54 protein-coding genes and 1 pseudogene (2 of these 55 only partly in view) are annotated in these 57,671 nt (G+C 67.4%); 29 read left to right on the top strand and 26 right to left on the bottom strand.

The window, feature by feature from the left end; all coding sequences use genetic code 11:
* Positions 1 to 137, bottom strand: the 5' portion of a protein-coding gene (locus ON40_RS05515; RefSeq protein ID WP_245567677.1) for a UTP--glucose-1-phosphate uridylyltransferase. The gene continues 883 nt to the left of window position 1, outside the view; only the first 137 of its 1,020 coding nucleotides appear in the window; it begins with the start codon at positions 135 to 137; its stop codon lies beyond the left edge, outside the window.
* A gap of 334 nt (positions 138 to 471) precedes the next feature.
* Between ON40_RS05515 and ON40_RS05510 the strand changes: the two genes are divergently transcribed.
* The 4 genes from ON40_RS05510 (at position 472) to mscL (ending at position 3,100) form a co-directional block, all read left to right on the top strand.
* Positions 472 to 1,071, top strand: coding sequence for a 5-formyltetrahydrofolate cyclo-ligase (locus ON40_RS05510; protein ID WP_040819527.1), 600 nt, complete (start codon positions 472 to 474; stop codon positions 1,069 to 1,071).
* A 301-nt stretch (positions 1,072 to 1,372) separates the two neighbouring features.
* Positions 1,373 to 1,681 (top strand): FmdB family zinc ribbon protein, encoded by a 309-nt coding sequence (locus tag ON40_RS49610; RefSeq protein WP_040819108.1) that lies wholly within the window; start codon positions 1,373 to 1,375, stop codon positions 1,679 to 1,681.
* Between the two features lie 119 nt (positions 1,682 to 1,800).
* The gene (locus tag ON40_RS05500; RefSeq protein ID WP_083895423.1) at positions 1,801 to 2,517 is read left to right on the top strand and encodes an SAF domain-containing protein; all 717 of its coding nucleotides are present in this window, start codon (positions 1,801 to 1,803) and stop codon (positions 2,515 to 2,517) included.
* A gap of 145 nt (positions 2,518 to 2,662) precedes the next feature.
* Complete coding sequence (mscL, locus tag ON40_RS05495; RefSeq protein ID WP_040819521.1) at positions 2,663 to 3,100, top strand: large conductance mechanosensitive channel protein MscL; 438 nt, start codon at positions 2,663 to 2,665, stop codon at positions 3,098 to 3,100.
* Positions 3,101 to 3,190: 90 nt separating this feature from the next.
* On the opposite strand, the gene ON40_RS05490 is transcribed toward mscL, so the two are convergent.
* The 6 genes from ON40_RS05490 to ON40_RS05460 all read right to left on the bottom strand — a co-directional run bounded on the left by ON40_RS05490 (position 3,191) and on the right by ON40_RS05460 (position 10,262).
* Complete coding sequence (locus ON40_RS05490; protein WP_040819105.1) at positions 3,191 to 3,871, bottom strand: MspA family porin; 681 nt, start codon at positions 3,869 to 3,871, stop codon at positions 3,191 to 3,193.
* 66 nt (positions 3,872 to 3,937) lie between these two features.
* Positions 3,938 to 4,615 (bottom strand): MspA family porin, encoded by a 678-nt coding sequence (locus ON40_RS05485; protein ID WP_040819101.1) that lies wholly within the window; start codon positions 4,613 to 4,615, stop codon positions 3,938 to 3,940.
* Positions 4,616 to 5,273: 658 nt separating this feature from the next.
* Positions 5,274 to 5,768, bottom strand: a complete 495-nt coding sequence (locus tag ON40_RS05475; protein WP_083895422.1) for a MogA/MoaB family molybdenum cofactor biosynthesis protein — start codon at positions 5,766 to 5,768, stop codon at positions 5,274 to 5,276.
* Between the two features lie 95 nt (positions 5,769 to 5,863).
* Entirely contained in the window at positions 5,864 to 7,129 is a 1,266-nt protein-coding gene (locus ON40_RS05470) for a S1C family serine protease (RefSeq protein WP_051192749.1), read from the bottom strand.
* Between the two features lie 917 nt (positions 7,130 to 8,046).
* Positions 8,047 to 9,426 carry a HAMP domain-containing sensor histidine kinase gene (locus ON40_RS05465; RefSeq protein ID WP_083895446.1) on the bottom strand — a complete coding sequence of 460 codons (1,380 nt, stop codon included), beginning with the start codon at positions 9,424 to 9,426 and terminating at the stop codon, positions 8,047 to 8,049.
* Between the two features lie 143 nt (positions 9,427 to 9,569).
* Positions 9,570 to 10,262, bottom strand: coding sequence for a response regulator transcription factor (locus tag ON40_RS05460; RefSeq protein ID WP_040819097.1), 693 nt, complete (start codon positions 10,260 to 10,262; stop codon positions 9,570 to 9,572).
* Positions 10,263 to 10,704: 442 nt separating this feature from the next.
* Here ON40_RS05460 and ON40_RS54365 point away from each other — a divergent pair, with 442 nt between their 5' ends.
* The 5 genes from ON40_RS54365 (at position 10,705) to ON40_RS05435 (ending at position 16,402) form a co-directional block, all read left to right on the top strand.
* Positions 10,705 to 13,890, top strand: coding sequence for an ATP-binding protein (locus tag ON40_RS54365; protein ID WP_085997648.1), 3,186 nt, complete (start codon positions 10,705 to 10,707; stop codon positions 13,888 to 13,890).
* Complete coding sequence (locus ON40_RS05450) at positions 13,887 to 14,297, top strand: roadblock/LC7 domain-containing protein (RefSeq protein WP_051192715.1); 411 nt, start codon at positions 13,887 to 13,889, stop codon at positions 14,295 to 14,297. Before ON40_RS54365 ends, ON40_RS05450 begins: the two co-directional genes overlap by 4 nt.
* Before the next feature lie 7 nt (positions 14,298 to 14,304).
* Positions 14,305 to 14,676: a DUF742 domain-containing protein gene (locus ON40_RS05445; RefSeq protein ID WP_040819095.1), complete on the top strand. Its 372-nt coding sequence runs from the start codon at positions 14,305 to 14,307 to the stop codon at positions 14,674 to 14,676.
* Complete coding sequence (locus tag ON40_RS05440) at positions 14,657 to 15,268, top strand: GTP-binding protein (RefSeq protein ID WP_051192714.1); 612 nt, start codon at positions 14,657 to 14,659, stop codon at positions 15,266 to 15,268. The genes ON40_RS05445 and ON40_RS05440 overlap by 20 nt, the downstream gene beginning before the upstream one ends.
* A gap of 306 nt (positions 15,269 to 15,574) precedes the next feature.
* Entirely contained in the window at positions 15,575 to 16,402 is an 828-nt protein-coding gene (locus tag ON40_RS05435) for an MHYT domain-containing protein (RefSeq protein WP_051192713.1), read from the top strand.
* A 134-nt stretch (positions 16,403 to 16,536) separates the two neighbouring features.
* On the opposite strand, the gene ON40_RS47910 is transcribed toward ON40_RS05435, so the two are convergent.
* A complete protein-coding gene (locus tag ON40_RS47910; RefSeq protein ID WP_157186202.1) occupies positions 16,537 to 17,256 on the bottom strand; it encodes a hypothetical protein in 720 nt (239 codons plus the stop codon).
* Positions 17,257 to 17,559: 303 nt separating this feature from the next.
* Between ON40_RS47910 and ON40_RS05425 the strand changes: the two genes are divergently transcribed.
* Positions 17,560 to 17,955: a hypothetical protein gene (locus ON40_RS05425; RefSeq protein ID WP_040819093.1), complete on the top strand. Its 396-nt coding sequence runs from the start codon at positions 17,560 to 17,562 to the stop codon at positions 17,953 to 17,955.
* A gap of 312 nt (positions 17,956 to 18,267) precedes the next feature.
* On the opposite strand, the gene rpmF is transcribed toward ON40_RS05425, so the two are convergent.
* Genes rpmF through mrf form a run of 3 tightly spaced genes read right to left on the bottom strand, consistent with a single transcriptional unit; the run spans position 18,268 to position 20,082 of the window.
* The gene (gene rpmF / locus ON40_RS05420) at positions 18,268 to 18,441 is read right to left on the bottom strand and encodes a 50S ribosomal protein L32 (protein ID WP_040819091.1); all 174 of its coding nucleotides are present in this window, start codon (positions 18,439 to 18,441) and stop codon (positions 18,268 to 18,270) included.
* Position 18,442: 1 nt separating this feature from the next.
* Positions 18,443 to 18,730 (bottom strand): type B 50S ribosomal protein L31, encoded by a 288-nt coding sequence (locus ON40_RS05415; protein WP_040819089.1) that lies wholly within the window; start codon positions 18,728 to 18,730, stop codon positions 18,443 to 18,445.
* Positions 18,727 to 20,082 (bottom strand): ribosome hibernation factor-recruiting GTPase MRF, encoded by a 1,356-nt coding sequence (gene mrf, locus ON40_RS05410; RefSeq protein ID WP_040819087.1) that lies wholly within the window; start codon positions 20,080 to 20,082, stop codon positions 18,727 to 18,729. The genes ON40_RS05415 and mrf overlap by 4 nt, the downstream gene beginning before the upstream one ends.
* A gap of 100 nt (positions 20,083 to 20,182) precedes the next feature.
* Between mrf and rpmB the strand changes: the two genes are divergently transcribed.
* From rpmB to ON40_RS05385, 6 genes and pseudogenes are all read left to right on the top strand, one after another.
* Positions 20,183 to 20,419 (top strand): 50S ribosomal protein L28, encoded by a 237-nt coding sequence (rpmB, locus tag ON40_RS05405; protein ID WP_040819499.1) that lies wholly within the window; start codon positions 20,183 to 20,185, stop codon positions 20,417 to 20,419.
* Positions 20,419 to 20,583, top strand: a complete 165-nt coding sequence (rpmG, locus tag ON40_RS05400) for a 50S ribosomal protein L33 (protein WP_040819086.1) — start codon at positions 20,419 to 20,421, stop codon at positions 20,581 to 20,583. Before rpmB ends, rpmG begins: the two co-directional genes overlap by 1 nt.
* A pseudogene (locus ON40_RS55955) lies at positions 20,583 to 20,682 on the top strand (30S ribosomal protein S14); the annotation flags it as partial. The gene rpmG and the pseudogene ON40_RS55955, both read left to right, overlap by 1 nt.
* Complete coding sequence (rpsN, locus tag ON40_RS05395) at positions 20,661 to 20,993, top strand: 30S ribosomal protein S14 (protein ID WP_373281855.1); 333 nt, start codon at positions 20,661 to 20,663, stop codon at positions 20,991 to 20,993. The pseudogene ON40_RS55955 and the gene rpsN, both read left to right, overlap by 22 nt.
* A 63-nt stretch (positions 20,994 to 21,056) precedes the next feature.
* Positions 21,057 to 21,311, top strand: coding sequence for a 30S ribosomal protein S18 (rpsR, locus tag ON40_RS05390; protein WP_040819081.1), 255 nt, complete (start codon positions 21,057 to 21,059; stop codon positions 21,309 to 21,311).
* 114 nt (positions 21,312 to 21,425) lie between these two features.
* Complete coding sequence (locus tag ON40_RS05385; RefSeq protein ID WP_040819080.1) at positions 21,426 to 21,887, top strand: hypothetical protein; 462 nt, start codon at positions 21,426 to 21,428, stop codon at positions 21,885 to 21,887.
* A 675-nt stretch (positions 21,888 to 22,562) separates the two neighbouring features.
* On the opposite strand, the gene purH is transcribed toward ON40_RS05385, so the two are convergent.
* From purH to sucC, 6 genes are all read right to left on the bottom strand, one after another.
* Positions 22,563 to 24,191: a bifunctional phosphoribosylaminoimidazolecarboxamide formyltransferase/IMP cyclohydrolase gene (purH, locus tag ON40_RS05380; protein WP_040819079.1), complete on the bottom strand. Its 1,629-nt coding sequence runs from the start codon at positions 24,189 to 24,191 to the stop codon at positions 22,563 to 22,565.
* Entirely contained in the window at positions 24,188 to 24,808 is a 621-nt protein-coding gene (gene purN / locus ON40_RS05375; RefSeq protein ID WP_040819496.1) for a phosphoribosylglycinamide formyltransferase, read from the bottom strand. Before purN ends, purH begins: the two co-directional genes overlap by 4 nt.
* A gap of 102 nt (positions 24,809 to 24,910) precedes the next feature.
* Positions 24,911 to 26,557 carry a cell division protein PerM gene (locus ON40_RS05370; RefSeq protein WP_051192711.1) on the bottom strand — a complete coding sequence of 549 codons (1,647 nt, stop codon included), beginning with the start codon at positions 26,555 to 26,557 and terminating at the stop codon, positions 24,911 to 24,913.
* Between the two features lie 449 nt (positions 26,558 to 27,006).
* Positions 27,007 to 28,095, bottom strand: coding sequence for a DUF5336 domain-containing protein (locus ON40_RS05365; RefSeq protein ID WP_040819076.1), 1,089 nt, complete (start codon positions 28,093 to 28,095; stop codon positions 27,007 to 27,009).
* A gap of 326 nt (positions 28,096 to 28,421) precedes the next feature.
* On the bottom strand, positions 28,422 to 29,336 hold the full coding sequence (gene sucD, locus ON40_RS05360; protein ID WP_040819074.1) for a succinate--CoA ligase subunit alpha: 915 nt from the start codon (positions 29,334 to 29,336) through the stop codon (positions 28,422 to 28,424).
* Positions 29,337 to 29,350: 14 nt separating this feature from the next.
* Positions 29,351 to 30,517: an ADP-forming succinate--CoA ligase subunit beta gene (gene sucC / locus ON40_RS05355; RefSeq protein WP_040819072.1), complete on the bottom strand. Its 1,167-nt coding sequence runs from the start codon at positions 30,515 to 30,517 to the stop codon at positions 29,351 to 29,353.
* Positions 30,518 to 31,127: 610 nt separating this feature from the next.
* Here sucC and ON40_RS05350 point away from each other — a divergent pair.
* Entirely contained in the window at positions 31,128 to 32,273 is a 1,146-nt protein-coding gene (locus ON40_RS05350; RefSeq protein ID WP_040819070.1) for a M23 family metallopeptidase, read from the top strand.
* Between the two features lie 47 nt (positions 32,274 to 32,320).
* Here ON40_RS05350 and pcrA read toward each other — a convergent pair whose 3' ends face one another.
* On the bottom strand, positions 32,321 to 34,882 hold the full coding sequence (pcrA, locus tag ON40_RS05345) for a DNA helicase PcrA (protein WP_040819068.1): 2,562 nt from the start codon (positions 34,880 to 34,882) through the stop codon (positions 32,321 to 32,323).
* Between the two features lie 262 nt (positions 34,883 to 35,144).
* Between pcrA and ON40_RS05340 the strand changes: the two genes are divergently transcribed.
* The gene (locus ON40_RS05340) at positions 35,145 to 35,438 is read left to right on the top strand and encodes a chorismate mutase (protein WP_040819067.1); all 294 of its coding nucleotides are present in this window, start codon (positions 35,145 to 35,147) and stop codon (positions 35,436 to 35,438) included.
* Between the two features lie 89 nt (positions 35,439 to 35,527).
* Here the strand turns inward: ON40_RS05340 and ON40_RS05335 are convergent, their stop codons facing one another.
* Positions 35,528 to 36,979 (bottom strand): NAD-dependent succinate-semialdehyde dehydrogenase, encoded by a 1,452-nt coding sequence (locus tag ON40_RS05335; RefSeq protein WP_040819066.1) that lies wholly within the window; start codon positions 36,977 to 36,979, stop codon positions 35,528 to 35,530.
* Positions 36,980 to 37,197: 218 nt separating this feature from the next.
* On the opposite strand from ON40_RS05335, the gene ON40_RS05330 reads away from it, so the two are divergent.
* Positions 37,198 to 37,494, top strand: coding sequence for a hypothetical protein (locus ON40_RS05330; protein ID WP_157186201.1), 297 nt, complete (start codon positions 37,198 to 37,200; stop codon positions 37,492 to 37,494).
* A gap of 100 nt (positions 37,495 to 37,594) precedes the next feature.
* Positions 37,595 to 39,232 (top strand): glucose-6-phosphate isomerase, encoded by a 1,638-nt coding sequence (gene pgi / locus ON40_RS05325; RefSeq protein WP_040819062.1) that lies wholly within the window; start codon positions 37,595 to 37,597, stop codon positions 39,230 to 39,232.
* Positions 39,233 to 39,354: 122 nt separating this feature from the next.
* Here the strand turns inward: pgi and ON40_RS05320 are convergent, their stop codons facing one another.
* From ON40_RS05320 to ON40_RS05310, 3 genes are all read right to left on the bottom strand, one after another.
* The gene (locus ON40_RS05320; protein ID WP_083895420.1) at positions 39,355 to 40,734 is read right to left on the bottom strand and encodes a DUF1731 domain-containing protein; all 1,380 of its coding nucleotides are present in this window, start codon (positions 40,732 to 40,734) and stop codon (positions 39,355 to 39,357) included.
* Positions 40,735 to 40,823: 89 nt separating this feature from the next.
* The gene (locus ON40_RS05315) at positions 40,824 to 42,446 is read right to left on the bottom strand and encodes an acyl-CoA dehydrogenase family protein (protein WP_040819060.1); all 1,623 of its coding nucleotides are present in this window, start codon (positions 42,444 to 42,446) and stop codon (positions 40,824 to 40,826) included.
* Positions 42,447 to 42,455: 9 nt separating this feature from the next.
* Positions 42,456 to 43,130: a TetR/AcrR family transcriptional regulator gene (locus tag ON40_RS05310; protein ID WP_083895419.1), complete on the bottom strand. Its 675-nt coding sequence runs from the start codon at positions 43,128 to 43,130 to the stop codon at positions 42,456 to 42,458.
* A 100-nt stretch (positions 43,131 to 43,230) separates the two neighbouring features.
* On the opposite strand from ON40_RS05310, the gene ON40_RS05305 reads away from it, so the two are divergent.
* Positions 43,231 to 43,998: a crotonase/enoyl-CoA hydratase family protein gene (locus ON40_RS05305; RefSeq protein WP_040819058.1), complete on the top strand. Its 768-nt coding sequence runs from the start codon at positions 43,231 to 43,233 to the stop codon at positions 43,996 to 43,998.
* 68 nt (positions 43,999 to 44,066) lie between these two features.
* A complete protein-coding gene (locus ON40_RS05300; protein WP_051192748.1) occupies positions 44,067 to 45,308 on the top strand; it encodes a hypothetical protein in 1,242 nt (413 codons plus the stop codon).
* Between the two features lie 27 nt (positions 45,309 to 45,335).
* Here ON40_RS05300 and ON40_RS05295 read toward each other — a convergent pair whose 3' ends face one another.
* Complete coding sequence (locus tag ON40_RS05295; RefSeq protein WP_040819057.1) at positions 45,336 to 46,007, bottom strand: pyridoxamine 5'-phosphate oxidase family protein; 672 nt, start codon at positions 46,005 to 46,007, stop codon at positions 45,336 to 45,338.
* 69 nt (positions 46,008 to 46,076) lie between these two features.
* Between ON40_RS05295 and ON40_RS05290 the strand changes: the two genes are divergently transcribed.
* From ON40_RS05290 to ON40_RS05265, 6 genes are all read left to right on the top strand, one after another.
* On the top strand, positions 46,077 to 47,447 hold the full coding sequence (locus ON40_RS05290) for an aminotransferase-like domain-containing protein (RefSeq protein ID WP_040819055.1): 1,371 nt from the start codon (positions 46,077 to 46,079) through the stop codon (positions 47,445 to 47,447).
* A 477-nt stretch (positions 47,448 to 47,924) separates the two neighbouring features.
* A complete protein-coding gene (locus ON40_RS05285; RefSeq protein WP_157186200.1) occupies positions 47,925 to 48,992 on the top strand; it encodes a hypothetical protein in 1,068 nt (355 codons plus the stop codon).
* Positions 48,993 to 49,173: 181 nt separating this feature from the next.
* A complete protein-coding gene (locus tag ON40_RS05280) occupies positions 49,174 to 49,986 on the top strand; it encodes an SAM-dependent methyltransferase (RefSeq protein WP_040819051.1) in 813 nt (270 codons plus the stop codon).
* A 98-nt stretch (positions 49,987 to 50,084) separates the two neighbouring features.
* Positions 50,085 to 50,567, top strand: coding sequence for an MTB12 C-terminal domain-containing protein (locus ON40_RS05275; RefSeq protein ID WP_040819049.1), 483 nt, complete (start codon positions 50,085 to 50,087; stop codon positions 50,565 to 50,567).
* Positions 50,568 to 50,621: 54 nt separating this feature from the next.
* Positions 50,622 to 51,320, top strand: coding sequence for an ABC transporter ATP-binding protein (locus ON40_RS05270; protein ID WP_245567676.1), 699 nt, complete (start codon positions 50,622 to 50,624; stop codon positions 51,318 to 51,320).
* The gene (locus ON40_RS05265) at positions 51,317 to 52,156 is read left to right on the top strand and encodes a hypothetical protein (protein ID WP_051192709.1); all 840 of its coding nucleotides are present in this window, start codon (positions 51,317 to 51,319) and stop codon (positions 52,154 to 52,156) included. Before ON40_RS05270 ends, ON40_RS05265 begins: the two co-directional genes overlap by 4 nt.
* 16 nt (positions 52,157 to 52,172) lie before the next feature.
* On the opposite strand, the gene ON40_RS05260 is transcribed toward ON40_RS05265, so the two are convergent.
* Together ON40_RS05260 and ON40_RS05255 are read right to left on the bottom strand one after the other, a co-directional pair.
* Positions 52,173 to 53,486, bottom strand: coding sequence for a cytochrome P450 (locus tag ON40_RS05260; RefSeq protein ID WP_157186199.1), 1,314 nt, complete (start codon positions 53,484 to 53,486; stop codon positions 52,173 to 52,175).
* A 616-nt stretch (positions 53,487 to 54,102) separates the two neighbouring features.
* Positions 54,103 to 55,479 carry a sensor histidine kinase gene (locus ON40_RS05255; RefSeq protein WP_245567675.1) on the bottom strand — a complete coding sequence of 459 codons (1,377 nt, stop codon included), beginning with the start codon at positions 55,477 to 55,479 and terminating at the stop codon, positions 54,103 to 54,105.
* 108 nt (positions 55,480 to 55,587) lie between these two features.
* On the opposite strand from ON40_RS05255, the gene ON40_RS05250 reads away from it, so the two are divergent.
* Complete coding sequence (locus ON40_RS05250; RefSeq protein ID WP_040819040.1) at positions 55,588 to 56,256, top strand: response regulator transcription factor; 669 nt, start codon at positions 55,588 to 55,590, stop codon at positions 56,254 to 56,256.
* 239 nt (positions 56,257 to 56,495) lie between these two features.
* Here the strand turns inward: ON40_RS05250 and ON40_RS05245 are convergent, their stop codons facing one another.
* Positions 56,496 to 57,671: the 3' portion of an MATE family efflux transporter gene (locus ON40_RS05245; RefSeq protein WP_051192747.1), read on the bottom strand. It continues 213 nt past the right edge of the window; the window shows 1,176 of its 1,389 coding nt (coding positions 214-1,389); its start codon lies off the right edge, out of view — the gene reads right to left on this strand; its stop codon occupies positions 56,496 to 56,498.

Raw genomic sequence — 57,671 nt, 5'->3', positions numbered from 1 at the left:
GCCGCGGGGACCACAGCGGTACGGAAGCAGGATTTCGCGGTCGCGGATCCCTGCACCGTAGCGTCCGATCCGGCCTCGGCCGACCCGTTCGTCGCCCGACCGCCACCCCTCACGGAATCGCTGCGCGATGCTGTCATAAGCACACCCTATCCATCAGTTTCGTCGACCGGACGGGCTTCGCCCCGGCGCGGCACACCGGGAAGCCTAGGGGGCGGCCTCTGCGACCGCTCGCCGAGTTCCACACCGCACCGCGACGCGACGCGACCCTCCACCACCAGCGTGCTTGCAACAGTTCCCCGTCGGACCGAGCGGGAAACCCTGGTTGCACGTGAGCTTCCCGACTCCGGAGGGCGGGCGATCGGAACCTGCCGGCGAGCAGCAGGAGCCGGACCCACGCGCAACGAGACGGTGCCGAGTGGGTGCGGCGGCAGGCGAGCGCACCCCGAGTATCGGCGGCATATCGTGGTCCGCGTGGAGATCGCTGGTCAGCTGGACAAACGTGAGTGGCGCGCGAGGCTGCTGGCCGGGCGCGCGGCGGTGGACCCCGCCGTCCACGAGGCGGAGGCGACCGCCCTGGCCGCCGCGTCGTCGCGACTGCCGCTCGACGACGCCGAGGAGGTCTGGGTGGCCGCCTACGTCCCGGTGCACGGCGAACCCGGCTCCGTGGCCATGCTCGACGCCCTCCGCACCGCGGGCGCACGGGTGCTGCTGCCGGTGACCGGCCCGCCGGGCCCCCTGGACTGGGCCGAATACACCGGACGAGCGGCATTGCACCGCGCCCGCTACGGCCTACTGGAGCCGACCGGCCCACACCTGTCCCCCGCCGCGATCACCCGGGCCGCCACCATCCTGATCCCCGCCCTCGCGGTGGATCGACGCGGCGTGCGGCTCGGGCGCGGAGCGGGCTACTACGACCGCACCCTGCCCGCCGCCCGCTCGGATGCCCGCCTCATCGCGATAGTCCGTGACGAAGAACTCCTCGACCAACTCCCCGAGGAACCCCACGACCGCCGTATGGGCTGGGCCCTGACCCCCGGCGCGGGCCTGACTCCCCTATCCACGGACAGCTGACGTCAACGGACACCTGACGCGTGGAGACACCAGCTCACACACCCCGTTTCACCAGCCCCACAGGACGCCGACACCCGGTTTGCGGCGCGGCTCGCCGCTCGGACGCGTGGCGGGTGCGAGGAAAAAGTGCCCGACACGGGGCCGAGCGGTGAGCCCAAGGGCGACGCAAACCCGCCGGAGCGGAGCGGAGGCCAAAAACACAGCAGCGGAGCGGAGGCCACCAATACGGAATTTAATTCCGATTAGTGTTGTTGGCACTGTCGGCTGTAGAGTGCTAACGACGGAGACTGTGGAGGTTCCTGTGCCTACTTACTCGTATCAGTGCACGCAGTGTGGCGATAAGTTCGACATCGTTCAGAAGTTCACGGACGATGCGCTGAGCACGTGTGAGAAATGCGACGGCAAGCTGCGCAAGCTGTTCAATTCGGTCGGAATCGTGTTCAAGGGCAGCGGCTTCTATCGCACCGACAGCCGTAGCGGTTCGACCACCGCGAGCGAGCCCGCCAAGGCGGAGTCCTCCTCGTCGAGCAGCTCCTCCTCGGACGGTTCCTCGAGTGGTTCGAGCAGCTCGTCCACCAGCAGCACGGCCACGAGCTCGCCGGCTGCCTGACACATCGGCCGCAGTGGACGCACACGGTGTTGTCCACAGCCTCCGAGTTATCCACAGCCCAATCCTGACCAGCTGTTTTCCGGCCGGAGTGGCATTCCACGAGCCGTAGCGTCCTGGACATGACGTACAGCGCGTCCGGCCGAGGCAGGTCGGCTCCAGTCCGCCGCGGCGATCTCGACCTCGGCCGCATCCCTCGCTGGGAGTGGTTGCGGCACCGCCGCCCCGCCTGGCTGGACGGCACTCTGGCCCGCCGGATCCTGGCCGCCGCGCTCACGGCGCTGGCCGGATTCCTGCTCCTGCGCGGCAATCCGGCCGCACAGCGTGTCGAGGTCGTGGTCGCCGCACACGATCTGCCGCCCGGTCGCGCGGTGACCGCCGCCGATCTGCGCACCGCCGCCTTCACCGCGAACACCCTGCCCGGCGGCGCGATCCACGAACCCGCACCGCTGCTGGGCGCCACCCTGTCCGCGCCCATGCGGGCCGGTGAGATCTTCACCGATCTGCGGGTGCTCGGGCCACGCCTGGCCGCGGCGGCCACCGCCGCACCCGACGCCCGGATCGTCCCGATTCGCCTGGCGGACAATGCCGTTGCCGAGATACTGCGCACCGGTGACCGGGTCGATGTGGTCGCCGCAGCCGAACCCGACACTCCGGCCGCAGCCCCCGCCCGCACCCTTGCCTCGGGAGCTGTCGTGGTGTCGATACCCGAGAGATCCGACAACGGGAAATCACCCCGATCGGAGGATCATGTCGTACTGATCGCACTCGATTCCGCACACGCCACAACCGTCGCCGCAGCATCCCTGCGCACCGCGCTCACGGTGATTTTTCAGTAGCGTTCATTCGATTCGCCAACTATTTGCCGCAAAATCCCTCTAGCATCCCCGATACCCGAACTATAAGCGGTGATCATGAGTGTCCACCGCTATGACCAGACCATTCGACACTGGCCGGGGTACGCCGATGAGACAGGAGCAGCAAATGCTGAAGGGTTTCAAGGACTTCATTCTCCGCGGTAACGTGATCGACCTGGCGGTCGCGGTCGTGATGGGCACCGCATTCGTCGCCATCGTCACGGCGTTCACCGACGGAATAGTCAAACCACTCATCGAGATATTCGGCGGAACCGGCGATCTGGGCCTCGGATTCCGGATCATCGCCGATAAACCCGCAACCTATGTCGCGCTCGGCCCGATCATCACCGCGGCGATCAATTTCGTCATCATCGCGGCCGTGGTCTATTTCGCGCTGGTGCTACCGGCCACCCACGCCAAGAAGCGCTGGGGCAAGGCCGATGCACAAACCGAAGCCGAACTGCTGACCGAGATCCGCGACCTGCTCGCCGACGGCGACAAGAGCACGGGCGGTCGTCACGAATCCCGAATCGGAGCTGACTCCAAGGAGCGAGATACCCTGTAGTACAACGGAATACGTCGCTTCCCGATTTCCGCAGTGGGCCCGGCGCAAGATGCACCGGGCCCACCGTCGTGCCGGAGGAAAGGAATCCGATCAGCCCAGGCTGAACGGCTGACCCCACAGCGTCACCCAGCTGATGACGCTGTCGGTCTGGACTTCGGCACTGATGAACGAACGCGCCTGTGCGTAACCAGCGCAGCCGGTCAGGCCGATGGTCTCATCCGCCCACGAGACCGAACCGTCGTTACCGGTGAACGCGAGGCGGGTCTTGTGGGTATCGGCGCCGAAGTCGTCCTTCTGCTCCAGATCCAGGACGTAGAACGCCTGCGCCTGGCCAGGGCCGAGAGTCAGGTTGCCGCCGGTGCCCATCGAAGCGCTGGGCGTGACGTTACCGGAGCTGTCCCAGCTGCCGCCGACGCTCGGAGCGGCATTGACGCCACCACCGGAGATGTTGACCTGGCAGCCGACGACGTACCCCGGGTAGATGTTGCCACCCTTGGCCGTTGTCTTGCCATCGATGTGGACATGCGCGGTACCCGAGGCCCACGCATTGCGGTGCAGCGGAGTCGAACCCATGGACGGGTTGATGTTCGCCGACTCGCCGTCCATCCAGATGTGGACGCTGGTGCCGTCGCTCAGCGGCCGGACGATGTTGCCGCCCGGCAGCGGAATGAAGGTGTCGGCATTGGCGGCGCCGGTCGAGAGCAGACCTAGTGCGGCGGTGGCCACAGCACCGACGCCGGCCACACGGGCCAGAGACTTACGGATGTTCATATTTCGGTTCCCTCAAAGATGAATCGCTATGCGCGAGAATGGGATTGGCGGATCAGACCACGCAGGTCAGCCGATGCTGAACGGCTGCCCGTAGAGGGTGGTCTTCGAGTAGTGGTTGCCGACGACCTCGACAACGGTGTAGGCGCGCGCCTGCGCGTAACCCGCACAACCCTGGATCTGCATCTCCGCATCCTGGTACTCCACCGAGAAGTGGCCGGGGTGGGTGATATCGATCGAGTCGATCTGTACGAACTTGACCTGGCCGGGGCCGAGGTTCAAGCCGATCGATCCACCGACTGACGCGTCGGTCAGGCTGACGCTGCCGGAGACTCCGGCGGAGATGGCGTCAGTACCGATGTCGACCTGGCATCCGACGATGTAGCCCGAGTTGAGCTGGGATGCGCCATGGGTCGACGAATTGTTGGAGCCAGGAGTGTTCAACTGCCCGTTGTTCGGTCCCACGGTGGCAGCAGGCGCATTGGGCACATCCGCCGACGCGACACCCGACACCCAGACAGTACGGCCGGCACCGTTGGCTGCCATGGAAGTCGAAATGTTCGCATGCTCATGCGTGCGGGTGATCAACACGCCATCTGGTCCTGCCTTCTGGCCGTCCGGCAACGGCACGAAGGTGTCGGCGTTGGCAGCGCCGGTCGATAGCAATCCGATCGCAACGGCTGCCGCCGCAGCGATACCCGCGAAACGGGCACCGCGACGCGCACCGCTGGTGCGGTTCTCGCTCATATTTCCCCTCATCAGGTTATAGCAGTCAGCCTCGACCACCGAGGCTGATTTCCGACCCCGACCACCGGGGTTGGAAACGCGGCCCATTACCGGGCCCAGCTCAGTCTATTCGCCAGCATGTTGCCGCCGCCTAACCGGCGACATTCGTCGCGCTACCGCCAGACCAACCTGTCGGAACCGGGCTACGTTCCGCCGGGACAACGCCGAGACGCCGTTCCCGGGCCCAAAAGAGCCGCTGTGGTATAGCCCAAAGGCGAACATTAAACGCAGTGACGAGACGCTGACAACGTAAGCTCATGTAAACATGTTGTGATCTAAATCACATTAGTAAGTCTGCATGCTACACGCGGCGCAAAAACCGTGTTAGCGCTCGCAAAATGGAACCGACGCAAGACGCGGCTCGAGTACGCCAGAGCGACGCAATTGTGCTGACGGACCGATCATCCGTGATGCGGCGGGACCTGCGACCGGAACCAATCGTCCGATGACGTTCCCACAGTTGGGGATTCGCCATCGGTACCGCGTTCATCGCTGGTGGTTTGCGGGAGGGTTTCGCCGAAGATGCGCGCCAACTTCGCAGCATCGGCCGCCGAACGCGCGGAACCCCCCGCCCGGCGCGGGCGGGGGGTTCGATCGTCCTCGTTCGGGGGGGAGCTCATTACTCGTCCAGACCGGACAGCTCATCGATGACCCGGCTGACCAGCGGGCCGAGCGTGGCCATGCCATCGCGCACCGCGGCCCTGGTCCCGGGCAGGTTGACCACCAGCGTGCTGCCGGAGATACCGGCCAGTCCGCGGGACAGACCGGCGTCGAGCGAGCCCGCGGCCAGACCGGAGGAACGCAGTGCCTCGCTGATCCCGGGAAGTTCGCGATCGAGCACCTCGGAGGTGGCCTCGGGGGTGACATCACGCGGGGACATGCCGGTACCACCGGTCGAGATCACCAGGTCGACACCGCCGATGACGGCGGTGTTGAGCGCATTGCGAATCTCGACCTCGTCGCCCGCCACCAGGACCGTGGCGTCGACCAGGAATCCGGCCTCGGTGAGCAACTCGGTGACCAGCGGACCCAGCGAATCCTCCCCGCCATGGGCGGACCGGTCGTCCACAATCACCACGAGCGCACGACCCGCCACAGGAGCATCGATTTCCATATCGCTAACCGTAGCGTCCGGGGGTGACAGGAAATCCGGTCCCCCGCTGCCGGAGTGGCGGTCCGTCAGGAGGGTCAGGGTGCGGGGCGGGCGGCTCAATGGGCACCGTCCGCGGCGGCTCCGGCGAGGGTCACCTGGACCGTCTTCTCGTTCTGTCCGTTGGTGTCGGTGTAGGTCAGCGAGACCTTGTCACCGGGCTGATGCGAACGGACCGCGGCGACCAGCGCATCACCGTTGTCGATCACCAGATCACCGAGTTTGGTGACCACCACGCCCGACGGGATGCCCGCCTTGGCGGCCGGGCCGTCGGCGGCGACGTCCTTGACCACCGCGCCGTTGGCGTTGACGTTGCTGGGCGCCTGATTGAGCACGGTCATGCCGATCTGGGCGTAGGTCGCGTGGCCGGTCTTGGTCAGCTCGTCGGCCACCCGGCGCACCTGATCGACCGGGATCGCGAAGCCCAGGCCGATCGAACCGCTCTGCTGACTGCTGTCCGCGCCGCCGCCCAGGGTGGCGATGGCGGTGTTGATGCCGATCAGCTTGCCGTTCATATCGACCAGTGCGCCACCGGAGTTGCCCGGGTTGATCGGCGCGTCGGTCTGCACCGCGGAGATCACGGTGCCGGTCGAACCGGACTCGCCGCTGGTGGACACCGGCCGATTGAGCGCCGAGACGATACCGGTGGTGACGGTCCCGGCCAGGCCCAGCGGGGAGCCGATCGCGACCACCGGCTGGCCGACCTGGAGCGACTTGGAGGTGCCCAGATCGATCGGCGTCAGGCCGGACTTGTTCTGCGCCTTGATGACCGCCAGATCCGAGATCGGATCGATGCCGACGATCGAGGCGGAGCTGGTGCTGCCGTCCTTGAACTGCACCTTCATCTTCGCGTCGGGGCCCGCGCCGCTGGCGACGTGGTTGTTGGTCAGGATCAGCCCGTCGGAGGACAGGATGACGCCCGAACCCTCACCCTCCGCGCGATCGCCGGCCACCTTGATCATCACCACGCTCGGCACGACCTTCTGCGCGACCGCCTGCACCGATCCGGCGGGCGCGGTGACCGAGGCGGGATTCGCATTCGGTGAAGAGCTGTCGAGCGCGCTGATCGAGGATCCGTCGCCGGAATCGGCGACCAGGGCGCCGACCGCACCGCCGACGCCGCCCGCGACCAGTGCCAGCACGATCGCACCGACGACCAGTCCGGCCCGGCCGCGACGCGGCGGTGCCGCGGTCGCGTACGGAGCGCTCGCGTAGGCGGCGGTGTTGTGTTCGGAGCCGAAGGGCGATCCCGCGACGGTCGGCACGGGACCGGTGGGCGGTTGCTGCCCGCCACCGGAGCCGTAGGCGTGCGGATACGGCGGCATGGGGGCGGTGTGCTGGGTCGGCGTCTCCCGGGACGCGTACGGGGAGTATTCCGGCGGCACCGAACCCGAGCCGGTCAGCTGGTCGGCCGGCGGGAACTGACCGGTGACCGGCTGCGGCCCGGACTGCGCGTACGGGGAGGGCGACTGGGTGTACGGCGAGGGCTGCTGCCCGAACCCGGACTGCCCGAACGGCGACGGCGCGAACGGCGAATCCGACGACGTCGCCCCACCCGAGGTCGGCTGCCCGAACGGCGGCTGCTCCGCGCCCGGCTGCGTGAACGGCGCCCGCGGCACGGCCGATCCCTGGGACGTGGACCCCGGCTGACCGGGCATCGGCTGGCCGAACGGCGAATCCGACCCGCTCGACGGCGGCTGCCCCCACGGCGACTGCGGCGAGGCGGACCGGGCGTAGGGCGACTGCGACGCACCCGATCCCGGCCATCCGGCCTCCACCGCGCGCGAACCCGGGGCCGCCGGCTGTTGGGCCTGCGCTGTGCCCGGCTGCGGCGTGCTCACTTCCGAAGTTCCGGTCCCCGACCCGGACGCGGGCGGCTGCGCGGGCTCTTTCGAAGATTGATCCTCGGACGCCCCCGCCGGGCGACCCGGCTCGGCGGACTTCTGCTCGGTCGGCTGTGCGTCGGGCGTCTGCGCCCGCAACTCCGAGTTCGCCGACGGCTGCGGCTGTTCCCGGTTGTCCTTCGGGTCCTCGGTCATCTTCTCGTTTCTCCTCACGTCTGCCGACCAGACTGATGACATCGACTGAGAGCGAACTGAGACGGCGCTTTCAGTTCTCCATCAGTTCTTCCGCGATCGTGGGCAGCGGGCCGCCTTCGTATGCTCAACCTACCGGCCCGCGAGAATCCCCGTCGATGACATTCGGCCCACTGCACAGGCGTATTACCCCCTGCGGCGCGGCGCTATTGCGCCTGCAGCACGGCGTTCTCGCCGGGTAGGACGATCCGGACCAGTGCGCCGCCGCGTTCGGAGGTCTCGATGGTGATCGTCCCGCCGTGTTTGGTCACCACCTGCTGCACGATGGCCAGGCCCAGGCCCGAACCGGGCATGGACCGGGCGGCCATGGTCCGATAGAAGCGTTCGAAGACCAGGCGGCGTTCGGCGGGCGGAATGCCCGGTCCGGCGTCGTCGACGCCGATCTCCATCAGTCCGGGCCCGGTCTCGGCCATCGTGACGCGCACCTGATCCCCGGCCGGACTCCATTTCGCCGCGTTGTCCAGGACGTTCAGCACGGCCCGCTCGAGTCCGGCCTCGTCGCCGTAGACGAACCAGGGGCACAGTTCGGCGACGAATTCCACTCCCGCGCGCCGGCGGCGCACCCGCTCGAGCGCGCGCTCGGTCACCGCGCCGACGTCCACCCGCTCGTAGACGTCCTCCGGGGCGTCCTCGCGGGCCAGATCCACCAGATCGCCGACCAGGGTGGACAGCTCTTCGATCTGGGCTACCACGTCGGCGCGCAACTCGGCCATATCGTCCTCGGGAATCCGCGGCGCGCCGGGACGGGAGGAGGCGATCAGCAGTTCCATGTTGGTGCGCAACGAGGTCAGCGGCGTGCGCAGTTCGTGCCCGGCGTCGGCGACCAGACGTCGCTGCCGCTCGCGCGATTCGCCCAGCGCGACCAGCATCGTGTTGAAACTCTCGGTGAGACGGGCCAATTCGTCGTCGCCGGTGACCGGGATGGCCGCCAGATCGTCGGTGCGCGCGACTCGTTCGGCGGCCGCGGTCAACCGCGCCACCGGCCGTAATCCCGTGCGGCCGACCGCGGCTCCCGCTGCGGCGGCCACCACCACGCCGCAGCCGCCGACCACGAACAACAGCAGCGCCAGCCGATCGAGTACCTCCTGGGTCGGTTCCAGCGACTGCCAGATCACCAGCGTCGCACCGGATTCCATGTGTTCCGCGAGAATTCGCTGATTCCTGCTGGTCCGCAGGGAGAACGAGGACTGGCCGTGCGCCACCGCGACCTCGGGCGCCCCGATCGGCGACGTGGAGTTGCGGGACAACGAAACCCACTGATCGCTGCCGGGATAGTTCAGCGCGATGGACACGTCGTTGGAGTACAGCGCGCCGAGCTGCAACACCTCCTGATAGTCCAGCGCGTCCAGGCGCTGGTCGATCATGCCGGTCGCCCGGGTCCGAAGTTGTTTGTCGACATCGGCGTTCAGCGCGCGCGCCACCACCGCGTAGGCGGCGATCGAGGTGACCGCCACGGCGATCGCCACGACCGAGGCCGCCAGCAGTGTCACCCGCCAGCGCAGCGACACCGACCGCGTCAGCGGCATCGGCGGCCGCAGATCCGGGGTGTCCGCGCCCGGGTGCAATCCGGCCACGACGTCACGGCCGCGTCCGTTCGCATCCCGTCCCCGGCCGCCCGAGCCTCGCGCGGCCGAACGCGGAACATGCCTTCCCACGATGACGCCCACCTCTACGGCGGGGTCTCGCGCAGCACGTAGCCGACGCCACGCACGGTGTGGATCAGCCGCGGCTCGCCCTCGGCCTCGGTCTTGCGGCGCAGATAGCCGATATACACCTCGAGGGCATTGCCGGAGGTGGGAAAGTCGTAGCCCCAGACCTCCTCGAGGATGCGGCTGCGGGTGAGCACCCGGCGCGGGTTGGCCATCAACATTTCCAGCAGTGAGAACTCGGTGCGGGTGAGACTGATGGCGCGTTCGCCCCGGGACACCTCGCGGGTGATCGGGTCCAGCGACAGATCCGCGAACGTCATCGTCTCGGATTCCTCGGCGCCCGCCGGATCGGCGGAGGTGCGGCGCAACAGCGCACGCAGCCGGGCCAGCAGTTCCTCGAGGGCGAACGGTTTGGGCAGGTAGTCGTCGGCTCCCGCGTCCAGGCCCGCGACCCGCTCGGAGACCGAATCCCGTGCGGTGAGAACGAGTATCGGCAGGTCGTCGCCGGTGCTGCGCAGTCTGCGGCAGACTTCGAGGCCGTCCAGCCGGGGCATCATGACATCGAGTACCAGCGCGTCGGGCCGCTGCACGGCCACCTGTTCGAGCGCATCGAGCCCGTCCACGGCCAGCTCGACGGAGTAGCCGTTGAACGTCAGCGACCGCCGCAGTGATTCCCGCACCGCGCGGTCGTCGTCGACTACCAGAATGCGCATGCGGTCCAGTCTGACCGTACCGACTGAGAGTCCACTGAGAAGCCCCCATTCGACACGCCGATCCACCGCGAGCCGATGACCAGTCGCTTTACCGGCTCGCGCGGATAGAACCACACGAAACACCTTGTGCGTGGCGAAATTAGCGAATTTCAGAGCGGGGAAGTCCGAATTGCCGTGGCCAAGTTCACGCGGTATGTTGCCTGCCGTAAAAGAAGACCTGCAGTCGGTTCTCCGGCGGTTGGACCCGAAGAACGTCAGTTCACATTGCGCAAATTCGAGCACTACCGGATCTGCGTTACCGCGAGGGAGCTCGAGAGCTGGCCGAGGATACAGCGCCTTCGGCACAGCGCGGCCGAGCACCTGCGAGGTGAGACTGTGAGCCGGGAACCGGCCGCGGTGGGACCCGCAGGGCGAATGCGCGAGCGGAGGCGACGGAAGCGGGATGGGAACTGGACCGCGACCATGGCAGCGGAATCTGTCCAACCTCTCGGTAACGAGCAAGGTCGGCATCGTGCTGCTCCTGCCCGTCGTGCTGGCCTCGGTCTTCGCCGTCCTACGAATCCGGGACGAGCTGGGCACGATCTCCCAGCTGAACACCGCGACCCAGCAGGCGCAGATCATCCGGCCGCTGCTCGACTTCGGTTCCGCCGCAGATGATCTCGCGGTCGCCGCGGGCACCGGCGGCGTCGGCGACCACATCGGGCAGGCGACCCTGGACCAGGTCTCCGCACGCTTCGATCAGGCGGCGGCCACTCTGCAGTCGGCACTGCCGCTGGCCCGCGTCGACCAGCAGGTGAGCACCGAGATCACCGATGCGCTGTCCACCGGACGCGGGATGCGCAACAGCCTGCACGGCAGCGCCGCCCAGGTGGTCGGCACCCAGGCCGACGAGGTCGCGACGCACATCAGCAACGCCGTCACCACGCTGATCACACCCAAGGAGACGGTCCTCGAGCGGTATTACACCCAGCTCGGCGATCTCACCATCGCGCGTCGAATGTTCCTGCAGCAACAGCTGATCATCGGCAGTGGCGAGATCAGCAACAATCCGGCAATGCGGGCGCAGGCGCTCACCGCGACCGGTTCCGAACTCACCATGATCAACCAGTACGCCGTGGTCCAGCCCACCTCGGCGTACAAGCCGGACATCCTGCTGGACGCTCAGCAGACCCGGTTGCGCGCGCTGAGCCAGAGCTCGGCCGAGCCCATGATGATCGCCAGCGTGAACGATTCGCTACAGCGCAGCACCGCCACATATACCGAGGCGATCAACCATGTGGCCGATCTGATCACCTCCGGCCTGAGCCACACCTCGATCGATGCGCGCAGCACCGTGTTGCGTGACGTCGCGTCCGTGGTCCTGACCCTGCTCGCGGGTCTGGCGCTGGCGCTGGCGGTGGCGCGTTCACTGGTCGTGCCGGTGCGGCGACTGCGTCGCGGCGCACTGCAGGTCGCCCACGTCGACCTGCCCGCCGAGCTGTCGGTGGTGCGCGAGGGCGGCGCGACCCCGGAGATTCTCCCGGTCGACGTGCAGACCACCGAGGAGATCGGGCAGCTGGCCCGCGCGGTCGACGACATGCACCGGCAGGCGCTGCACCTGGCCGCCGACCAGGCCCGCCTGCGACTGCTGATCAGCAGCATGTTCGAAACCCTCTCGCGGCGTAGCCAATCGCTGGTCGAACAGCAGTTGACGCTGATCGAGGATCTCGAACGCGACGAAGAGAATCCGGGCCGACTGCAGAGTCTGTTCCGCCTGGACCACCTGGCCACCCGCATGCGCCGCAACGGCGACAACCTGCTGGTGCTGGCCGGAACCGCGCTACGCCGCGGCCAACTCCCCCCGGTTCCGCTCTCGGACATGCTCTGGAGTGCGGTCTCCCAGGTGGAGGACTATCAGCGGGTGGAGATCGGCGCGGTGCCCGACGGCATCGTCGCGGGAGAGCCCGCGGTCGACATCGAACATCTGCTGGCCGAGCTGATCGACAACTCGCTGCGGTACTCGCCGCCGAGCACTCCGGTCGCGGTGTCGGTGTCCGCGGCGCCCGAGGGCGGCTATCTGATCGAGATCACCGACCGCGGCCTGGGCATGTCGGGTGACGATCTGCACGAGATCAACGACCGGCTGGCCTCCGGCGGTGAGGTGACCGTCGAAACCGCCCGCCGCATGGGCCTCTACGTGGTCGGCAGGCTCGCCAAGCGGCATACCGTCACTGTCAGCCTGCGCCGCACCTCGACGATGGCGCAGCAGCCCGGCATCACCGCCACGATCCATCTGCCGAAATCGCTGATCGTCTCCGACAAGCCGGAGTCCGGCGAATTCCCGGGCGCCCCGCTGCCCGCCGCGCCGACCTCGACCGCGGCTCATGCGGCGCCCGAAGAGATCCCGGCCCCGGTGCCGCTGTTCGGTTCCTCGGCCTCGGTGACCCCGCTCCCGCAGCGCCGCCCGGCACGCGAGGATTCCGGCGATTCCGCCACCCCGGAGAAATCGCCCGTCGCCGACAACCGGCCCACCGGATTGTTCATCTCGCAACACGATCCGGAACCGGTCCCCGACGACGAACCCACCGGATTGTTCGTCTCGCATCAGGATCCGGAGCCGGTCGCCGACGGTGTGATCGGCTACCAGCCGCAGGAGCAGGAGCAGAACCCGTTCGCCCATGCGGGCGAGACCGCGCGCGACCCGTGGGCGGTCCCGGATCGATCGGCGTTGTCGGCGGCGGACCGGGACGAGGACGACGACGAGCCGGTGGTGCAGGACTGGTCGAACTCGGCATCGAGTTGGACGCCGCCGGAATCGGTTTCGGCGGAGCAGGATTGGGATACAGAGGAGCCGCAGTACCAGCAGGGTCCGGATGTCGCCCGCTGGAAGAGCGGCGACGCGTGGTCCGGCGCGGTGCGCTGGGAGGAGACCGGTTCCGAACCGGCGCAACAGTTCTGGGCCGATGCGCGCCCCGAGCCGAGCCCGGCATCCGAACAGCCCTGGGGCAGGACGGATTCCGCGAACTCGACGACCGAATCCGGGCCCGGCATCAGCGGTGAGCAGATCCTGCGCCCGCGACGCCGCCGCCCGGCGCCGGAACCCTGGCCCTCGGGGGAATTCCCGCCGATGCCCGCCAACGTCCCGGCCTCCGCGCCCGCCGAACCGGCACGCGCCCCGTCCTGGGAGTCCGAGCCCGCGGACCTGTGGGCGCAGACCGCGACCCTGCCGGTGCAGCAGCCCGGCGCACCCGAACCGGCCGAATCACCCATCTACCAGCGCATGGTCTCGGAGTGGCTGGTCGAGCCGTCGGCGAACGAAACGGGCGCGGCCTGGTCCTCCCCCGCCGATGCGGGGTGGGCCGCGGCCGAAGAGGCCAGCAAACCGACCATGGACCATCGCACCTCCGGTGGACTTCCCATCCGCAACCCGGGCGCACAGCTTGTTCCGGGCGGCCTGACGCCTCCTGCCGACACCGGCGCCCCCGATCCCGAGGAAATCCGCAGCAACCTGTCCCGGCACCTGAGCGGTGTGCGCAGCGGACGCGCGGGCCTCGCGTCGTACGGCGATGAAAACGGGTACAACGGAACTCGGTCCGGCGGCGGGCTCGAACATCACGACGCGCAGTACAACGATGGAGGACACGTATGACCGATACCGAGCAGCCCCCCACCGACGAGAATCTCAACTGGCTGGTGACGCGCTTCACGCGCGAGGTCCCCGGCGTCTCGCACGCGGTGCTGGTATCGGCCGACGGCCTGTTGCAGGCCACCAGCCCGCACCTGCCGTCCGATCGCGCCGAACAGCTGTCCGCGGTGACCGCCGGACTGGCCAGTCTGTCCTCCGGGGCCGCCCAGTTGTTCGAGGGCGGCAAGGTGATGCAGTCGATCGTCGACATGCAACGCGGCTATCTGCTGGTGATGAGCGTCGGCAACGGGTCACACCTGGCCGTGCTGGCCAACAAGCAGCACGATATCGGCCGCATCGGCTACGAGATGGCCCTACTGTCCGATCGGGTCGGAGCGGTCGTCCAGGCCACTGCCCGTTCGTCGGTCTGACGGTGCGATGTCGAGTTCCTTCGGAGCCGATCCCCGGCCGACAACACGCGTCCGCCCCTATGCGCTGACCGCCGGGCGCACCCAGCCCGCGGTCGACCTGCCGCTCGAGGCGGTCGTGGAGACCCTCCCGTATGCGAGTCGATTCGATTGGCCCGCAGGCGATGTCCGGACCGATATCCTGCGCCTCGGCGGTGGCAGGCTCTCGGTCGCGGAGATCGCCGCCCATCTTCAGCGGCCGTTGGGTATGGTCCGCGTCGTCATCGGCGATCTGGTCGTCGCCGGTACGCTGCGGGTGCACACCACGCTCAGCGAAAACGCCACGTACGATGAGCGCCGTTCGCTCATGGAGAGGACCCTGCGTGGACTCCGCGCTCTCTGACGTCTCGGACGCCGAAACTCGCACCGCCTCCACGAAGATCGTGGTGGCCGGTGGTTTCGGCGCGGGTAAGACCACCTTCGTCGGCGCGGTCTCGGAGATCGTGCCGCTGCGCACCGAGGCCATGGTGACCGGCTACTCCGACGGCGTGGACGACCTGTCGGCCACGCCGAGCAAGGAGACCACCACGGTCGCCATGGATTTCGGCCGCATCATCCTGCCCGGCAATCTGACCCTGTACCTGTTCGGCACCCCGGGCCAGCGCCGATTCTGGTTCATGTGGGACGACCTGGTGCGGGGCGCGATCGGCGCGGTGGTGCTGCTGGACACCCGCCGGATCGAGGACAGTTTCGCCGTGGTCGACTTCTTCGAGGCGCGGCAACTGCCGTTCCTGGTGGCGGTCAACCATTTTCCCGATTCCCCCCGGTTCCCGGCGACCGAACTGCGCGAGGCGCTGTCCATCCGCGAGGGCGTTCCGATCGTCGACATCGACGCCCGCGATCCGGTCCAGGTGCGCCAATCCCTGGCAGCGGTAACCGAATACGCCATCGCCCGCCTCACGGAGCAGCCTCCCCGCGCCTCAGCGAACCCGTGAATGGCGGCCCGCCTCTCCGGGACTTCAGCGTGGCTCCCCCGCCTCTCCGAGACTTCAGCGTGGCTCCCCCGCCTCTCCGAGACTTCAGCGTGTCGTCGGGGAATCGAAGATTTGCGTTTCGGGCCGACCGTTCGGGTGAAATCACCTTCTGGACGTGCCCGGGGAGTTACCCATGTGCTCACGAAATCAGTTGTCGCCGTGGCATCGCGGCGGAGATGACATCGCGACTCGGGACGGCGACCGGTGGTCGGCGGTCCGAACGCAGTAAGCAGAAGAGAATTCATCCGACCTGAGTAGGGGGTTTGCGTGCAGTACTTCACCATGGGGACCTGGGTGCTCGTGCTGGCGCTCGGTGTGGCGTGGGCGGGCACCCTGGTGGGCCTGATCTGTATCCGGCAGTCGAGGCTGTCGGTGACCGCGAAGTTCCGGCTCGTGTGGCTGACCGCCGCGGCGGTGTGCATCGGCGCGATCGGGACGCAGGTGGCGATGTCGGTCACGATGCTGGGCGTCGGACTGTCCAGCGGGGTGGTCCGCTACGACGTGATGCAGCGCATCATCGCGCTGGTGGTGGCGCCGGTGGGAATTCTGGCCGGACTGATCATCGCGGGCGACAATCGCAAGCCCGTGCGCCTGGCGCTCGGTGCGCTGGTCGCGGGACTGTGCCTGGCGCTGATGAACTATCTGGGCCTGAGTTCCCTGGCGGTGCAGGGCAGCACCACGATCAGCCCCGCGATCATCGCCGCATGCAGCGTACTGCTGCTGGCGCTGGCCGCCGGACTGCTGTGGGCGACGCGGATGCGCGTGACGACGGCTCTGGTCGGGGTGTCCGTGGTGTACGCGGGCGCGATCATCGGCATCCACTATCTCGGCCTGTCCGGGCTCTCGGTCCACATCGATCCGGCCATGTCGCAGCCCGCGGGGCGGGATCTGTTCACCATGTTCATCCCGATCTTCGTCGTCGCGACGATGTCACTCGCGATCCCGATCACCGCGGTCCTGGTCGCACCGGACCGCACCGGGCGGCTGCAGCCCGAGGCGCGCACCAAACGGGTGCCCAAGGACCCGCGCAAGCGCCGCATCGCCGGCCCGAATCGCACGGCCGACACCGCCCGCACGACCGAACCGGTCGGCTGAGCGGATCGCCCGGACGGTCCCGCGAGCAGTAACAGAACGAATCGGGCCGGATCGCCCCCGGCAGAGCGATCCGGCCCGAACCCCTCGGGCCGCTGGTCACCGAAACCGCTGCGGCCCTGGTATTTCGGTTGGTTCTAGACGTCGCCCTGCGCGTGCAGGGTGTTGTACATCTGCACACCGCTGGCGATGCCGACCGGGATGCCCAGCGTCGCGCCGCCGAGGATCGCGCCGACACCGCCGACCGCGGAAGCGCCGAGGATGCAGCCGCCGATGATGCCCAGCGGAGTGCCGATGATGGTGGCCGAGGTCAGCACGCCGCCGGTGACGACGCCCAGCGGGCAGCCGATGATCGCTCCGCCGACACCGCCGACCATGCCGCCGACACCGGTGGCCAGGCCGAACTGGGTGGCCGCGGTGCCCAGGGCGCTGTTGAAGTCCGCCTGCGGATCGTGCGCCGAGGCGTCGACCGGTTTCGGCGAGGGCACGGCCGCGTCGACCTGATGGGTCGTCGGCGCGTTCGGCGCCGCGGGCAGGGTACTGGCGGCCTTCGGAAGCGCGGTGAAGGTCTTCTGCCCGTACACCGTCGCACCCTTGGCGTCGTTCAGCTGGATCTGCCCACCCAGCGTGGTCAGCGTGCCGATCGGGGTGCTCAGCACCGTGGAACGGTCGGTGGTGTTGCTGGTGTACTGCACACCCGGCGCGATCGGCACACTCATCGTGTGCGGATCGAGGACGGGCGCATCCGCGCCCGGAGTGGCGGCCGACGCGGTACCCGTGGCCAGTGCAACGGCGGCGGTCGTCGCGAACGTCGCCAGTGATACCGCGTACGTCATCTTCTTCATAACGATCCCCATCAGTGTTTCCTCGCAGTGCACGCCCCCGTAAGCCGGGGGCGTGGGTCCGTGAAATGCGACCCAGACAGAGAGTCGCCTGCGCTCATTACGAAGCTGTAACATTGCTCGTCAATAAGTCGGCAAAATTGCCGCAATCATGTTAAGAACCTGCAAATTCGGACAACCGCGACAGGAAACCGCAGTTCGAATACCTCCTCGGGGTATCTTCGGATACGGTGGAACGCCAGCGTCCCCCCGCTTCGGACCGGCAGGGGCACAACCGATCCCGAGCGCCGCACCGGCGGAGCGAATTACAGTGGCCTCATGCAATCCCGCCCGGATGACGCCGAGGAGACCGACGCGTCGCAGGCACCCCAGGATCACGTGGCGGTACTCCGCGATATCCAGACTCAGCTGCGCGGCCCCGACCTGGCCGGATGGCCACAGCTGGGCACCGACGAGGACGGTCGGCACCGATCCCTGGTCGACGCGGTGGCCGCCGCACTGACGCAGATTTCCGAACTGCGCACGGAAGTCGGCGATCTGGAAGCCACGATCGCCGAACTCGAGGAGCAGGTGCGAGGTCTGTCGCAACCGCGGTTGCCGTGGCCGCTCTCACTGGCGGAGGGGCCGCTGACGCTGCTGGCCGAACAGGTCGCCCGCTTGGAAGCACTGCTGCCCGAGACGCTCGGACGTGGCGGCGGATCGGAACATTCGTAACGTCGACGGCGGGCGCCTTCGCGGGAACTTCTCCCAGAAATGGCGATGAGCGGGTTCCCAGGATTTCCGAGGGAACCCGCCCTCCCGAATGAGGCTACCGGCACAAGAGCACGAATTCATCACTTCACGTGGACTTTTTCACACTCAAAAACCAACTGGCAGTAGGTAGTTCACCAGACAGCTACTTTATCGCAATCGCAATTGGCGAGACAAGCACTGTTGGAACCCATCTCAACATTTGCCCGCCGGTCGCCAAATCCGGACAAACACCCTGAACAACCTCCAGTGCCACACCGGATCTCACAACCCGATCTACAGCCGGGCCGGATCGATCAAACCCCACTGCACCGCGACCACCAGCCGACGCGGCACCCGATACTCCGTGCCGCCGACCCGCACGGGCACCAGATCCGGCGGCGTCGCCTTCCAATTCGCCCGTCGGCTACGGGTATTCGATCTGGACATCCGCCGCTTGGGAACCGCCATCTCAGCTCACCGCACCCTTCTGCTCGCCGCCCCGGCGGCCCGGCGTGCGCCGACCGTACTTGCGCTCGAACTTCTCCACCCGCCCTGCAGTGTCCAGGACGCGATGCGCACCGGTCCAGAACGGATGGGAATCGGCGCTGACCTCGACGGTGATCAGCGGATAGCTGTTGCCGTCGGTCCACTCCGCCGTGCGCACACTCGTGGCGGTGGATCGGGTGAGGAATCGTTTGCCGGTGCTCACGTCCTCGAAGATCACCGGATGATAGTCCGGGTGGATACCTGCCTTCACCGATCTGCCTTCCTGTCCTGGGCGCCCTGCGGCGTCACGGTGGATTCGGTTGTCTCACAAGGGTCTTCATGCCAGTCGCCGAACGGGTCGTCCCACTGCGCGACGACCTCGGGCGCGGTGCGCACCAGATGGAATTCCGCATCGTCGACCAGGGCCCAGTGCAGCGCGTGCCGGATCTCGTCCGGATCGGCATCACAGACCAGGACGGTCAACGAGATGTCGCGATCGCCGAAGTGCTCGTCCCAGCGCATCGCGGCCAGGGCGCGGCGGTCCGGATCGGCCGCCGCGGCCTGCTCGGGCGGCAGTACGGCCAGCCACGGGCCCGCGCTGCCGACCCGCAGGCCGCCGCCCGCGGATTCCAGCCACACCACCTCCTCGGGCCGAGTGGCCAGCCACACTCGGCCCCGCGCGGTGACCACACCCTCGAACAGCACGTCCAGCGCGTCGTGCAGCCGGGCCGGATGGAACGGGCGTCCGGCGGCGAATTCGACCAGGGTGACCCCGAATTCGGTGTGCAGCGGGGGTCGGCCGCGCAACAGCGGCGCATGCGCCCCGAAGATCCGGCCGCGCCGCGAATCGGCCGGAAGGCAGGCGAGCAGACGATCGATCCGCGCCTGCTCCTCGATCACCGAACCGTGCGCCCAATCGATCGGGGCCTGCGGGATCAGCCGATCCAGGATCGCGGTCAGGCGCGCGCGATCCGCGCCGGCCACCGCCTGTCCGCCGAAAACCAGGACGGCATCGGCGAATTCGACCTGCCCCACCGCGACCTGAGCCACCGTGCGCTCGTCTTCGGGGCCGAGACCGCGTTCGGCGAGGGTCTCCGCACCGATGGCGTCGGACACCCAGGTCCGCGCGTCCAGACCGGTGACCACGGCCTCGATCCGCACGCTGCGCCCGGCAGCCCCGTCCACCCGACCGGCGACTCCGACCACCGGAACGTGCTCGATGGCATGACACACCGCCTCGGCCTCGAAGGCGGGATCCAGTGCGATCACGATGCGCCGCACCGAATCCCGAGCGGCCAGCAGGCACAGCAGCGGCAGCAGATCGGCACGCAGCGTGCACGAGACGCAGCCGTGCGCGAGTTCGTGCACGGACGTCACGGCGTGGTGATCCACGGCGGGATTCGCGACATCGTGCCCGATCGGAGTGCCGTACCACACCGTCCGGTGCACGATGCCCTCGTGCAGGGCGGTCAGGTCGTGGCGGATGACCACCGTGCCGGGCGTATCGAGCATCGCGCGGGCGGTGCGGGCCAGACCCGCTCCCACGGATCCGCCCGGTTCGGCTTCGTTGGACGCGTCGGCCAGTAACACCACGGGTGTGCGGCGCTCGGGAGGTGCGGCCACCGGAACCCCCTTTCGACAATGATTTTCATTTACAGGCCGCCCACGCTACAGTGTTCGACGTCCAATGTCGAAAATGATTTTCATATTCAGGAGGATCACCGTGTCGGCACACTGCCAGGTCACCGGGCGCCGGCCCGGATTCGGCAAGGCTGTCTCGCATTCGCACAAGCGCACCAACCGCCGCTGGAACCCCAACATCCAGCGCAAGACCTACTACCTGCCCAGCGAAGGCCGGCGCGTCACGCTGACCGTCTCGGCGAAGGGCATCAAGACCATCGATCGCGAGGGCATCGAATCGGTCGTCGCGCGGCTGCGCCGCGAGGGGGTCCGGATCTGATGGCCCGCAACGAGATTCGCCTGAAGATCAAACTGCGCTCCACCGGGGGCACGGGCTACACCTACATCACCCGCAAGAACCGCCGCAACGATCCGGACCGGATGGTGCTGCGTAAATACGATCCGATCCTGCGCAAGCACGTCGACTTCCGGGAGGACAGGTAATGGCCAAGAAGTCCAAGATCGCCCGGAACTCCCAGCGCGCCGCGGTCGTCGCCCGCAATGCCGAGCGGCGCGCCGAACTGAAGGAGGCCGCCCGCCGCGCTGCCGCTGCCGAAGCACCGGTTCGCGGCCGTCTCGCCGATGGGACGCGTGGCGGGTGCGAGGAACGAGTGCCCGACACGGGGCCCATCGGTGAGACTCAGGGGCCGCGAACGCGCCGCAGCGAAGCGGAGGCCATGTACACAGCGCTACAGCGGCTTCCGCGCGATGCCAGTCCGGTACGATTGCGCAATCGGGATGCTACGGATGGCCGCCCACGTGGGTATCTGCGGAAGTTCGGCCTTTCCCGAGTGCGTGTGCGCGAGCTGGCCCATCGAGGGGAACTGCCTGGTGTGCACAAATCGAGTTGGTAGACCAACCCAGCAGCTTGCGTAACCACATAGGGCCCAGAGCTCACGCCGAGAGAGGGTACTGATATGGCAGTCAAACGAGCACCGTCCAAGAAGGTCCGGGCCGAGCAGGCGCGGCGCCCGAAGAAGAACCCCCTGATCGCCGCGGGCGTCGAGGTGGTCGACTACAAGGATGTGAACCTGCTGCGCACGTTCATCTCCGACCGCGGCAAGATCCGCAGCCGCCGGGTCACCGGCCTGACCCCGCAGCAACAGCGTCAGGTCGCCATCGCGGTGAAGAATGCCCGCGAGATGGCCCTGTTGCCGTTCACCAGTCGCTGACCGCCCACTCGGCCAGACGCGAAGAGATCCCCGGCGTGTGCCGAGGCTCTCTTCGCGTTGCGCCGCGCCGTGCGCACCACGGGCTCGGCGGCATCGCCCACTAGGGTGTGGCGCATGAAGGCGAATTCGGGACCGCGCCGCGTCGGCGCGGCCGCCGCAACCCTGCTGGCGCTGCTGGCGGCCGGTTGTGGACAGGCGAACAACGGTGGCACACAGGCAGATACGACCACGAGCACATCTTCGGGGCCGAACACCCCGACCGAACAGGCCACCCCCGATCCGGGACGCACGTTCACCGCGAATCCCGCCATCGTCGACGCGCACGCGATGACCTTCGACAGCTGGAGCCCGCTGGCCGCCGACCGGATCGCGGTGAACTTCCAGATCGGATCGCCGGACTGCTTCGGCGTCGACGTCACCACCACCGAGACCTCGGGCACCGTCACCATCGCCCTGCGCTCAGGTCGCCTGCCGGAGGCACAGGGCCGCATGTGCACCATGATCGCGGTATTCGGCACCCTCGACGTCCAACTGAAGCAACCCCTCGGCAACCGAAAAGTGCTCAGCGCACAATAAATTCGCCAGCTACTGTGACGTCGATCACAAAACATTCTTACCAGCAGTTATAGCAGGATTATCTGAAGCGCCAATACTTCGGAAGTGATACGTTGCGTGACATAAGCGTTACGTAGAGAAACTCCAGGCCGTCCAACACCCACAGAGCACTCATGTCACGCACTTCCCCCTCGCGACGCATCCGTCGAGCTACTCCGAATTCCCGTCCGACACAAGGGGAACCCCAGACCGATTCCCGGCGTCCGCCGGGATGACGAAACCCGGGAGCCGGGATGTACACGGCCCGGTGCCTGGATGAAAAGAGCACCCCTGCGCGGGAACCGCAGCCCCGCGCAGGGGTGGTCTGTATTTTCTGGCCTTCGCTTCGCTCCGGCGTGTTCGCGGCCCCCTGAGTCTCGCCGCTCGGCCCCGTGTCGCGAGACGGGCCGCGAACCTCGGTGTTGGCGTTACCCAGGGTGAACGGGCCTGGGTGACCTCGAATAGGGCTGCTGCGCCGGGGTGGAATCAACCAGGCACACGGGCCTTGGAATTGGCGTTTTCCGGGTGAGCGAACCTGGGGGATCTTCGGAGTTGGCGGCTCATCACTGTCGAATCACCGCGGCCGCGGAGTCGGCTGTGTCCGTTCAGGTTTCCCGCTTCACCGGCCCGGGGTCTCGTCCCCGGGCCGGAGTTCGCTCAGTGTGCGAAGTGGCGGGCGCCGGTGAGGTACATCGTGACGCCGGCTTCGCGGCAGGCGTCGATGGTCAGCTGGTCGCGGACCGAACCGCCCGGTTGCACAATGGCTTTCACGCCTGCGGCGATGAGCTGCTGCGGGCCGTCGGGGAAGGGGAAGTAGGCGTCCGAGGCGGCTACCGAGCCCTTGGCACGATCGTCAGCGCGCAGGACCGCGAGGTGGACCGCGTCGACCCGGTTGACCTGCCCCATGCCGACGCCCACCGAGGCGCCGTCGTGGGCCAGCAGGATCGCATTCGACTTCACCGCACGGCAGGCGCGCCAGGCGAATTCGAGGTCGGCCAGGGTGGCCGCGTCGGCGGCCTCGCCGGAGGCCAGGGTCCAGTTGGCCGGATCGTCACCCTCGGCATCGACGATATCGCGCTGCTGCAACAGCGCCCCGCCGCTGATCGGCCGCAATTCCACACCGCCGCGCACGGGCGGCTCGGCGATCAGGATGCGCACATTCTTCTTGCGCTGCAACACTTCCACCGCACCATCGGCATAGCCCGGCGCGACGATCACCTCGGTGAAGATCTCCGCGACCTGCTCGGCCATCTCGACGGTCACCTCGCGATTGGCCGCGATCACCCCGCCGAACGCGCTCACCGGATCGCAGGCGTGCGCCTTGCGATGCGCCGACGCGATGTCCTCACCGACCGCGATACCGCACGGATTGGCATGCTTGACCACCGCCACGGCGGGCGCGGTGTGATCCCACGCGGCCCGCCACGCCGCATCGGCGTCGGTGTAGTTGTTGTACGACATCTCCTTGCCGTGCAACTGCTTCGCCTGCGCCAGACCCGGCGCACCGGCCGCATCGGTGTACAGCGCGGCGGCCTGATGCGGATTCTCCCCGTAACGCAGCACCGACTCGCGGGTCCAGCTCGCACCCAGCCAGGCCGGGAACCGCACCGCGGCAACCGAATCCGACTCGACCGACTCCTGTGTCGCCGAATCCTGGTCCGCGGTCAGCACATTCGTCATCCAGCTGGCCACCGCGACGTCATAGCTCGCGGTGTGCTGAAATGCCTTGGCCGCCAGCTCGGTTCGCTCGGCAAGGGTGAATCCGCCCGAACGCACCGCATCGAGTACGCGGTCGTAGTCGGCGACGTTCACCACCACGCCCACCGACGGATGGTTCTTCGCCGCGGCACGCACCATCGACGGACCGCCGATATCGATCTGCTCCACGCACTCGTCCGGACTCGCGCCACTGGCCACGGTCTGCGTGAACGGGTACAGGTTCACCACCACCAGACCGAACGCCTCCACACCGAGCTCGACCAGCTGATCGGCATGCTCCTGCTTGCGCAGGTCGGCCAGGATCCCCGCGTGCACCCGCGGATGCAGCGTCTTGACCCGGCCGTCCAGCGTCTCCGGGAAGCCGGTCAGATCCTCGACCTTCGTCACCGGGACGCCCGCGTCGGCGATCCGCGCCGCGGTCGAACCGGTCGACACCAGCTCCACGCCGGCCGCATGCAGCCCACTGGCCAACTCGACGAGTCCGGTCTTGTCGTAGACGCTCACCAGCGCCCGGGTGATCGGCCTGCGCTCGGCCTCATTCGCGGGTCGTTCGCTGCGTTCACTCACCGGAGTACTCGCTCATCTGGGATAACTGCCTTTCGTCCATCGGAGACAATGCCTCGCGTCGCGACAGCGGCGACGACTTGCGCCAGCAACCGCCGTTCGACGACCTTGATCCGCTCGTGCAGGGAGTCCTCGTCGTCCTCGGGCAGCACTGCGACCGCCTCCTGCGCGAGGATCGGCCCGGTGTCGACGCCCGCATCGACCAGATGCACGGTCGACCCGGTCACCCGCACCCCGTAGGCGAGCGCGTCGCGCACGCCGTGCGCGCCCGGAAACGAGGGCAGCAACGCGGGATGGGTGTTGATGATGCGGCCGCCGAAACGGGCCAGGAAGGTCGGGCCCAGGATCTTCATGAAACCGGCCGACACCACCAGATCGGGTGCGTGCGCAACGACCGCCTCGGTCAGCGCCGCATCCCAGGACCCACGATCGGAGTAATCCCCCAGCGCGACGCGGAAATGCGGAATTCCGGCGGCGTCCGCGTGATCGGTTGCGGCACAAGCCCGGTCGACGCCGACGGCGGCCACGCGAGCGGGATAACCGGGTTCCGCGGCGGCCTCGATCAGCGAACGCAGCAGCGATCCGGTCCCCGAGGCGAGCACGACGACGGTCGCGGGCACGGCCGCGGGCACCAACTGGGCGGGCGGAGTCGTCAGCGCTCTACTCCCTGTGCGTCGAGACTGCAGGATTTGCGGCGGATGCGAGGACCGCCGCTGTAGAGCCTAGCTACCGTCCCACCGGCGACCTTCCGGCAGGTCCGTCTCCACCACCTCGGCGTCCAGAATGTCGTCCGGATCGACGGCCGGTTCGAGCGCTGCCTGCTCCTCGACTACCTCACCATCGATCTCCTCGACCGCGTGCGGACCGCCGTACCGGGCGTAGTGGTCGTAGTCGAGGTCGTGGTAGCCGCTCTCGTCGTACCCCTGGCCGTCGTGACCTCGGCCGTCGTAGCCGCGGTCGTCGTAATCCCGGTCGTCACGACCACGGTCGAGTTCGTATCCGCCGGATTCGGCACCGTCCCGCTCGTAATAGGCGTCGTCGGAATTGCCGTCTTCGGTGTACTCCTGGTCGTATTCGTCGTCGCGATAATCCTCGTCGGCATATCCCGCATGCACGTATTCGTGCTCGTCGACGAGTTCGGCGGCGGGGATGGCCAGAAACCAGCGCGAACCGATCAGGCCGAGATATCCGGCGACCGCCAGCCAGGCGAAACTCACACCGCCGAAGAGGAATATGCCCGTCCCGATCTCACCGAACGAACCCACCTCACCGCCGGCGATCCCGCCGAGCACACCCAGGATCACCGCGCCGACCCCCGCCGCGGTCAATGTCGCCCACGGCCGCAGCGGCTGATCGTAGGTGCCGCGCGCGCAATCCCGCCCGGTCAGCACACCCACCGCGGCGGGCACGGCCAACACGATCGGCCACCATCCGGCCGCCGGGCCGGTCGGCACCGCGGCCAGGATGGGCAGTGCGGGAACCGGCGCACCCGAGACCGAGAACACGCTCAGCCCGCCGACGCCGATGTGCACCTGCGCGCCGACCAGCAGCCCCGTCGCGCCGATCACCGTATTCGGCAGATAGGCCAGCGACAGCAGCGACAGCCCGACCACACCGCCGAAGTTCCCCGACGCGCGGTAGGTCTCCCCGATCCGGGACCAGTGCAGCAGGAAGGACAGCACGGTGAGCACCGCCGCGCACAGCAGCAGCCGCCACACCGCGCGCACCGCGATCCGGGTCGCGGACTCGACCCACAGCGGAATTCGCGCGATCACCCGGTCGCGCAACGGATTGGGCCGTACGGCCAGGCCGACCAGGGCCGCAACCAGATGCAACCCGCCCACCCAGGCGAAAGCGGCCAGGGCCTGCGGCGGCTGCAGCGCGACCACGGATGCCGCATCCTCGGCCACCGCGAGACAGACCGCGGTCACCAGCAGTGGTCCCGCCAGCGCCGCACCCAGGATCCAGCCCAGGTCCGCGCGGGAGGATTCGGGTTCCACCGCGCGAGCACAGTCGCGGGTGGTCAGCCACAGCACCAGGCCGGTCGGGACCAGCGGCAGCAGACTCAGCGTCGTCCGGCCGATCACCAGCGGAACCTGGTGTACCGCAAGCCAACCCGCGGCGATCGCACCCGAGGCTCCGGTCATCGCGCTACCCGCGGCGAACAACGTCACCAGGACCAGCGCCACGATCACCACGATCGTGTAACTGGTCGCCCGGGCGGCGACGATGAGCAGTACCCGAGCCCGATCCGGACTCAGCGACAGGAACAGATTGTCCTCTGGCCCCGAGCGCCCTGCGCCGCGGCCGTTCTCGTCACGCGGCGGGCGCGAATCGCGAGGATCCCACCGGACGGGAGAAGCTTTCACGGTCCGACTCTCCCGCGACGTCCGGCATCCGATGCGACTGTCACGACTTCCCCTCACGACGGGTCGGCGCGCCCACTTTCACCACAGCGCTACCTCACGACACCCCAGGGTGGCACCTTCCACGACATCGGCGAGTCAGGCGCGCCGAAGCGCACCCGACTCGCCGATACAACCCTCACGCATCTGGTTCCAATCCCCCTCGACAACACCAACTCCGAGTTCGCGGCCCGTCCCGTCGTTCGGGCGCGTAGCGACGAAGGCCGACAAACACCACGAACGCTCACCCAGGCCCGCCCACCCGGGACAAACGCCAACCCCAAGGTTCGCGGCCCGTCTCGCCGCTCGGACGCGTGGCGGGTGCGAGGAACGAGTACCCGACACGGGGCCGAACGGTGAGACTCAGGGGGCCGCGAACACGCCGCAGCGAAGCGGAGGCCAAAAATACAGCCCTATTTCTTGTCGTCGTCGCCGGGGCGGAATGCGGTGGTGGGGTCGGCGGCGGGGTTGGCGGGCCGCTCCTCACCGAAGGGGTTGGCCGGCTTGGGCGTGCTCGCCGACTGCCCGGACTGGCCGGCCGCGGCACCCTGACCGGCCTGCTGCTGACCGAAGCTGAGCGAGCCGTACTGCGGCTGCTGGCCACCGGCGGCCTCGCCGCTCGGACTCGACGCCTGCTGCTGAGGCTGAGCGCCGTATCCGCCCGGCTGCTGGCCGTACTGTTGCTGGCCGTACTGCTGCTGACCGTAGGGCGACTGCGCCTGACCGTACTGCGGATACTGCTGACCGGGCTGCCCGTACGGCGACTGACCACCCTGCTGCGCCTGACCGTAGGGGGACTGCGCCTGACCGGGCTGCTGCCCGTACTGCCCGTAGGACGGCTGACTCTGCGCCTGCTGAGCCTGAGCGTACTGGGCCTGCTGCCCCTGCTGCGCTTGCTGACCGTACTGTCCTTGCTGCGCCTGACCATAGCTCTGCTGACCGTATCCGGGCGCCCCGGGGGCACCCGGAACAGCCTGCGGCGCAGCCGGTTTCGGCGCGGGCACGGACAGGATGTCACTCTCGAACAGCACCGCGACGACGACCGCGGCGGTCTGCACGAGCGCCAGGAACAGCACCACCCACGCAGCCCAGCCCATGCTGACCCCGTCGGGCAGCTTCACGATCAGGAAGATCAGCCCGAGGAAACCGGCCGCCGAAATCCCCGCCGAGGCTCCGAGCCAATTCTGCTTGGGCAGCAGCGACAGTCCTGCCAGCAGACCACCCGCGACCAGCGCGATCAGCGCCGACGCGGCGAACAAGGTGAAGAGGTTGGTCCCGCTCTCACTCGTGGAGAAGAACGGCCCGAAACCCAACAGGAAGTTGATGATGCCGAGCACCGTGGCACCCGCCGTGAGGTAGAACGGCAACCCCATGGCACCCGATTCCGGGGTACCCGCTTTACTGCCGGAACCAGCGGCCGGCTGCTGCGCGAAACCGAGCGTGGAGGTGGGTGGTGTCGGCGCGGGTGCGTTGTACCCGGAGCCCCCGGACGGGTATGACATGTCGTCGTCTCCTTGTCGAGTCCCTCGTTGTCAAGACTTGAATGTGCTCTTGACGCTACTGCACGAAACCGCCCGGGTCACGGCCACCGCAAACCGCGCAGTCGGCCGGATGATATGCCGATGAACCAGGTGAGCACGTGGATCGTGCCTCGGGGAGGAGAAAAAGGAGGTTTGCCGTGAATCTTTCGGAAATGTTCTGCACCGTGGTCCGTGCCCTGGGTTTGTGCCACGTATTCCCAGCACCGTGAACACCGTCCGGCAACGACGAAGGCCGCCAACCGAATTCGGTTGGCGGCCTTCGTGAATCGAAGTGCGCTGGGGCCGGATCAGGCCTCGACGCTGGCCTTCTCCAGGATCTCCCGAGCCAGCGCGGCGGTCTCGGACGGCGTCTTGCCGACCTTGACGCCCGCGGCCTCGAGGGCCTCCTTCTTCGCGGCGGCGGTACCGGCCGAACCGGAGACGATCGCGCCCGCGTGGCCCATGGTCTTGCCCTCGGGAGCGGTGAAGCCCGCGACGTAGCCGACGACCGGCTTGGTGACGTTGGCCTGGATGTAGGCCGCGGCCCGCTCCTCGGCGTCGCCGCCGATCTCGCCGATCATCACGATGACCTTGGTCTCCGGGTCCTTCTCGAACGCCTCGATGGCGTCGATGTGGGTGGTGCCGATGACCGGGTCGCCGCCGATGCCGATGGCGGTGGAGAAGCCGAAGTCGCGCAGCTCGTACATCATCTGGTAGGTCAGGGTGCCGGACTTGGACACCAGACCGATCGGGCCCTTGCCGGTGATGTTGTTCGGCGTGATGCCGACCAGCGACTCACCCGGGGTGATGATGCCGGGGCAGTTCGGGCCGATGATCCGGGTCTTGCCACCCTTCTCGACGTTGTAGGCCCAGGCGTACGCGCTGTCCTGCACCGGGATGCCCTCGGTGATGACGACCAGCAGCGGAATCTCGGCGTCGATGGCCTCGATGATGGCGTCCTTGGAGAACGCCGGGGGCACGAACGCGATCGAGGTGTCCGCGCCGGTCTTCTCGATGGCCTCGGCGACCGATCCGAACACCGGCAACTCGACGTCGTTGCCGTCCTTGTCGACGTGCTTGACCGTGGTGCCCGCCTTGCGCGCGTTGACACCGCCGACCACGTTGGTGCCGGCCTTCAGCATCAGAGCGGTGTGCTTGGTGCCCTCACCACCGGTGATGCCCTGGACGATGACCTTGTTGTCCTTGTTGAGGAAGATAGACATTTGCCCTGATTCCTTTACTTGGCCGCAGCCAGTTCGGCGGCCTTGTCGGCGCCTTCGTCCATTGTCTGCGCGAGGGTCACCAGCGGGTGGTTGGCCTCGGCGAGGATCCGGCGGCCCTCGTCGACGTTGTTGCCGTCGAGACGGACGACCAGCGGCTTGTTGGCCTCGCTGCCCAGGATCTCCAGCGCCTTGACGATGCCGTTGGCGACCGCGTCACAGGCGGTGATACCACCGAAGACGTTCACGAACACGCTCTTGACCTGCGCGTCGTTCAGGATGACGTCCAGACCGTTGGCCATCACCTCGGCCGAGGCGCCGCCGCCGATGTCCAGGAAGTTGGCAGGCTTGACGCCGTTGTGGTTCTCACCGGCGTAGGCGACCACGTCCAGGGTCGACATGACCAGGCCGGCGCCGTTACCGATGATGCCGACCTCGCCGTCCAGCTTGACGTAGTTGAGGTCGTTCTCCTTGGCCTTGAGCTCGAGCGGGTCGGTCGCGTCGACGTCGGCGAACTCGGCGTGCTCCTTGTGGCGGAACTCGGCGTTCTCGTCGAGGGTGACCTTGCCGTCCAGGGCCAGGATCTCGTTCTCGGGGGTGCGAACCAGCGGGTTCACCTCGACCAGGGTCGCGTCCTCGCCGATGAACACCTCCCACAGCTTCTGGATCGTCACCGCGGCGGCATCCAGGACGTCGGCGGGCAGGTGGCCCTGCTCGGCGATCGAGCGGGCGAAGGCCAGGTCGACACCCTTGACCGCGTCCACCGGCACCTTGGCCAGGCGCTCGGGCTTGGTCGCGGCGACCTCTTCGATCTCCATGCCGCCCTCGACCGAGCACATCGCCAGGTAGGTGCGGTTCGAGCGGTCCAGCAGGAAGGAGATGTAGTACTCCTCCGCGATGTCCTTGGCCTCGGCGACCAGGATCTTCTTGGTGACGTGGCCCTTGATGTCCAGGCCCAGAATGCTCTGCGCGTTGGTGAAGGCGTCCTCGGGGGTCGCGGAGTACTTGACGCCACCGGCCTTACCACGGCCACCGACCTTGACCTGGGACTTGATCATGACCGGCTTGCCGATTTCGGTCGCGATCGCACGCGCATCCTCGGCCGAGTCCGTGACCCGGCCTTCCGACGAAGGCACTCCGTGCTTCACGAAGAGCTCCTTCGCCTGATATTCGAAGAGATCCATGTACTCACCGTCTCGTCTGCGTTGTGGTGACAACGACTTTGTTGGCGTCCCGTCGTTCCAGGGCGGGTCGAATCGGACTCTAATCACTCGCGAGCACGGGAAATCAGCCGCATACAGCCTAAGTGGCACAGGTCACCGGCCCGCACCCGGGAGGGCAAAACCGCTGGCCACTGCTACTGGCGAGTAGGTTGCCGCGGCGGCGGCGGGACCACGGGTTCGAGCGGTTCGCGACGATTGGACTACTACGCGACGTCGTATCGAAATCCGACATATCCGTCATCGCGCCGAACATGCTATTCCCGAGAAAACATGTGATGAATCTCACATGCGGACGGAGATGCCCGGGAGCGCTTGCCGGGTCGCAATCATTTCGTTACCGTCGATGCGACCGATGTCACAACAAGGTCACAGGACCGGCATGAACGAGGGCGTCCGACGCGGTAGTCTCTGTACTCCCGACCGGGCTACACCGGACGACCACATTCCGCCGCTGACGGGCACAGCACAGGAGGACGGCAGGCTTGTTGCAGCACAGCGCTCCGCAGGTAGAGAGCCGCATCGCAGGCGCCCCGTCGACAGCACGGCAGCACTTCTCCTCGGGAATTCGGTAATGAGCGGCGATCCGTTTCAGCCAGGACATCGCGCTCCGTCCGCCCTGCGTTACCGGCGCGAGGGCGATGGTCTGAACAACCTCGGCGATGCGACCTCCTTCGGCGGCTATGCCGCGCCCGCGGGCCGTGCCGACAGCTGGTCGGGCTCGGGCACGGCGACCACCTGGGACGTGCCCGCTGGTGACACGTGGAATGCGCCCGTGGATGCGTGGGGCGCCCCCGAACCCGACGAGTGGCAGCAGTCCCCCGAATACCACTGGGGTGCACAGCCTTCCGAGGATGCGCAGTGGGACCCCTGGGCTTCGGACGAAGCCGAGCAGGCCGACTACGACGAGCCCGACGAGCCGTTCCCGCCCACCACACTCGGCGCCCGCGGCCTGCGCGGCAATGCCGATCACCGGCCCGCCCGTGTTCCGGGTGCGCACCGGATGCCCGTTCCGCCCGCAGCCCTCAAGGGCCGCGCGGCCGTCGTGGCGGTCGCCGCGGGCGCGGTCGTAGCTGCAGGTCAGGCCGGTGCGCAACATCTCGGAAGTCAGCACCCCGCCACCGCCGACGCGCCGACGACCGGTGAGATCCGTCAGGTCGCGGCCTCGGCACCCACCAACGGCGCCGCGAGTGCGAGCCAATCGCCGCAGCTGCTCGACGCCGCGCCGGTGACCGATATCAGCCAGTTCCAGGACGTGCTGCACCACGGGCAGCAGTTCGCCGAGAGCCTCGCCGCCCAGGCCGCCGCCAAACTCCGGCCGGTCTTCGTGAAGTTCGCCAGCGGCACCTTCACCTCCGGGTACGGCACCCGCTGGGGCGTACTGCATCCCGGGGTCGACATCGCGGGCCCGATCGGCACACCGATCTACGCGGTCATGGACGGCACCGTCATCGACGCGGGGCCGGCCTCGGGCTTCGGCATGTGGGTGCGGGTGCGGCACGACGACGGCACCATAACCGTCTACGGGCACGTCAACACCACCACGGTGTCGGTCGGCCAGCACGTGATGGCGGGCGATCAGATCGCCACCATCGGCAACCGGGGCTTCTCCACGGGCCCGCACTGCCATTTCGAAGTGTGGCTGCACGGGACCGATCGCATCGACCCGCTGCCTTGGTTGGCGAGTCGCGGCATTTCCCTGGGCCCCGAAGAGGATTGAGCGGAGAAATCCCGCCGGGGACGTGAACGCCCCCGGCCGGGAACCTCTTACAGTTTGACCAGGACCCCACCGCTGTATTGCGGGATGAGCCGGATCTTGCCCGCGGTGCCGAAATCTATGGTGACGCTCGCGATCGGGCCCGTACCTTCGGCGGCGATCACCCGGCCCAGTCCGTACTTGTCGTGGTTGACCCGATCGCCCACGGCCAGAACGAGATTGGTGTTGCCGCGCTTGGCGCTGCCGGGAGCGGGGCGGCGGTCGCCGCCGCGCACGCCGGGACGATCGGACCAGCCGTCGCCGCGCGTCCAGTCCCGTTCCAGGCCGTCGCTCTCGCCGCGGCGGCGCATGCCGCGGGCGCCGGGCGAGTTGGCCGGTTCGAGGCGCTGCCAGTCCATCAGATGACCCGGAATCTCCTGGAGGAAACGGGATTCCGGATTCGACACCGGCTGACCCCAGCCGGAGCGGACCACCGCGCGGGACAGGTACAGGCGGCGGCGGGCACGGGTGATGCCGACGTAGGCGAGGCGACGTTCCTCGGCCAGTTCGGTCGGATCACCCAGGGCGCGCATGTGCGGGAACTGGCCGTCCTCCCACCCGGTGACGAAGACGACCGGGAATTCCAGCCCCTTGGCGGTGTGCAGGGTCATCATGGTGACCACACCCGTCCCCTCGTCGGGAATCTGATCGGTATCGGCGACCAGCGACACCCGCTCGAGGAATGCGGCCAGCGACCCCGGATCCGGCTCACCCTCGGCGGCGGTGGGCAACAATCCCTCCGCCGTGGCGGCCTCGACACTGTTGCGCGCCTCGGAGCTGAATTCTCGTGCGACGCTGACCAATTCGTTGAGATTGTCCAGGCGGGCGCCGTCCTGCGGATCGTCGGACGCCTCGAGTTCGGCGCGATATCCGGAGCGGTCCAGCACCGCCTCGACCACGGTTCCCACATCCGGGAAATCCAGATCCTCCTGCACGCCCGCCGCGCGGATCTCCTCCAGCAGATCCAGGAATCCCGCGATAGCGCGCTGGGCACGCGTATTGAGCAGGGCCACCTTGCCGTCGGCGGCATCGCGCAGCGCCTGGCCGAAACCGATGCCGCGCTGTTCGGAATGCACGGCCACACACGCCTCGGCGCGATCGCCGATGCCGCGGCGCGGCGTGTTCAGAATCCGGCGCAGGCTCACCGCATCTTCCGGATTCTCCAGAACGCGCAGGTAGGCGACGATATCGCGAACCTCCTTGCGCTCATAGAAGCGGACACCGCCAACCACCTTGTACGGCAGCCCCATCCGGATGAAGATCTCTTCCAGCGCACGGGAATTGTTGTTGGTGCGGTAGAAGACCGCGACCTCGCCGTAGTTGTAATCGCCCTGATCGACCAGGCGATCGATCTCGCGCGCGACGAACGACGCCTCGTCGTGCTCGTTGTCCGCGACGTAGCCGACGATCAGATCGCCCTCGCCCGAATCGGTCCACAGCTTCTTCTCGCGGCGGCCCTCGTTGCGCGCGATGACCGCGTTCGCCGCGGACAGGATGTGCTGGGTGGAGCGATAGTTCTGTTCCAGCAGAATGGTTTCCGCATCCGGGAAGTCGCGCTCGAACTCCTCGATGTTGCGGATGGTCGCACCGCGGAAGGCGTAGATCGACTGGTCGGCATCGCCCACCACGCACAGCTCGCTCGGGGCCACCGCATCCTCGCGCCGGGCCGGGGTGAACTCCGGATCCACCGCTGCCGCACCGGCATCCGCATCGTCCGCCTCGGTGGCCGGACCCGCCGCGTGATGGCCGACCAGCTCGCGGACCAGGACGTACTGCGCGTGGTTGGTGTCCTGGTACTCGTCCACCAGCACGTGCCGGAACCGGCGGCGGTAGTACTCGGCGACCTGCGGATGACGTTGCAGCAGTGCGACCGTCTCGCCGATCAGATCGTCGAAGTCCATCGCATTGGCGCCGCGCAGCCGACGCTGATATTCGGTGTACACCTGAGCGACGATGCGGGGCAGCTGACTCTCGTCGGATTCCGCGTCGATCGTGGCCCGCTCCGGATCGATGAGCTCGTTCTTGAGATTGGAGATGGCCGTGGCGAGCAGGCGCGGGGTGTACTTCTTCGCGTCCAGTTCCAGATCGCGGCCGATCATCGCGAGCAGCCGACGCGAATCGTCGGCGTCGTAGATGGAGAAGTTGGTGTTCAGGCCGGGCAGCAGCGCAGCCTGGGTGCGCAGGATGCGCACGCAGCTGGAGTGGAAGGTGGACACCCACATACTGGCCGCGCGCGGGCCGACCAGCCCGGCCACCCGCTCGCGCATCTCTGCGGCGGCCTTGTTGGTGAACGTGATCGCCAGGATCTGCCCCGGGGTGACGCCGCGGGCGGCCAGCAGATAGGCGATGCGCCGGGTCAGCACGGCGGTCTTGCCCGAACCCGCGCCCGCGACGATCAGCAGGGGTGTGCCGCTGTGCACCACCGCCGCGCGCTGCTGCGGATTCAGGCCCTCGAGTAGCCGCTCGACCGCCCCCGCCGCCGCATCGTGCGGGGTGTGCGCCGCACGCCCCGCATCCTCTGTCTGCCCCGTCCGCGCCTGCGGACGCCTCTTGTCAGCCACCGTGGTCTCCATCGCCCTACCACGCTACCGGCGAGCACCGACAAGGTTGTAGCCCCTGTGCCGAGCATGGCAGACTGACCACATGTCCAGCGCTCGCGCAACCACTGCAGCCCGGCTGACCGCCGCCCAACCTGGTCGCCGATTTCACATTTGAGTGTATGGGTGTCGAAGGGGGGAATATATGGCCCACCGGGCCTGATTCACGGTGAAGGAACCCATCGGTAACGGCCAGAGGTCACCCGCCGATCGAAGTTCTGACACGAGGAGAAGAAGTATGAGCACCTCTACGACTACGACCGGGTCCGATGCCGCGCTGCCCAGCGGCGAGGCGGAGATCGACAAGCTCCGCAAGGAGATCGACCGGCTCGACGCCGAGATCCTGGCCGCGATCAAGCGGCGCACCGAGATCTCGCGCAGCATCGGCCGCACCCGGATGGCCAACGGCGGTACGCGGCTGGTCCACTCCCGCGAGATGAAGGTCCTCGAGCGTTTCAGCGAACTGGGCCAGGAGGGCCACACGCTCGCCATGCTGCTGCTGCGCCTGGGCCGCGGCCGCCTCGGCCACTGAGTCCGCGGTAGCCGAGATCGACTCGGCGACAAGATATTTCGCATCGGGCCGCCCCGGGCACGGGTCCCGGGGCGGTTTTCGCTGTCCGGCTACGGCAGTGCGATGTATTTGGTCGAGAGATATTCCTCGATACCTTCGGTGCCGCCCTCGCGGCCGAAGCCCGATGCCTTCACCCCGCCGAAGGGTGCGGCCGGATCGGAGATGACGCCCCGGTTGATGCCGACCATGCCGCTCTCCAGCCCCTCGGCGATCCGCAGCGCCCGATCCAGATCCCGGGTGTAGACATAGGCGACCAGGCCGTATTCGGTGTCGTTGGCCGCGGCCAGGCCCTGCTCCTCGGTATCGAAGCCGATGATCGGCGCGACCGGCCCGAACACCTCCTCGCTCAGGATGCGGGCGCCGGCGGGCACATCGGACAGCACGGTGGCCGGGTAGAAGTATCCGGGACCGCCGGGCGCCTTACCGCCGGTGCGCACCTGCGCGCCCTTGGCCACCGCGTCCTCGACCAATTCGCTGACCGTGTCGAGCTGCTCGGCGTTGATCAGCGGGCCCAGCGTGGTGTCCGGATCCGCACCCGCACCGAGTCTGGTCTCCTGGACCGCCGCGACGAACTTCTCGGTGAACTCCTCGATCACCGAGTTGTGCACGTGGAAGCGGTTGGCCGCGGTGCACGCCTCCCCGCCGTTGCGGAGTTTGGCCAGCATCGCGCCCGCGACCGCCGCGTCGACGTCGGCGTCGTCGAACACCACGAACGGGGCGTTGCCGCCGAGTTCCATCGAGGTGCGCAGCAGACCGTGCGCGGAGGACTCCACCAGCTTCTTGCCGACCTCCGTCGAACCGGTGAAGGTGAGCTTGCGCAGCCGCGGATCGTTGATCAGCGGTGCGGTCACCGCGCCGGAACGGCGGCTGGTGATCACCGACAGCACACCGTCGGGCAGGCCCGCCTCGCGGCACAGCTGCGCCAGCAGCAGCATGGTCAGCGGAGTGGCCGAGGCCGGTTTGACGATCATCGTGCAGCCCGCCGCGAGCGCGGGGCCGATCTTGCGAGTTCCCATGGCCAGCGGGAAGTTCCACGGCGTGATCGCCAGACACGGCCCGACCGGCTGCTTGTGCACCATGATGCGGCCGGTGCCGGTCGGCGCGGTCTGATAGCGACCGTGGATCCGCACGGCCTCCTCGCTGAACCACCGGAAGAACTCCGCGCCGTAACGCACCTCGTTGCGGCTCTCGGGCAGGGCCTTACCCATTTCCAGAGTCATCAGCAGCGCGAAATCCTCGGTGCGCTCGATGATCCGCTCGTAGACCGCACGCAGGATCTCACCGCGCTGACGGGCCGGGGTGGCGGCCCATTCGTCCTGCACCGCGACCGCGGCGTCGAGGGCGCGCATCGCGTCCTCGGGGGATGCGTCGGCTACCTCGACGAGGATTTTCCCGGTCGCCGGATTCTCGACCGGGAAGGTGGCACCACCGGTGGCATCCACCGGGCCACCGATCCAGAGTTGTGTGGGGACGGATGCGAGTAGTTCACGTTCGGACACCATGTGACCAGCCTATGCCCGGTTGCCCAGCCCTCCGGGAGGTTCGGATGCGCCTCGGTCGGCGGGGTCCGGCCCGACGTCGTCGTTACTGCGGACCGGCCCCGATCGTGGTCTGATGGCGGTCTGGCCCGGATGCGCTCGGCCCTGTCGAACAGCGTTCGCGGCCCGGGATGAACACCGAACGAAGATCGAACGAAGATCGTGTGAGGAGAAGATCCATCGTGAAGAAAACGGCTGCCGTAGCAGTCATGACCCTCGCCCTCGCGGCCTTCTCGGCGGGCGCGGGTGGTGCCGCCACCATCGCCGGAATCGACCTCGGCCCCATCGCCAGCGGGAGCGGCGGCATGGGCACCCAGCCTCCGCCGGACAGCAGCACACCGCCCGCGCCGCCCAACGGCGAGCACGTCGGCGACCCGTGCCGGGCCGGTGGAAACAAACCGGGCCACAAGGCCTGGGTCCATCTGGACGGCAGTGCGGCCGAGCATTACGGCACCCACTGGATGTGGGTCTGCCAGTAGGACCGAGTGATCGCCTCGGCCGCGGCGACCCCGTCGCCGCGGCCGGCGACATCGGATGCATTGCCGACACGGGCCCGGGTCTGGCGGTAATGTCGGATCGGTGAGCAGCGACATCACCGCGACGGCGGCCTGGCGGAAACTGCACGATCACTTCTCGGCGATCGCCGACCGGACACTGCGGGAATTCTTCGCCCAGGATCCCGAGCGCGGCCGCGAGCTGACAGTTCAGATCGCGGATCTGCACATCGACTACAGCAAGCACCGCGTGACCCGCGAAACCCTGGATCTACTGGTCGAATTGGCCGAGGTCGCGGGGGTGGCCGAGCGCCGCGACGCGATGTTCCGCGGCGAGCACATCAACACCTCCGAGGATCGCGCGGTGCAGCACGTCGCGCTGCGGGTGCCGCCGGAGACCACGCAGCTCGTCGACGGCGAGGACGCGGGCGCGCAAGTGCACGAAGTGCTGCGCGCCATGGGCGATTTCACCGATTCGCTGCGCTCCGGGCAGTGGCGCGGCGCGACCGGTGAGCGCATCACGACGGTGGTGAACATCGGCATCGGCGGTTCGGATCTGGGCCCGGTGATGGTGTACCAGGCGCTGCGGCACTATGTCGACGCCGGAATCTCCGCGCGATTCGTCTCCAATGTCGACCCCGCCGATCTGACCGCGAAACTCGACGGCCTCGATCCGGCCTCGACGCTGTTCATCATTGCCTCCAAGACCTTTTCGACGCTGGAGACGCTCACCAACGCCACCGCCGCGCGCCGCTGGCTGGTGGAGGCGCTGGGTGAGAACGCGGTCGCCAAACATTTCGTCGCGGTGTCCACCAACGCCGAGCGGGTGGCGGCGTTCGGCATCGACACCGCCAACATGTTCGGCTTCTGGGACTGGGTCGGCGGCCGCTATTCGGTGGATTCGGCGATCGGGCTGTCGGTGATGGCGACGATCGGACGCGAGCGGTTCGCGGAGTTCCTGGCCGGAATGCACAGTGTCGATGAGCATTTCGCGCATACGCCGCTGGCGGAGAACGCGCCGGTGCTGCTGGGCCTGCTCGGCGTGTGGTACTCGAATTTCTTCGGTGCGCAGTCGCGGGCGGTGCTGCCGTATTCGAACGATCTGGCCCGTTTCCCGGCCTACCTGCAGCAGTTGACCATGGAGTCGAACGGCAAATCGGTGCGCGCGGACGGCTCCCCGGTCACGACCTCCACCGGTGAGATCTTCTGGGGTGAGCCCGGCACGAACGGCCAGCACGCCTTCTATCAGCTGCTGCATCAGGGCACCCGGCTGATTCCGGCCGATTTCATCGGATTCGCCCGGCCCACCGACGATCTGCCGACCCGCGACGGCACCGGCAGCATGCACGACATCCTGATGAGCAACCTGTTCGCGCAGACCAAGGTGCTGGCGTTCGGCAAGACCGCCGAGGAGATCGCCGCCGAGGGCACCGACCCGAATGTGGTGCCGCACAAGGTGATGCCCGGCAACCGCCCCAGCACCGCCATCCTCGCCCCCGAACTGACCCCCTCGGTCCTGGGTCAGCTCATCGCCCTCTACGAACATCAGGTCTTCGTGGAAGGCACCATCTGGGGCATCGACAGCTTCGACCAGTGGGGCGTGGAACTCGGCAAGCAGCAGGCTCTGGAGCTGGCCCCGCTGCTCACCTCCGACGAGGATCCTGCGTCCCAGGGTGATTCGTCCACCGACGCCCTGATCGGCTGGTACCGCGAGCACCGCTGAGTCGACGACCGACCGCACAGGCGACGCCGGACCTGCCCGGGTTCGGTCCGCCCTTCTCATCCGGTTACGTTGTCGTCCTGGCAGTTTCGCGGTTCCGTACGACGTATGCGGCGAGCCGGTACTCAGTGCGGGAGCAGGTTCCCCAGGGCTTCGTCCAGGGTCGGGTAGCGGAAGCGGAATCCGGTGTGCGGGAGGACTTCCGAGGTGGCGTGACGGCCGGTGAGGCCCAGGGCCGGGTCGGTGCGGAGGATGACCGCGCCGAGCTTCAGCAGCGGCGCGGGGGTCGGGGGCGCGGGCGGGCGATGCAGGTGCCGACGTAGCACGATCATCAGGTCACGGTTGCGGACCGGGTAATCCGTTGCGGCGACCAGGATTCCGTCGGGTAGGCGCACCTCGGGGTCGAGCCCGAGGGCGGCGCGGATCAGGGCCAGCCAGTCCTCGATGTGGATCCAGCTGAACCACTGGTCACCCGGGCCCACCCGGCCACCGAGCCCGGCGCGGGTCAGATCGCACAGGCGTTGCAGGGCAGGGGAATCCGAGTCCAGCACGATCGAGGTGCGCAGGATCGTGTGGTGTTCGGCGTTCGCGCCCTCGAAAGCCTGCTCCCACGGTCGGGCGACGCCGGTCATCTGCGGCAGTCCCTGCGGCAGCGGAGTCGTTTCGGTGCACCGCATCTCGCCGGCGTCGGACCAGATCGCGGTGGTGCTGGCCTGGATCCAGTGGTCGATCGGGCGGTCCAGCGTCGCGGATGCGGCGACCAGGGCCGCGGTCGGATCGACGCGGCTGCGGCGCAATTCGACGACATTGGCTTCGGTCGGGCGGCAGTCCACCAGCTTCCCGGCCAGGTTGATCACTGCGGTGGGGCCCGAATTACGCAGCGCGCCTGCCCAATCCCCGACGCTGCGGCCGTCCCATTCCACCTGTTCGAACGGGAGCTCGGGATCGCGGCGACGGGTCAGAATGCGCACCCGCAGCCCACGACAGGTCAGATCGGCCGCGATATTGCGTCCCAAAGCTCCACTGCCGCCTGCGATCACGACGGTCAGCGCGCCGTCGGCCGGGGCGATCCCGGCGAGCCGGGCCAGCCGGGCGAAGCCGACCCGGGCGTGCGCCTGCAATCGCCCGCCGATGACGAACCAGAAGATCGGCGCGCAGGCTCCGACGAGGCCGATTCGCTGGACCAGTTCGGTGCCGCCGGGACACGGCGTCAACGTCCAGGAGATCCGCATCACCCCGGCCGGTTCCGGCTGCTGCACGACCAGTTCCCGGCCGGGTACGAAACTCGTGATCGTGAAGGCGCGGGCCAGCCTGCCGTGCACGGCCGCGTTCGCCCGGCCGCTGGGCAGATAATCGCCTCGCACTCCCACCCCGGGCGCTTCCCGCAGCCGCACCGAGGCGACGGCGGGATTCCATTCCGGCCAGCGAACCGGATCCGCCAGCACCGCCCACAATCGTTCCGGCGGCAGCGCGATGAATTGTGTGTACGCCGTTGTACGTGCCATACCCCGACGCTAATCCCCCTGGTACAAGCCAGGAAGCGTGTCGCTGCTCACGTGTCGCCGGGCAGCGGCATGCCGGGCCGCGCGCCCGGTCAGTCGACGTAGGCGCGTTCCAGGATGGCTGCGGTGTCCACGCCGGTGGGCAGGGTGCCGAAGGCGATACCCCAGTCGCCGCCGAACCTGCTGGCGCAGAAGGCATCCGCGACGGCGGCGTGGCCGTGGCGGACCAGTTGCGCGCCCTGCAGGACCAGCGCCATCAGTTCGACCACGCGGCGAGCGCGGTATTCGATATCGCCGAGGTCGGTGAGCTCCTTGCCGATTCGGTCGATCGCGTCGTCGAGGTGGTGATTCGCACCACGGGCGAGGGAGACCTCGTTGAAGTACGCCTCCACGCTCTCGGGCTGACGCCCCATGGCGCGCAGCGCATCCAGCGCCGCGACATTGCCCGAGCCCTCCCAGATGGACATCAGCGGGGATTCGCGGAACAACCGGGGCATGCCCGAATCCTCGACATATCCGTTGCCGCCCAGACATTCCAACGCTTCCGCGGCGTGCGCGGGAGCGCGCTTGCACACCCAGTACTTGGTGACCGCCAGCGCGATCCGGCGCAGCGCCGCCTCGGCCGGATCACTCCCGGCCCGGTCGGTGGCCCCGGCCAGACGCATCATCACGGTGGTGGCCGCATCGGATTCGATCACCAGATCGGCCAGCACGTTGCGCATGGCGGGTTGATCGATCAGCTTGGCGCCGAACACTTCCCGATGGCGGGCATGGTGCACCGCCAGTACGAGCCCGGCGCGCATTCCGGTGGCCGAACCGATCACGCAGTCCAGCCGGGTCATATTGACCATCTCGATGATGGTCTTGACGCCCGCGCCCTCCTGGCCGACCAGCCAGCCGACGGCGTTCTCGTATTCGATCTCCGAGGAGGCGTTGGACTTGTTGCCCAGCTTGTCCTTGAGACGTTGCAGGCGAAGGGCATTGCGGCTGCCGTCGGGCAGGACGCGCGGCAGCAGGAAGCAGGACAGTCCGCCCGGCGCCTGGGCCAGGGTCAGGAACATGTCCGACATCGGCGCGGAGGTGAACCACTTGTGCCCGACGATGCGGTAACTGCCGTCGGATTGCGGTGTGGCGGCGGTGGTGTTCGCGCGGACGTCCGAGCCGCCCTGTTTCTCCGTCATCGACATTCCGGCGATCAGACCGGCCTTGGCGGACGGCTCGCGCAGGCCGAAATCGTAAGTGCGCGAACCCAGCAGCGGCTCGTAGCGGGCGGCCAGCTCCGGATTGTGCCGCAGGGCGGGCACGATCGCGTAGGTCATCGAGATCGGGCACATGTGCCCGGCGTCGGCCATGCCCCAGGTGTAGAACTTGGCCGCGCGGGCGGTGTGCGCGCCGGGACGTCCGTCCAGCCACGGTGAGCCGTGCAGGCCGTGCGTCACCGCGACGTCCATCAGCCGATGCCAGTACGGATGGAACTCGACCTCGTCGACTCGATTGCCGTAGCGGTCGTGCGTGTGCAGCACCGGCGGGTACTCGTTGGCCACCCGCCCCCACTCCTGGGCCTCGAATCCGCCTGCGAGCGCGCCCAATTCACGCACTTCGGGCTCCGCCCAGCCCGCGCCCTCCCGGTGCAGGCCCTCGATCAGCGCCGGATTGCGCGAGTTGTCGAACGGAACGATATTCGGAACCTGGTTGAACACCTCGTGGGTGGGCATGCGGAACTCCTATTCGGGCGACGCCGGAGTGCGGTCGTCGCGGGTCTGCGGGATGCGCGCATCCGGATGCGCGCCGTCCGTATTGCGAATGTCGTGAAATCCCAACGCGCGCAGGGCGAAATCCACCAGCTCGGGAATCACCGACTCACTCTGCCGGGCCTCCGCGAGCGGCCCGACCAGCACCTCGCCGATGGCCCCGACCAGTGCGGCGGCGCTGACGCGGGGATTCTGCGGCGGCAACTGTCCACCGGCCACCCCCTCGGCGACGGCGGTTTCGTAGATCTCGGCGAAGGCGCGGCGGAAGCGCAGCCGCTCGGCGTCCACGGCGGTATCCACCGGTTCGGCGAGCAGGACGTACGCCAGTTTCGGATTCTTCAACGCGCGCCCGGCGAAGGTCTCCACGGATGCGGTGACGCGCTCGACCACACCACCCGACCCGCCCGCCTCGGCCACGGCGGCCACCTCACGCCCCACGACCTCGCGGAACACCGCGGTGACGAGTTCGGCCTTACCGGTGTAGTGCTTGTACACCGTGCCCGTGGCCACGCCCGCCTCGGCCGCGACCGCCGCCATCGACAGCCCGGCGAAGCCCTCCCGTGAGAGCACCCGCGTGGCGGCGTGCACGATCACACCCGCCTGCTTGTCCAGACGGGCCTGTACAGCGGGGGTTCTGCGGTAGGCCACACAAGAAGTGAATCACGAATTCATTTCTTGACGCAAGGGTGGTTCGGGGACGTATCGTCGGGGTATCGGGGAGTCGGTATCCAACCAGCGAGGAGTAGACGTGAGCGTCCGAATCGAACGCAGCGGGCCGGTGTTCACCGTCGTCCTGGATCGGCCGGAGGCTCGCAACGCGGTCGACGGTCCGACGGCGGACGCACTGGCGGACGCGTTCCGGGAGTTCGACGCCGATCCGGCGGCCTCGGTCGCGGTGCTGTGGGGCGCGGGCGGAACCTTCTGCGCCGGAGCCGATCTCAAGGGTCTGGGCACCGAGCGGTCCAACCACGTGACGCCGGACGGCGACGGGCCGATGGGCCCGACCCGGATGCGCCTGTCCAAACCGGTGATCGCCGCGGTCTCGGGTTATGCGGTGGCCGGCGGACTCGAACTGGCGCTGTGGTGTGATCTGCGAATTGCCGAGCAGGACAGCACCTTCGGCGTATTCTGCCGACGCTGGGGCGTGCCGCTCATCGACGGCGGCACGGTTCGGCTGCCCCGCATCATCGGCGAGGGCCGGGCCATGGACATGATCCTGACCGGCCGCGCCGTCGGCGCCACCGAGGCATTACAGACGGGCCTGGTGAACCGCGTCGTACCCAATGGCGAATCACGCAGTGCTGCAGAGGATCTGGCGCGAGAGCTGGCCGCACTCCCGCAGACCTGCCTGCGCTCGGACCGGATGTCCGCACTCGAACAGCAGGGCCTGGACGAGACCTCCGCCATCGCCAACGAATTCCGCCACGGCATGAACGCCCTGTCCGACGCCGACGGCGCGCTCGCGGGCGCACAACGCTTCGCCTCCGGCGAGGGCCGGCACGGCAGCCCAGCCTGACCCGGTCCGCGTCGAGGGTGACATTCGTCCGAAGAACGCACGGAGTGGGGCGGTGGCACGATGACGACATGCCTGCCGATCAGCGCCCGATGAGCCGACTCGGCGTCGTCGACGAGATCTTTCTGCGCACCCATCGGGGTATGGGCACGCCGATCGCGTTGCAGGGTCTGTGGCGAACCGCCGACCGGGTCGGGCCGGAAGTGCTGGAACAGGTGCATGCCGCACTGCGGACGGGACCACTGGGTCGGCGGGTGGTGCGGGCTCGGATTCCGGGGGCGCGGCCGTATTGGCGGGCGAATGTCAGCGCGCATCCGCTGGAGATCACCGAGCGGGTGCTGCACAAGGACGAGGTGCTCGACTGGGCCGATACCCAGGGGTTCGATCTGGATCCGGAATACGGTCCGGGCTGGCGACTGGCCACGGCGGCGCTCGCGGACGGGGGTTCGGTCGTCGCACTGACCTGCTCACACGTCCTGGCCGACGGGCGCGGTCTGGCGATCGCGGTCGATCAGGCACTCTCGGGCGCTGCGGCAGCGGAAGTTACAGCGCCACAGTCGGATTGGGCGGATGCGCGACGACAGTGGGGCATCGTTCTGGGTGGTGCGGCACGGGCGTTGCGACAGGGCGTGCCGGAACGCGCGAGCACCGTACCGAGCCGCTCGGACCCGGCCGACACATGCGGTGTCGTACTGGAGATTCCGGTGGCGGACTGGAGGCTCGCCGCCACCGCACGCGCCGCGACGGGTAACAGCCTGTTCGTCCACCTGATCGCACAGATGTTGTGGGACAGCGGATTCGACGGTCCGGAGATCTCGGCCAGCATTCCGGTCGACACCCGGGGCGAACCGCGCGTCGACAACGACATGGCGATGACCGCGGTCACCGTCACTCGCTCGGACACCCCCGCCGCTCTCCGCGAAAAGTGCCGTGCCGCATACGAATACCGCATATCCAGCCCCGGCGGCATGCCCGAGGAGATCCTCCAGGTACTCCCCGCCCGCGCCGCCCACGCGCTGACCCGCGGCGCCGGGGAACGCGACATCCTGTGCTCCAACATCGGACAACTGCCGAACACCCTGTCCCACCTGGGCCCACATCACTGCCGCGGGGTGGCCGCCCGCGCCATCCACCCGGGCCTCACACCCCCACTCCCCCGAACCCGCCTGTCCGCCTACCTCTCCCGCCTCGCCGACACCTACACCCTCGCCCTCACCTCACTGGACCCCGCCCACACCCGATCCCCCAGGGCCCTGCACGATCTCGCCCGGTCCGTCCTCGCAGCCCACGACCTGACACCGACCTTCTGGTAGCCCATCCGAAGATCGACGGATGGGCCACTACGCCAGGCGGTCCAGGACGTGCTGCGGGATTTCGATGCCCGGGACCAGGTCGGCGGAGGGGATCGGCGCGTCGAAGATCTGGCGGGTGGGCAGGACGCCTGCCCAGGCGTTCGCGGTGAGGTCCGATTCGTCGTCACCGGGATCGCCCGCACGGGTTTTCACCGAGGCTTCGGTGAGGTCGAGGGACAGGACGGTGGTGGCGGCCAGTTCCTTCTTGGTGGGTGAGCGGACGGTGTCCCAGGCGCCGGGGGCGGCGTGTTCGACGATGACGCGCAGGGCGTGCAGGCGCTGGTCGGGATCGGTGAGTTCGACCGGACGGCCGTGCACCACCGCGGAGCGGTAGTTCATCGAGAAGTGCATGGCCGACCGCGCGTAGACGATGCCGTCGACCAGGGTGACCGCGACCGACACATCGCTCGTCATGGCCGCGCGCAGATTGCCCGCTCCGGTGGATCCGTGCAGGTAGAGAGTGTCTCCGTCGCGTCCGTAGATAGTGGGCAGCACGACCGGAGCGCCGTGCATCAGCACGCCGAGATGGCAGATCGTGGCGGCGTCGAGGATCGCGTCCAGCGCGGCGCGGTCGGTGGCGTCGCGCTGGCCCCGATACCGGGTCAGGGTGCTGCGGGGCGTCGGCGAGAGCGGGGTGCGGGTGGCGACTGACTCGGTCATACTTTCAGACTCCTCGCACCAGTGGCATTATCGAATGGCCAATTACGCACTGTTTCGAAAGACCACTTCATGAGCCAGCCGGATCTGCCACTCCTGATCGACCGCACGTCGGCGACACCGCTGGCCGTGCAGGTCGCCGACGGCCTGCGCGCCGCGGCCACCGAGGGCCGACTGCGCGGCGGCGACCGGCTGCCCTCCTCGCGCACGCTGGCCGCCCAGCTCGGCGTCAGCCGCACGGTGATCACCGCGGCCTACGACCAGTTGCACGCCGAGGGCTGGCTCAGCGGCCGCCACGGTTCGGGCACCTACCTCACCGCCTCGCCCGCCGCCGCACCGCACAGCCCCGCATCCGTCACCGCCGAGGATCCGGCCGCGGATCTGCTCGACCTCGTCCCGGGCACCCCGTGCGTCGCGGCGATCGACCGAGCGGCCTGGCGACGGGCGTGGCGCGCGGCCGGAGATCGAATTCCCGCGGCGCACAAGAACAGAGCGGGTGAACCCGATTACTGCGAGGTCGTCGCGGAACATCTGCTGCGGCACCGCGGCCTGGGCGCGGGCAGTGACACCGTGGTGCTGGCCACCAACGGAACCGGTTCGGCCGTCAGCGAACTCGCGGCCGCGCTGCTGCGCCCCGGCGATGCGGTGGCGGTGGAGGAACCCGGATATCTGCGTGCGGTCGGCGCGCTGCGAGCCGCGGGCATCCGGGTGGTGCCCGTCCCGCTCGATGTCGACGGACTGCGAGTGGACCTGATACCGCCGAATGTTCGTGCCGTGTATTGCACACCGGCACACCAGTTTCCGCTCGGCGCGCGCCTGCCCGCCACCCGCCGCGTCGCCCTGGTCGACTTCGCCCGCCGCACCGGCGCCCTGGTGATCGAGGACGATTACGACGGCGAACTGCGCTACGACACGGCCCCGCTCCCGCTGCTGGCCACGCTGGCTCCCGATGTGGTGGTCCACCTGGGCACCACCTCGAAGATCCTGTCGACCACACTGGGCGTCGGCTGGCTGGTCGCGACGCCGGAGATCGCGAATGCCGTAGTGGCACATCGCGAATGGACCGGCACCCATCCCGCTCCCGCCGGACAGCGGGTTCTGGTGGAGCTGGCCCGCCACGGCGACCTGGCCCGCCACCTGCGCCGCCTCCGCCGCGAAATGCCGCCCCGCCGAGCGCTTCTGGTGGACGAACTGCGCGCGCACGGCCTGGACGTCAGCGGTGACGACGCGGGCTCCCACGTCACCGTGCCGCTACCCACCGCCGCCCAGGAAGAACGCGCCGTCGCCGCGGCCCGCACCCACGGCGTCCTGCTCGACGGCCTGGCCCGCCACCACAGCGGCCCACCCCGAGAATTCGGCATCCCCCTCGGCTACGCCGCCCTCCCACCCGCCGACCTGGCCACCGCAGCCCGAATCGCCGCCCATTGCATCGCAACCAGCTGAGCCCGGCCCGCCCTTTCCAGAGGAACTCGTTCTCCCACGCCCAATGCTTCAACAGGCCATGGTCTCGATCGAGGACCCCGGTCCACCAGCGCTTGAACCGTTTGAAAGAACGCAACCGCTTGTACTTCTTGCGAGCCCAACGCGCCAGGTAGGTGTTGAGGCGAGATCATCCTTGTTGCGCAAATGAATTCGCCAGGAGCGAAGCCGCTGACCCATTGCCTCGAGCGCCCGCGCACTGACCGCAGGCAGGCACGACGTGAACGCCTTCCCATCCGGACAGGTGGCCTTGCGGGGCGCGAATGTGTAACCGAGGAACGTGAACGACCAACACTCGAATTCCACTGTGGAAAACTCTCTTTCGAGCCACGTGATACTGCGTCGTTCCGATGATCGCCGGATTAGCGGGGAACGCCCACGTCTCGGGGATGGCCGATATGCGACACTGACGCGGTGCAGCCCAAGCGTAGGGTTCACTTCGTGGGCAGCTTGCCCCCGGAGTTGGACAGTCCAGAGAAGGCAATGGCGTTCGCTGTCGACACAGCCGGTGAATTCCTGGACGGCATGGTTCCGGGCGGTGAGGCGGATCCATATCGCGCCCAGTGGTACGTCAGACCCATCATCGATCGGCTCGACAGCGTCCCGGCGCTGGCGCCCGCGCGCCGCGGTGATTGGTCGACACTGCGTTCCCGCGACACCTTTCGGCTTCGGGCAGGCCGATCACTGGGCGAAGCCGATATCGATGCCGCGCTCGGCTATGCGGAGGAGGCCGGGCGTGCCATGGACGCGTTGGTCGACATGCGCCGAACCAATCCCGGACTTCGCTTGCAGGTAGGCATACCGACGCCCCTTGTCATCGGTTTCATCGCCTTCGAGGCGCGGATGCTCATGGGGCATCGAGGCTCGGCCGGCCGTGGTGATCGAGGCTTCCCCTATTACCGCCCGATTGTCGACGCCACCGTCAGGGAGATCGTCCGTATCCATGAGGCGTTGCGGGACAACGTCGTATTTCAACTCGAACTGGCAGCGGAGACGCTCCTCTGCGCACAAACACCTGCGGGCGTGCGGCAGGGCCCGGCCACCGTGGCGGGTCGAGCGATCGCACGCCTCGTCGCACGGGCACCCCATAATGCCCGCTTCGGTGTGCACCTGTGCTACGGGAGCCTCGACGACAAGCCGGCTGTGGCGCCGAGATCGACGGCCCCGGTCGTCGCGCTGGCCAACGCGATAGCGCGATACTGGCCTGCGGGAAGGCATCTCGATTTCGTCCACCTCCCCATCGGCGACGGCAAACAGGCGCCGGTTCGGCCGCGGTACTACGCGCCCCTGGAACGCCTCGAATTGCCTGCCAGTACGCGTGTTATCGCCGGGCTTGCACATCCGGCGCAGCCGCTCGCGCAGGCCCGACAGGCACTGGCGGCGGCGGAGTCGGCCTACGGTGGTCTGTTGGACGTCGCGTCCCCATGCGGTCTGGGCCGCTATACGACCGTCGACCGGGCGCGGTCCGCCGTAGCGCACGCAGTCGCCTTGGCTGAAACAGATTCGTGAAACGGCTGGAACAAGCTATGAATTTGGATCATGTTGTGTCGGAGCATGGTTCGTCGATGGCTCGGATCGGGGGGCCGGTTCGGTCGGGCGGAGCCGCGCCCCGTTCGAGCAACTCCACCACACCGGGCGACAGATCTCTGGAAGACATCGGCCGAGGTAGCGATCGGCTACGGTGACACCTGTGGTCGAAGGAACCAAAGGGCCTGCGTCGGAGAACAACCGAACACCGCAACCGTTCAACCCCGGTCAGCTGAACTCTGCCAAGGTGTATGACTATCTGCTGGGCGGAAAGGACAATCGCGAGATCGACCGAGACATGGCCGATGAAATGCTCTCTCGCGCACCTGAACTCAAGACCTTGGCCTGGTTCACCCGAAGTTTCATGCTCAAAGCGGTCGAGATGGCCGCGGCAGCCGGTATCCGTCAGTTCGTCGATCTCGGCTCGGGTATCCCGAGCTCGCCCAACGTACATGAGGTGGCTCGGAAGATCGAGCCGTCAGCGCGGGTGGTGTATGTCGACTACGACCCGGTCGTGCACGCCCATTGCGACGCGCTGCTGGCCAAACCACGCGATGTCACTGCGCTGCTGGGCGACATTCGTCGTCCCGACGACGTCATCGATCAGCTGAAGAACCACACGCTGATCGATTTCAACGAGCCAGTGGCAATCACGCTCATCGGTGTGCTGCATTACGTGATGGACTCCGAACACCCCGCCGAGATCGTCGCCGCCTTCCGGGATCAGTTGGCACCAGGCAGTTACCTGGCGATCGGTCATGGCTCCCTCGATTCCGACCCGGAGATACTCGAGGTGCTCACCGGCACCAATGACAGTTCAGCCCAAGTCGCCTTTCGGTCCACAGCACAGACGGAGGCATTCTTCGCCGGCTTCGAGTTGCTCGAACCTGGCGTGGTGCCGGTTCAGCAGTGGCTCCACCCCGACTTGCCCGAGACTCGAATGGTCATGCTCGGTGCCATCGGCCGCAAACCCTGAGGGTCCGACAGGAACAGGAGTAGTCTCGAATACTTGTTGGCCGCCTGCACATTCGAGCGTGCATCAGGTGCTTTCCCAGTCGATCGGAGGATGACGTAATGAAGACCCGCAAAACTGTCGCTGGTGTCGTGTCGACGATCGTAGCGGTCGCCGTCGTCACGACCGGCGCTTCGGTTGTCATTGCCCCTGTCGCCTCCGCCGATCCCGGCAAGTTCCTCATCACCCGAGAGGTCCCCACCCTGGAGGATCTCCACGCCCAAGTCGCGTTCCTGATCGAAACACCCGCCTCCGACGAGGCCAAGGCCGCCAATATGGAAGGCGGCATGAAGGCGGTCGTGGTCGCGCGCACCCTCTACAACCTCGGCCTGTTCCGAGCTCCGCTCGGATCGAATCAGATCACCGGTCCCGAAACCCAGAACGGCAACGTGCACACCGCAATGCTGCGCAGCAAGACAGCGGGACGACCGGATCTGGTTGCGCGCGTGGTCTGGAAGCGTATCGATGGTGTCTGGAAGCTGTCCAACAGCTCCGTGTGCGAGGGCGTCAAGGCCGTGGGGCTGGCGATGGCCTGCAACTTCTGATCGGCTCCGTGCGCTGTGATCGATATTCGTGACCTCACCCTGAGCTACTCAGGCGTGACCGTCCTCGAAGTCCCCGAACTGACCGTGGCCGACGGTGCGCTCACCTACCTGATCGGTCTCAACGGCACCGGCAAGACCACGCTGCTGCGGTGCATCTGCGGCATCATCGCGCCGGTCATCGGCACCGTCCGGGTCGACGACACCCTCATCCGGGCCCATCACACCACACCGGCAACTCTCGGAATGCACCTCAACTACCGAGCCTTCGACCCACGCCACACCGCACGTCGGCACCTGCGCTGGATCGCGCGCGCTCGTGGACTGCCCGCCGGCCGGGTCGGCGACGTCCTCGAGATGGTCGACCTCGTCCGAGTCGCCGATCGCCGGCTGGGGCACTATTCGCTCGGCATGCTCCAACGTGTCGGCATCGCCGCCGCATTGCTCTCCGAGCCTCGAACTCTGCTGCTCGATGAACCTCTCAACGGCCTCGACATCGCGGGCATCCGCTGGATACGTGAACTGCTGCGCCACCTCGCCGATGCCGGGACCTGTGTCCTGGTTGCCACGCACCTGCTCGATGAGGTCGAACGCAACGCCGACCGCATCGTCGTCCTCGGAAACCAGCGCATTCTGACCGACCAGCCGTTCGCCCAGCTCATGAACACCCTGGGTCCTGGCGAGACCAGCCTCGAAGACGCCTACCTGCGAATCGCCGGACTGCCGACCGACTTCTCGTTCGGCGTGGCCCCATGAACAGTCCCGGCCCGGCCACCCTGATCCGCCGCGGCATCGCCGCCGAATGGACCCGCACCACCGGACGCAGCTTCCTCTGGACCGCCGCCGTCCCCCTCGCCTTCGTTCTGCCGCTGGTCATCACCTTCGGAATCGCCGCCGTCGCAGAACGACTCGCCACCCTCCCCGGACAGAGTTACGTAGCCAAGGTCTCCACCACCAACTCCGTATACTGGGTGATCACTTTGTCCGTGTCGGTCATGATGGTCACCACCGCCTACGCCCACGCCACCCAATGGCGCGGTCAGACAAGCGATCTCAATGCCTTCCTGTTTCCCCGGTCCTGGACGGTCGCGTTGGCCCGGTGGCTCTACTACGGCGCCATCGCGGCGATAACGACAGTCGTTCTGCTCGTCGTCGTCATGGTCACGCTGCCACACCAGTTCCCGCAAATCTATGGGGCAGTGGACATCACCGACTCCGCTGGTATCCGGTTCCTCTGGACCGTCCCGAGCTACGCGTTCGCCGCATGTGGAGTGGGTGTCGCGGTCGGGTCACTGATTCGCACTCCGTCCGCCGCCGTCGCCGTCCTCTTGTTCTGGGTCTATGTGGCCGAGAACGCCATCAATCTGCTACCCCATGGATATACCCTGCAGGCCTACGCACCGTTCCTCAACGCCGTCGCCGCAACCGGCCAGGAAGTCGCCTTCCTCCCTCGCTTCGGCCGCAATGGATCTCTGCTCTACTTCATCCTCATCGCTATTGCCCTCTTCATCAGCACAGCCGTCCTACCGGTCCTCATTCGCCGGATGTCCGGACATCGCAGAACGACGCTCACCAAATCAAGCACAACCTGAGCCAAGCCCCGCGCGATTACACAGAGACTGGACGAACCTCGAGCGGAAGCCTTCCCATCACCGGGATCGGACCCATGGCTCGCGGGAGCTTCTTGGTTGTCACCGGCTGGAACTCCCACTTCGACAGCAGACTGTGCAGAGTCGTTTGCAGTGCCATCCAGGAATAATTATTACCGATACACATCTGATTGCCCATGCTGAACGGAACGAAGCTCCTGCATTTCGCCCCAGAGCGGGAGGCCGACCACCGATCGGGGTCGAAAGTGTTCGGATCGGCGAAAATATGCGGGTTGCGGTGAATAGCTGCAATGCTGTAGCCGATATCGGTTCCAGCGGGAAATGTGAAACCGTCGAGTTCGACCGTGGTGACGCTGCGTCTCGTCTGCAGCAGTGGCGAATGGATCCGCGTGACCTCGTTCAGGAACCGGTTCAGGTAGTCGAGCTGGTCGAGGCCTCGGGGGCTGAGATCTCCTGCGGCGGAGATCTCTTGCTGCAGTTTCGAAGCCACCTCCGGACGCTGGGACAACTCGTACAGAGCCCAGGTCAGCATGGCGGTCGAGGCGTCGATGCCGCCGAAGAGAATGGTCACGGCCTGCTCTGCCAGGAACTTGTCACTACGCGATCCATCATCTGACGAATTCAGCAGGATGTCGATCAGGTCGTTCCGGCGGTCACCGCTGTTCCGGCGCGCGACGAGCAGGCCCTGGCAGTACTCCCGCAGTTGTGTTCCAGCCGACAGGAATTTGCGGTTCACCGGCAATGGCAGACTCGCAACCCTCTTCGGCAGCACACTGCCCACTATGGCACCCGCGCCTATATCCTCGATCAGACCCGAGATGAGTTGTAGCTCCTCGGTATCGGGTTCGTGCGAGAACATGGACCCTAGCAGGTTGGCGATCACCAAATCCAGCAGTACGGAACGGGCCTCGACAATCTGGCCTGGCTGCCACGAACTCGCCAACGCATCCGCGTTACGCTTTATGACGTGCGCATAGCTTTCCAACTCTGTTCGATGGAACGCGGGTTGGAGCATACGACGAAGATCCCTGTGTTGCTGACCATCCGCGACGATCAACGATTCCCCGAATATGAGCCGGATGCGTTCGAAGAGGAGCCCTCGCTCGTAGGCGTCGGAGTTCTCTACCAACACCCTGTGGAGTAGTTCGAAATCTGTAATGACATAGACAACGAGATTGCCGATATCGACACGCGCTATTTTCCCGACGCTGGCCAGATCCACCATGAACTGGACTGGATCACGCCATATTTTCCAACCGTGTCCGAGAACCGGCAAACGTCCGGGCCCGCACGGGACGTCACGAAGATCCACTGCATGCTGCCTTTCTTTCGGCAGGTTCGAGGCCAGAGATCGTCTCCTTCACCACCACGTCACAGCTGTTGCCATGCACCACCACCCCGTCGGCGGCACAACGCTGGGCCACGGCCCGGCCGATGCCGCTGGACGCCTCGGCTACGAGAAGCCGTCCTTCCGACTAGGTCAGTCATAGCCAACTCCTGGATCAGTGTGTCGGGCAACGATCTCCGCACAACCCTCGGCAAACCTGCCTCGGTCCCCGACTTCTCCGATCGTCCACGCGAGGACTCCTGATAGGTGACAACCGAGCTGGATCACTGAGGCCTGTTGTCCATCAACACGTTACATCAGCCGGGACCTCGGCCCGGCCCCGACTTTTCTGCCGAACCGCCAACGGCCCGCGCGCCGTTCACAGCAGAGGTCACCTTCTCCTGTTCAGGTTGGCGAACAGCTCTCGATCGGCGGCGCGCGCCGCGTCGAGTCCTCGGTCGCGTTCATCGAGTTGCCCGCGCAGTTCGGCGACCCGTTGTTCGAGGGCGGTGATGCGGCGCTGAAGTCGGCCGATGTCTTCTGGTGCACCGAGACCGGATTCGCACCATGCTCACTCACCCAGCAGTTCTGAGCTCGAGTTTCAAGTACCGAGTTTCACGACCACTCTCGTACCCCCGTACGGCGAATCCTCGATGGTGACGGTACCGCGGTGTGCGGCAACGATTTCCGCGACTATCGCGAGTCCGAGCCCGGTTCCGCCGCTGTCGCGGCCGCGGTCGTCCTGGAGGCGGACGAAGCGCTCGAAGACCCGTTCCCGTTCGGACACCGGGATTCCGGGGCCGTCGTCGTCGACGATCAACTGTGCGCCGGACAGGGTTCGCACGGTGCGGATGGTGACGATCGAGCGCGTGTGGGTGATGGCGTTGCCGAGCAGATTGCGGGCGACCCGCGTCAGCGATCGTGCGTCGCCGCGGACTCTGACCGGGTTGAACTGTCTGGCGAGTGTCACATCCGCGGGATGACGCGTCGCCTCGAGCGCGATGGCGGCGACATCGTCGAGGTCGACGTCGGTGAGCGGGACGGTGAGGCCGTTCTCGTCGGCGGCGGCGAGCATGAGCAGGTCATCGATGAGGTAGCGCATCCGTTCCGCTTCGGGAAGCAGTGTGCGGGCGGCGAGGTCGGTATCGAATGCCCGGGGATGGTCGCGGGCGAGTTCCAATCCGCTCAGAACGGTGGCCAGCGGGCTGCGCAGTTCGTGGGACGCGTCGGACAGGAAACGCCGCTGGGCGAGGTGACCGGCCTCGATCCGGCCGAGCATCTCGTTCATGGTGGCGGCCAGCCGGGCGACCTCGTCGCGGGCCGAGGGCACCGGCACCCGTTCGGACAGCCCGGTACTGCCGATTCCCGCGACGCGCGAACGGATCGCCTCCACCGACAGCAGCGAACGCCCCACCAGCGCATAGGTCGCTCCGGCGGCGACCGCGACGACGACCGGGGTGCCGATCGCCAAGGCGAGCGCCACCTCCCCCATGGTGTCCTCGATGGGTTGGATATCCGCCGCGACCAGCACCGTGACGCGCCCGCACGGGGAGTCGACCCGACGCGCGGACAACCGCAGATCCGAATCTCTGCCCAGCGGCTGCCCGACGACGTCGTCCGCGGCCGGAACCAGCCGCGGATGGGTGCCGGGCCGCGCGGAGGATCGCAGCAATCGCCCTGAGCTGTCGGAGATTTCGACGATGCTGACATATCCGTTGGGGACCAGCAGTGCCGGATTCGCGGTCATCGGCGGGGTCGTGCGCAATTGCGCGGTGACGTCGTCGAGCCGAGCGGTGGCGGCGCTGTCGACGGTGCCGAGCAGCGATCGCCCCAGCAGCACCAGCATCAGTCCCTCGCCGAAACCGAGCACGATCGTGATGACAGCCGTGGCGACCAGCGCCGAGCGCAGCCGCAAGCCCCAGCGGGACGGCGGCCACAACCCCGCGAGGCGTTCGCGGATTCGCATCTGCGGTCGCATACCGACTCCTCATCACACGTGCATAGTTTGCTTAGCCTAAGTTAAGGTGAAACGTCGGGTCGAGTCACCATCAGGGGGTTTGCGGGGCCGGAAAGGGGTGCACAGGTCATGCGTGTGCTGGTAGTCGAGGACGAGGCGGGTCTGGCGGAAACCGTTCGCCGCGGCCTCGAGCAGGAGGGATTTCACGTCGACATCGCGGGCAACGGCGTCGACGGACTGTGGATGGCGACCGAGTACGACTTCGATGCGATCGTGCTCGACATCATGATGCCGGGGTTGAGCGGATACGAAGTCCTGCGCGGGATCCGCGCCGGGGACGTCACGACGCCGGTGCTCATGCTGACCGCCAAGAACGGCGATCTCGACGAGGCCGACGCCCTCGATATGGGCGCGGACAACTACCTCACCAAACCGTTCTCGTTCGTGGTGCTCATCGCCCGGTTGCGCGCCCTGATGCGGCGGCAGTCACCGCAGCAGCAGGAGATTCTCACCGTCGGCGATCTGGCCCTGGACCCGAGCCAACGGTCGGTGCGTCGCGGTGAGGTCGAATTGTCTCTGACGCCAAGGGAATTCGGATTACTGGAGTTCCTGATGCGGCATCCCGGTGCGGTGGTGAGCAAGTCGGAGATCCTGCGCAACGTCTGGGACAGCCACTACGACGGTCCGGACAACGTGGTGGCCGTCTACATCCGGTACCTGCGCAGCAAGATCGATATCCCTTTCGACAGAACGACTTTGAAGACCCATCGCGGGGTCGGATACCAGTTGGCCGACTAGATCCGGCACAGTCGGGCAACCGGCATCCGCGACCCGCGACGGATATGGCCGCGACCGATCTCATCGCCGCTGCCCCGGGACGCGAACCGGGCAGCACCCGGCCGAATTCCGTACAGCGACCCCTCAACCGATCGATCGCGCACCGCCCACGGTCCGGCTCGGCTGCGGCGAAAGTGTCGGCGCCGAGAACACTCGACACCGAACACCTGCACTCGACTCCGGACCGACGGGCGGTTGGTCTACTCGGCGCGCAGATCGGCGCGAAACTGCCTGAGCAGCAGCACCGCCGTCGCCCCGAATCCGGCGCACAAGCCCAGCCAGATCCCGTATCCGCGCCAGTGCAGCAGATAGGCGGCGATGAGCATGACCGGAATTCCGACGCCCCAGTAGCTGATCAGCGTGATACGCAGACTCGAGGTGGTGTTCCCCAGACCGCGCAGCAATCCGACGCAGATGTTCTGCGCGCCTTTGAGATATTGGTGCGCGATGGCGAACCACAGCAACGCGCTCGCGGTGGCCACCACTGCGGCGCTGTCGTTGTGCAGGAACGGAGTCAACACCGCCCGCGGCGCGAGGCAGTACAACAGTCCGAACGCCGTCATGGCCACCACGCTCACAGTGAGCACCCGGCGCGCGATATGCCCGGCCTCGTCGCGGTCACCGCGCCCCACACTGCGGCTGACCAGGATCGAAGATCCCTGGGACAGACCGATGTTCAGCTGATACACGATATAGGCGAGCTGATTGACGATATTGCTCGCGGCCAGCAACTCCGGGCCGAAGATGCCCATGAGCACGGTCGCGACGGAGGTGATCGCGGCCTCGTTGCCGTAGGTGAACGCGATCGGGGTGCCCATCTTGACGACGCGGCGCACGGTCGCCCGGTCGACATTCCACAGATTCAGCGCGAGCAGTCCGGTCAATTGCGCGTCCCGCCGGATCTGCAGGTACAGCGAGACCAACGTGAACACCTGAACCAGCGTGGTGGCCAGGCCGATACCGGTCGCCCCGAGCTTGGGCAGGCCGAGCCAGCCGTAGATGAACGCGGCGTCCAACAGCACGTTGACCACGATCGACACCAGCGTGACGCGCAGCAGCGACCCGGGCCTGCGCATCCCGACGGTGAACTGCCGCAACACATTCAGCCACAGCATCGGCACCAGACCGGGGGCCAGGGCGATCATCATCGGCCGCGCCATGTCGACCACTTCGCGACGTTGTCCGAACAGCGGCAGCGCGAATCCGAGCCCGATCAGGATCACCGCGGCCAGCATCGAGACCAGCGTCGCGACGAACAGTCCGGCACGGACCAGCTCCCGGATCTCGGTGCGCGCCTCATCGTCGAGTTCGTCACTGCCGGTGCGCTTCTCGCCGCGGCCGACCGCACCGGCGATCTGATTCCCGATTCCGGTGAC

Source organism: Nocardia jiangxiensis NBRC 101359 (assembly GCF_000308615.1).
GTDB classification, from domain to species: domain Bacteria; phylum Actinomycetota; class Actinomycetes; order Mycobacteriales; family Mycobacteriaceae; genus Nocardia; species Nocardia jiangxiensis.
This window is presented reverse-complemented; position numbering and strand designations above follow the sequence as displayed.

Coding starts and splice junctions, on each gene's coding strand:
- ON40_RS05500 (WP_083895423.1), top strand. CDS start 1,801: ATGACGTACAGCGCGTCCGGCCGAGGCAGGTCGGCTCCAGTCCGCCGC.
- mscL (WP_040819521.1), top strand. CDS start 2,663: ATGCTGAAGGGTTTCAAGGACTTCATTCTCCGCGGTAACGTGATCGAC.
- ON40_RS05490 (WP_040819105.1), bottom strand. CDS start 3,871: ATGAACATCCGTAAGTCTCTGGCCCGTGTGGCCGGCGTCGGTGCTGTG.
- ON40_RS05485 (WP_040819101.1), bottom strand. CDS start 4,615: ATGAGCGAGAACCGCACCAGCGGTGCGCGTCGCGGTGCCCGTTTCGCG.
- ON40_RS05475 (WP_083895422.1), bottom strand. CDS start 5,768: ATGGAAATCGATGCTCCTGTGGCGGGTCGTGCGCTCGTGGTGATTGTG.
- ON40_RS05470 (WP_051192749.1), bottom strand. CDS start 7,129: ATGCCGCCGTATCCGCACGCCTACGGCTCCGGTGGCGGGCAGCAACCG.
- ON40_RS05465 (WP_083895446.1), bottom strand. CDS start 9,426: ATGCCGCTGACGCGGTCGGTGTCGCTGCGCTGGCGGGTGACACTGCTG.
- ON40_RS05460 (WP_040819097.1), bottom strand. CDS start 10,262: ATGCGCATTCTGGTAGTCGACGACGACCGCGCGGTGCGGGAATCACTG.
- ON40_RS54365 (WP_085997648.1), top strand. CDS start 10,705: ATGGGAACTGGACCGCGACCATGGCAGCGGAATCTGTCCAACCTCTCG.
- ON40_RS05450 (WP_051192715.1), top strand. CDS start 13,887: ATGACCGATACCGAGCAGCCCCCCACCGACGAGAATCTCAACTGGCTG.
- ON40_RS05445 (WP_040819095.1), top strand. CDS start 14,305: ATGTCGAGTTCCTTCGGAGCCGATCCCCGGCCGACAACACGCGTCCGC.
- ON40_RS47910 (WP_157186202.1), bottom strand. CDS start 17,256: ATGGGGATCGTTATGAAGAAGATGACGTACGCGGTATCACTGGCGACG.
- ON40_RS05425 (WP_040819093.1), top strand. CDS start 17,560: ATGCAATCCCGCCCGGATGACGCCGAGGAGACCGACGCGTCGCAGGCA.
- rpmF (WP_040819091.1), bottom strand. CDS start 18,441: ATGGCGGTTCCCAAGCGGCGGATGTCCAGATCGAATACCCGTAGCCGA.
- rpmG (WP_040819086.1), top strand. CDS start 20,419: ATGGCCCGCAACGAGATTCGCCTGAAGATCAAACTGCGCTCCACCGGG.
- rpsR (WP_040819081.1), top strand. CDS start 21,057: ATGGCAGTCAAACGAGCACCGTCCAAGAAGGTCCGGGCCGAGCAGGCG.
- ON40_RS05385 (WP_040819080.1), top strand. CDS start 21,426: ATGAAGGCGAATTCGGGACCGCGCCGCGTCGGCGCGGCCGCCGCAACC.
- ON40_RS05365 (WP_040819076.1), bottom strand. CDS start 28,095: ATGTCATACCCGTCCGGGGGCTCCGGGTACAACGCACCCGCGCCGACA.
- sucD (WP_040819074.1), bottom strand. CDS start 29,336: ATGTCTATCTTCCTCAACAAGGACAACAAGGTCATCGTCCAGGGCATC.
- sucC (WP_040819072.1), bottom strand. CDS start 30,517: ATGGATCTCTTCGAATATCAGGCGAAGGAGCTCTTCGTGAAGCACGGA.
- ON40_RS05350 (WP_040819070.1), top strand. CDS start 31,128: ATGAGCGGCGATCCGTTTCAGCCAGGACATCGCGCTCCGTCCGCCCTG.
- pcrA (WP_040819068.1), bottom strand. CDS start 34,882: ATGGAGACCACGGTGGCTGACAAGAGGCGTCCGCAGGCGCGGACGGGG.
- ON40_RS05340 (WP_040819067.1), top strand. CDS start 35,145: ATGAGCACCTCTACGACTACGACCGGGTCCGATGCCGCGCTGCCCAGC.
- ON40_RS05335 (WP_040819066.1), bottom strand. CDS start 36,979: ATGGTGTCCGAACGTGAACTACTCGCATCCGTCCCCACACAACTCTGG.
- ON40_RS05320 (WP_083895420.1), bottom strand. CDS start 40,734: ATGGCACGTACAACGGCGTACACACAATTCATCGCGCTGCCGCCGGAA.
- ON40_RS05315 (WP_040819060.1), bottom strand. CDS start 42,446: ATGCCCACCCACGAGGTGTTCAACCAGGTTCCGAATATCGTTCCGTTC.
- ON40_RS05300 (WP_051192748.1), top strand. CDS start 44,067: ATGCCTGCCGATCAGCGCCCGATGAGCCGACTCGGCGTCGTCGACGAG.
- ON40_RS05295 (WP_040819057.1), bottom strand. CDS start 46,007: ATGACCGAGTCAGTCGCCACCCGCACCCCGCTCTCGCCGACGCCCCGC.
- ON40_RS05290 (WP_040819055.1), top strand. CDS start 46,077: ATGAGCCAGCCGGATCTGCCACTCCTGATCGACCGCACGTCGGCGACA.
- ON40_RS05275 (WP_040819049.1), top strand. CDS start 50,085: ATGAAGACCCGCAAAACTGTCGCTGGTGTCGTGTCGACGATCGTAGCG.
- ON40_RS05265 (WP_051192709.1), top strand. CDS start 51,317: ATGAACAGTCCCGGCCCGGCCACCCTGATCCGCCGCGGCATCGCCGCC.
- ON40_RS05255 (WP_245567675.1), bottom strand. CDS start 55,479: ATGCGACCGCAGATGCGAATCCGCGAACGCCTCGCGGGGTTGTGGCCG.
- ON40_RS05250 (WP_040819040.1), top strand. CDS start 55,588: ATGCGTGTGCTGGTAGTCGAGGACGAGGCGGGTCTGGCGGAAACCGTT.